We start from the raw sequence: 47,784 nt of genomic DNA on the forward strand, positions 1-47,784 counted from the left end.
GCCCGTACCCTCAAGCGCCGCCGTTGAGGTGCATCTCCACCGCCGCCGACGTGCGCTCGACGTCGCCGGTGGCCAGGAGATCCAGCAACGCTCCGCGCAGCACCGCGAGGGTGAGGGTGGCCTGCTCGGTCCCGGGTCGCCCGGCCGTCAGCACGGCGAGCCAGTCCTGCACGGTGGCGCGGGCGAAGTCGGCCCACGGCCCCGCGGGGTCGACCAGCGAGCGGACGTACGCCTCGGCCCACAGCACGAGCAACGGCCGGTGCTCGGGGACGGCCAGCCACTGCCAGATCTCCGCCACGGGGTCGCCGGTGGCCGGCAGCCGCTCGAGCATGGCCAGCTCGTCGCTGCGGGCCCGGTCGAGCAGTGCGCGGACCAGGCCGTCCTTGCTGCCGAACAGCAGCAGCAGGACGCGAGGGCTCGACCCGACGGCCGTGGCCAGCGGCCGTAGCGACATGTCCGCCAGGCCGTGGGCCAGCACGTGGTGGTAGGCGCGTTCCAGCAGCTCAGCACGTCGGGCCGACACTCCGCTATGGTGACTGAAACAGTCGTTTCAGTCAACTGGGGGAGGACGCCATGAGCGCATCGGAGGCGGTGATCCGGCGTCTGGGTCAGCCGGGCGACCTGGGCTGGGTCATCGCGGCCCACGGCGAGATCTACGCCGGCGAGTTCGGCTGGGACCCCAGCTTCGAGGCCCTGGTCGCGCGGATCGTCGCGGACTTCGCCTCGAGCCACGACGCCGAGCGGGAAGCCGCCTGGCTGGCCGAGGTCGACGGCCGGCGCGTGGGCTGTGTGTTCTGCGTCGCCGGGCCGGAGCCGACGGCACAGCTGCGGCTGCTGCTCGTCCACCCCGACGGACGCGGGCACGGCCTGGGCGGGCGCCTGGTGGACACCTGCCTGGAGTTCGCCCGCGACGCCGGCTACCGGACCATGCGGCTGTGGACCAATGATCCGCTGACCGCGGCGCGCGCCATCTACCTCAGCCGCGGCTTCACTCTGGTCGACGAGGAGGCCCACCACAGCTTCGGCGTCGAGCTCATCGGGCAGACGTACCAGATCGACCTGTCCTGATCAGTGCGTGAGCGCCGCCATCGCCTCGTCGACGGAATCGGTGACCACGATCAGATCCGACTGGTCGCCGTGCGGTGAACGCGCCAGCAGCGGCCGGAGCAGCGCCTCGACCGGCAATGCCGACCAGTGCTCGACACCCAGGAAGACGAACGCGCCGGACGGGCCGTCGGTGCGGTAGAAGGTCTTCGTCGCCGCCTGGAACACCTCCTGGACCGTGCCGGCCCAGCCCGGGGCGAAGACGATGCCCCCGCGGGCCAGGCGCAGGATGGTGTCCTCCCGGACGGCGTTGGAGAAGTACTTGCCGATCTGGCCCGCGAACAGGTTCGCCGGCTCGTGGCCGTACAGCCAGGTGGGCAGGGCCAGGCCGCCGTGGGTGAGCCGGCCGACCACGTCCGTCGCGGCCGGTGCCGGGTACGCCGCCCGCACCGCCAGCGCCGCCGCCGTGTACGGGTCGTGGTCCATGAACTTCGGCGCGGGCGCGAGCAGATCGATCGCCGCGGCCAGCTCGTCCGCCGTCCGGTCGGCGAAGTAGGCACCCAGATTCGCCGCCTCCATCACCCCGGGCCCGCCACCGGTCACGATCAACCGGCCCGCCTCGGCCAGCCGCCACGCCAGCGTCGCGGCCATCCGGTACGCGGCCGACCCGCGCGGCTCCGCGTGCCCGCCCATGATCCCGACCGCGCCCCGGGCGTCGTGCCCGCCGACCCACGCGGCCAGCGCCTTGCCCAGTGCGTTGTCGATACCGGCGTCGTGCAGCCGCTGCCCGATCGCCTCACGCAGATCGGGCGCCGCCCTGCCGTGGGCCAGGAAGTGCTCGTAGACGCGGGTGTCGTACATGCCCGCGAAGCCGTCCCGCTCGAACCCCTGGGCCAGCTCCTCCGGCGTGTACAGGTGCGCCGGATGGGTCGGATAGGGCCGTGCCGCGAACGGTGGCACCAGGTGCGCGCCCCGGGCGATGAGGTCCATCTCGACGTCGGGACCGGCGAGCCGGCAACCGACGAACAGAGTCTCGCTCACGTCGACGCCGGTGAAGTCGGGCGACTGCTCGTCGAGCCGCAGCCCGAGCACGATCAGTCCGGCCAGCGACCGCTTGGCCAGGTGGGTGTCGAGTTCGGCGCGCGACTCGATCTCGGACGCGGTGGCGTCGAACGGCGTCTCGCCACCGAACACGGGCTGCAGGGGATCACCGGGCATCACCGTAGGGTAGCCACCGTGAAAAAGGCGTCGGGATCGCTGTTCGGGTTGGCGTACGGGGACTCGCTCGGCAAGCCGACCGAATTCCAGGACTACGAGACGATCGTCGCGGCGTACGGGCCGGGCGGGCCGCGCGAGCTGACCGGTGATCCGGCGCTGGTCACCGACGACACCCAGATGATGCTGGCGGTCGGCGAAGCCCTGGTGGCGGCGGGCCCGCTGACCCCGGCGAGCTTCGAACCGGTGCTGCGGCAGGCGTTCCTGGACTGGGCGATCAGCCCGGACAACAACCGCGCCCCGGGCATGACGTGCCTGCGCGCATGCGGTGACCTAGCGGACGGCCGGCCCTGGCAGCGGGCTTCACAGATTCACTCGAAGGGCTGCGGCGCCAACATGCGCGTCACCCCGGTCGGCCTGATGCCCGGGCTCACCGACGCCCAGCGCGCCGGCGCCGCCCAGCTGCAGGCGGGCCTCACCCACGGGCACGCGACGGGCCTGGCGGCCAGTGAGCTGACGGCGTTCGCGGTGCGCTGGCTGAGCGACGGCCTGCCCCCGCCGGATCTGCTGCCCCGCCTGCGTGCGCATTGCGCCGACCAGCGGCGGGTCTACCACGAGGACTGGCTCGGCGACCTGTGGCAGCGCCCGGCGGTGGCATCACCCGAGGAGTTCATCTCCGAGGGCTGGGACGAGAACGCCGCGGCGCTCGACCGGGTGGCGGACGCGCTGCGCCGCGGCGACGCCGGCGGCGACCCGTGCCTGGTCACCGGGGCCGGCTGGATCGCCGAGGAAGCGCTGGCCACGGCCTTGTACTGCTATCTGCTCACCCCGGACGAGCCGGTCACCGTGCTGGGCCGGGGCGCGGCCTCCTCCGGCGACTCGGACTCCATCGCCTGCCTGGCCGGCGGCTTCGCGGGCGCGGCGCTCGGCCTGGGGGCCTGGCCGGCGGCCTGGCAGGAGCGCATCGAGTACGCCGACAGGCTGCATGCACTAGGTGACGTCTGGGACCAGCGAAGGTGACATTCACCAACCCACCACCGGAAACCGGCCACCGGCGCGGTTGAATAGGCCCATGCAGAACCTCCTTCCCGAGCCGCCGGCCACCCGCCTCCCCGCCGACACCGAGGCCGACGCGGCCCTGGCCGAAGCGAAGCGGGCCGGCACCGACGACGCCTACAAGACCGTCGCGGCCCGCTTCCCGGCATCCAGCGGTGGCTGGGCTGCGCTGGCCGAGAGCGCCCTGGCCGAGAAGCAGCCGGTCACTGCCTACGCGTACGCCCGCACGGGCTACCACCGCGGGCTCGACGCCCTGCGCCGCAACGGCTGGAAGGGCCACGGGCCGGTGCCGTGGTCGCACGCGCCGAACCAGGGCTTCCTGCGGTGCCTGCACGCCCTGTCACTGGCGGCGGCCCAGATCGGCGAATCGGACGAGGCAGCCCGGTGCGCCCAGTTCCTCCGCGACAGCGACCCGGCGGCGGCCGACGCCCTGACCTGATCGGCCGGGCCAGGCCGGAAACCTCCGGCCTGGCCCGATCCTCCTTAAAGCCCCTCGGCCACCGCGGCGGCGATCTTCAGCCAGGAGTCGCGCGTGCCGTTGGACAGGTGGCCGTACCGCAGCGGCTCACCCGAGTCGATCAACTTCTCGTACGGGGCCAGCAGCACCGCGCGGGTACGGGCCGCGAAGTGCCGCTGGATCGCCGGCAGGTCGATGTCCTTGCGGGTCGGCGGCATCGTCACCACGCTGACCGCCTGGCGGACCAGCCGCTGCCGGCCGCTCTGCTCCAGATGGTCCAGCATCCGCGCCGCCGTCTCGGCCGAGTCGTTACGCGCGGACATCGTGATCACCAGCTGGTCGGTGGCATCCATCGCCGCCTGCCAGTTCTGGGCCCGGACATTGTTGCCGGTGTCCACGAAGATCAGCTTGTAGAACCGGCTGACGATCTCCCGGATCTCGGCGAACGCGCTGGCCGTGAGCATCTCGCCCGCCGTCGCCGACTCGTCGGAGGCGAGCACGTCGAACATGCCCTCGCCCTGCGCCCGCACGTACTGGCTCAGATCACCGACCCGGCCGTGCGAACCCCGGAACAGATGCAGGTCCCGCATCATGTCCCGCACCGTCCGGGCATGGAAGTCCTGCTGCGCCCGCATGCCGAGAGTGCCCTGGGTCTCGTTGTTGTCCCAGGCCAGCACGTAGCCGCCGCGCTTCTGCCCGAAGGTCATCGCCAGCAGCAGCACCGCGACGGTCTTGCCGGCGCCGCCCTTCGGGTTGACCACGGTGACCTGCCGCAGCCCGCCGAAGTTCCGCCGGACCATCTCGACGTCCTGCTTGTACTCCTGCTCGCGCTTGCCCGGCGCCAGCCGGACCAGGCCCATCGTGCCCTTCTGGAGCATGGCCCGGGCGCCCATGGTGGCGGTGGGCTCGGCCGGTTTGGCCAGCCGCCGCCGGGCGAACTCCTCCGCGGTGGGCGTGCCGTCCGACACCCACGGCAGCTGCTGGTAGGGGTCGACGGGTGGGGGCTGCTGGTTCGGGCCGGGGGCCTGCTCACCTTGCCGTGGTGGCTGCTGGGCCTGCGGGTGCGGCGAGGCGGCCCGGGGGTCCATGGTCGGCGGGAACGGGCCGGGGACCGGGGGTGGCTGGCCGTTGGCGGTCCGGGGCTGCTGCTCCACCGGCCATGGAGCCGGCTGGCCTTGGTGGGGCTGGCCCTGGTGGGGTGGGGTCGGGCCGGGTGGCACCGGTCCCGCTTGGTGGATCCCGGCCTGGTTCGGTCCGGCCTGGTTCGGTCCGGCCTGGTTCGGTCCGGCCTGGTTCGGTCCGGCCTGGTTCGGTCCGGCCTGGTGCGGGCCGAGCTGATTCGGTCCGGGCTGGTGCGGCGCGGCCTGGTGCGGGCCGGCCTGATTGGGGCCGGGGTGGTGAGGGCTGGGCACGGCTGGGCCTGTCAGGGGCGGTCCGGGTGGGGTCGGGCCGGGCACGGCTGCACCTGTTCGGCTCGGTCCTGCCTGGTGGGGACCGGGCTGATGCGGTGCCGGCGGGCCTCCCTGCTGGGGTCCGGGCTGATGCGGTGCCGGCGGGCCTCCATGGTGGGGTCCGGTCTGGTTCGGCGCCTGATGCGGCGGCACCGACACCGGCGCCGCGCCGCTCTGGCGTGAACCGGTCTGCGGAACGGCGCCGCTCTGCCCGGCAATACCGGTCTGCCCGGCACCGCCGGCCTGACCGATACCGCCGCTCTGGCCACCGCCGCTCGGGCCGACACCACCGGCCTGTCCAGCGCCGGTTTGTCCGGCACCCAGCTGTGGGCCGACTGGTCCGGGCCGGTAGACCGCACCCGCGTGCTGCTCGTCTGCGTTCTCGGGGCTCTGCCGCGGCGTCACCGTCGGGAAGTGCGCCGGCCCGGAGCTGGACACAGCACCGTTCCGCTGCACCGCCCCGGATGCGTCCGTTCCGCTTCGGGGCCCGGGCACCGAACCTCCGTCGGTCTGGGCCGGCCGCTGCGGCGGCTGCGACCAGGGCGAGTCCGCCGCCGACGGCCCGTCAGGACGCGGTCCACCACTGATCGGCGCGCTCGAGTCCGGCCCATGGGCCATCGAGGGCCGGTCGGGCCCCGGCCCTCCGCTGACCGGCGCGCTGAGGGCCGGTCCGTGGGCGGTGATCGAGGGTCCGTCGGGGCGCGGCCCTCCGCTGACCGGTGCCGCGCCGCCCGCGCTATGGGGCAAACCGTCCGACGTGGTCAGCGGCGGCGGAACGTGCGCGGACGCCGAGAAGTGTCCCGAATCGGGTGCCGCGGAGGCTCCGGTGCGGGGCGGGATGTTGGGCCAGGGCTGAGCCCCACTGCCGTCCGGGCCGGGCGCCGGCCGTGGGATCGGCTGCTGGGGCACCTGCGGCTGAGGGACCTGCGGCTGGGCGACCTGAGGCGGCTGTTGGTGGTACATCGGTGGCGCCGGCGGCGGCGTCACCACGCGGTCCACCGGCCGGTAGACGCTCGGGTCGCCCTGCTGCGGCGCGGTCACCGGCGGGGCCGGCGGGAGCGGGAAAGCCGGCGGTGCGTCCCGGGGCACCGGCTTGCCACCGTGCACCGGAGCGTTCAACTCCTCCGGCGGCCAGAACGGCTCGACGTCCCGGTCGGGTGGCGTGCCGTTCGTACCCGGGACGTAGACGCGGTCGGCGTTCTCGTCCTCCACGGATGCGACCTCCCCGTATATCCAACGATTCGTACCTGAGTGCTAGTTCAGACTCGCACAACGCGTCATCCCGCGTACACCGCCCAGGCGCCGGGCTCGGTCCACCACGAGCGTTTGCGATTCATCGTCCCGGCCACGCCGTCGTCGAGGAACTGCAGCTCACCGTCGCGGGGCAGGACCGACACGGCGCGGCCCCGGGCGCGGCGCACTTCCACCCGTACCCTCGGCTTCTTGAACAGCTGCTTGACCAGCACCGGGACCGCCACCGCGACCTCGACCCGGCCGTCGGCCGGGTCCGGCGTGCCGAGCAGCGGCAGGCCGTCGAACTCGGCGTAGGCGCCGGCGTTGCCGATCGCGCAGGCGATGATCTGGTCGGTGCCGTCGGAGAGTACGGCGTCATCAACCTCGATGCGACCACGCCATGGCACCGCCGCCCCGGCGTCGTCGGCGCCCCCGACCAGCGCGCCGTCCACGGTCACCGAGCCACCGTCGTTGCGCAGCAGGTCGAGCCGCCGAACCGTGCCGCCGAGCACAGCTGCGGCGACTGCGGCCGGGTCGCGGGGCAGGCCGAGCTGGGCGGCCAGGTCGGTGCTGTTGGCCGGGTCCAGCGGCAGGATCGCCACCGGCGGCAGGTCCGGCACGGTGCGGTCGTCGGCGAGGTCGGCGGGGCGCTTGCTCGGCGGGGGCGCGTACCGCCGGACCAGCCGGCGCATCACCGCCCGCAGCTGGCCGTCCGTCGCGGTCGCGACGACCAGCCGCAGCTTGCTCTCCTGGTCGGGCCAGGCGAGGCCGTCCGGGCGCGCCGGCGCGTCGAAGCGGGCGATGACCGCGTCGATCTCCGCATCCGAGGATGCGGTCACGGTCTCGACCCGCGCGCCGGCCGCGGTGAGTGCATCCACGCACTTCAGCACCGGTACGCGCGGAGTGTCGCAAATCTCCTTCTCGGCGGAGCCGCAGCCGCCGCACGCCGCACCGCAGGCACCCGCGGCCGAGCCGCCACCCTCGGCCAGGCTGAGCACGATGACGTCGTACACGGCTCAGGCCTCGCTCAGCACCGAGTGCCGCTCGATGACTTCCTCGCGGCCCGGGCCGACGCCGACCACGGAGATCCGCGCACCGATGCGTTCCTCGACGAACTCGACGAAGCGCTGGGCGTTCTCCGGCAGCTCGTCGAAGCTGCGGGCGCCGCTGATGTCCTTCTTCCAGCCGGGCAGCGTCTCGTAGATCGGGGTGGCGTGGTGGAAGTCGCTCTGGCTGTACGGCATCTCGTCGTGCCGCACCCCGTTCACGTCGTACGCCACGCAGACCGGGATCTCGTCCAGCCCGTCGTAATTGTCCAGTTTGGTCAGGGCGAAGTCGGTCACGCCGTTGATCCGCTGCGCGTACCGGCCCATCACCAGGTCGAGCCAGCCGATGCGGCGGGGACGGCCGGTCGTGGTGCCGTACTCGTGACCGACCTCACGCAGATAATCGCCGACCTCGTCGTGCAGCTCGGTGGGGAACGGGCCCTCGCCGACCCGGCTGGTGAACGCCTTCAGCACCGCGACGACCCGGTCGACCCGGGTCGGCGGGATGCCGGAGCCGGTGCAGGCGCCGCCGGCGGTGGCATTCGAGCTGGTGACGAACGGGTACGTGCCGTGGTCGACGTCCAGCAGGGTGGCCTGGCCGGCCTCGCAGAGCACGACCTTGCCGTTGTCCAGAGCCTGGGAGAGCTCCAGCGCGGTGTCGGCGACCATCGGGCGCAGCCGCTCGGTGTAGGAGAGCAGCTCGGCGATGACCTCTTCGGGCTTGATCGCGCTGCGGTTGTAGATCTTCGACAGCACCTGGTTCTTGAACGAGAGGGCGGCTTCGACCTTCTGGCGCAGGATCGACTCGTCGAAGAGGTCCTGGATGCGGACGCCGAGCCGGTTCATCTTGTCGGCGTACGTCGGGCCGATGCCGCGGCCGGTGGTGCCGATCCGCCGGGCGCCCAGGTAGCGCTCGCTGACCTTGTCCAGCGTCCGGTTGTACGACGCGATGACGTGGGCGTTCGCACTGATCCGCAGGCGCGAGGTGTCGATGCCGCGGGCCTCGAGGCCGTCGATCTCCTCGAAGAGCACCGCGAGGTCGACCACGACGCCGTTGCCGATCACCGGGGTCACGCCGGGGGTGAGGATGCCACTGGGGAGCAGGTGCAGGGCGTACTTCTCGCCCTTGATGACGACTGTGTGGCCGGCGTTGTTACCGCCGTTGAACTTGACCACGTAGTCGATCCGGTCGCCCAGGAGGTCCGTGGCCTTGCCCTTGCCCTCGTCGCCCCACTGGGCGCCGACCAACACGATCACCGGCACTTGACTGACGCCTTCCGTTGACACACGTCGTACGCGGAGAGGCCCGGGTACTGCCGAAGTTTACGCGACGCGGCGATCCGCCGCCCGCCGGTTATCCACAGCGTTGTCCACAGGGTGATATCGGTGCTTTGTGGACTTGTGGACAAGCGCGCGGAAGATCAGGCGCGGCCCGTAGGATCTGCGGCGTGCGTGTACTTCTGATCGGATCCGGCGGCCGCGAGCACGCCCTTGCCGTCGGCCTCGCCGCGGACCCCTCGGTGGAGCGACTCATCGCCGCCCCCGGCAACCCCGGCATCGCCGCGGTGGCCGAGCTGCGTGACGTCACCGCCACCGACCCGGCGGCCGTGGCCGCCCTCGCGGTGGAGGTGGCCGCCGACCTGGTGGTGATCGGCCCCGAGGCGCCGCTGGTGGCGGGCGTCGCCGACGCTGTGCGCGCCAAGGGCATCGCCTGCTTCGGCCCGAGCGGGGCAGCGGCCCGGCTCGAGGGCTCGAAGGCGTTCGCCAAGGACGTCATGGCCGCCGCGGGCGTGCCCACCGGCCGGTCCTACGAGTGCACCGGCGAAGCCGAGGTGGCGGCCGCGCTGGACGACTTCGGCCCGCCGTACGTGGTGAAGAACGACGGTCTCGCCGCCGGCAAGGGCGTGGTGGTGACCGACGACCGCACCGCCGCCGAGGAGCACGCGCGGGACTGCGGACGGGTGGTCATCGAGGAGTACCTCGACGGGCCCGAGGTGTCGCTGTTCGTGGTGACCGACGGCACAGCCGCGGTGCCGCTGATGCCGGCCCAGGACTTCAAGCGCGCCCTCGACGGCGACGCGGGGCCGAATACGGGCGGCATGGGTGCGTACGCACCGCTGTCCTGGGCGCCGGCCGACCTGGTCGAGCGGGTGATGGCCGAGACCGTCATGCCGACGCTGGCGGAAATGCGCGACCGGGGCACGCCGTTCGCCGGTCTGCTTTACGTGGGGCTGGCGCTGACCGGCAAGGGCCCGAAGGTCATCGAGTTCAACGCCCGCTTCGGCGACCCGGAGACGCAGGTCGTCCTGGCGCTGCTGGCGACACCACTGGGCGAGCTGCTGCGCGCGGCGGCGACGGGCACGCTGGCGGACTTCCCGCCACTGCGCTGGTACGAAGGCGCGGCGGTGACGGTTGTCGTGGCCAGCCACAACTACCCGGGCACCCCCCGCACGGGCGACGTGATCACGGGCGGCGAGCAGCCCGGGGTGATCCACGCGGGCACGGCCCGCCGGGAGGACGGTGCGCTGGTCTCGGCCGGTGGACGGGTGCTGAGCGCCACGGCCACCGGGCCGGACCTCGCTGCGGCCCGGGCGGCGGCGTATGCGCTGGTGGACGGAATCACGCTGGACGGATCCCACCACCGCACCGACATCGCACTGGCGGCTGTGGAAAACCGCATAAAGCTCTAGCCCCGCCCGACCCCGCCCGACCCCGCCCGACCCCGGCCTGGCCCCGGCTCGGCCCGGCTCGGCTCGGCTCGGCCTGACCTGGCATGACCCGGACAGGCCCGACCGGCCCGACCCGACCTGACCCGGACAGGCCCGACCCGGCCCGACCCGGCCCGACCTGACCCGGACAGGCCCGACCCGGCCCGACCTGACCCGGACAGGCCTGATCCGACCTGACCCGGACAGGCCTGATCCGACCTGACCCGGACAGGCCCGGCCCGGCCCGACCCGGCCAGGCCCGACCTCGGCCTCGCCTCGGGCCCGCGCTGATTTGGGCCAGCTACATCCACGGCTGCGGGCGTGTGAATTCGCTTCAGCTGCCGCTTGCTCGGGCTCGGCTGACGGCTGCGGAGGGGAATGCCTCCAGCGCGGAGTGGACGACGACGCTGCCGTGAGAGTGACCACCCGGATCAGCCCGGCGGCGGCGCAACGGCCCGGACCGGCCCGGACGCCGCCTTGTCGGGGCGGGACTGGGCTGTGGGCGTACCCCTATGTCTTCAAAGAACCTATGTCTTCAAGGAACCTATGTCTTGAAGGAAAGAAGGACGCCCCGCCGAAGCCGGCGGGGCGTCACTCTTCCTGTCGTCGAGCCGGTCAGTTCTTCGGGATGTCGAAGAGCTTGGCCACCTGGGCCGCCAGGCCGAGGTCGCCCTTCGCCTTGATCTTGCCGGTCATGAACATCATCATCGGGTTGCCGTCACCGGAGACCACCTTGAGGAAGGTCACCGGGTCCATCGTCATCGCCAGTTTGGGCTCGCGGACCGGCTGGTTGGTGACCGTGCAGGCACCGTTCTCGATCACGGTCTCGTAGGTGTCCGTGCTGCCGCCGGGGCCGCCCGTGATGTTCCAGTGGATGACGGCCTGGGTCGCGCCGGCCCGGTCCGCGCGGAACAGCGTCGGCATCCGGTTGAAGACCTCGTCCAAGATCTTGGTGCGGCTCTCGGAGCCCATGACCTCGGTGATCTTCGAGTCCGGGGTGGACTTGACGAGCTGCGCGAACTCCTTCGGGCCGATCGTGGCGAGGGCTTCGGGGCTGAATTCAGTCATCGGTGGACCTTTCGGGATGAGCGCCAGACCTACTCGCGAGTAACCCTAGCGATAACCGCGTAGTCCTGCAGTGTCTCAACCCCCCAACGAGTGTTGGACAGTGAGGTCCGTCTCTCCTAGACTCCCCAACATGTCTTTGGGAGATGCGCGCCGGCAGGCCCGGCTGCGAGCCATGGCCCATCCCGTCCGCCTGCGGATGCTCTCGCTGCTCACCGGTTCGTCGCTCACCGCCGCCGATGTTGCTCGCGAGCTCGGTCTCACCCACGCCAACGCCAGCTACCACCTGAGGAATCTGCTCAGTGCCGGCCTGATCGTGCAGGCCGGCGAGGAGCGCATCCGGGGTGGCGTCGCCAAGCGCTACCGGTACGACGCTGACCGCGACCGCGAGCGTGAACGCGAGACCATGGTCGGCCAGCATCACGCCGACACGCAGCGCGCGCTGTTCGCGGCAGTCGCCGACGAGCTGGTCCGCCGCACGGCCGAGGCCGACTGGTCGGTCGGCGGGTCGATGACCGATGCCGAGCTCTGGGTGGACCCGCAGGTCTTCGCCGAGATCCGCGACCGCATCGCCCGGGCCAGCCGCGACCTGCACGACGCGGCCAAGGCACCGCGCGCCCCCGGCACCGTCCGCACCAGCACGACCATCGCGATGTTCCGCATGGAAGAGCCGTGAGCGCGCTCGCGCCGCTGCGCCATGCCCCGTTCCGTTTCCTGCTCGCGGGCCGCACGATCAGCTCCTTCGGCAACGCCGTCGCGCCGGTCGCGCTGGCCTTTGCCGTCCTCGACCTCACCGGCTCGGCCAGCGACCTCGGCCTGGTCGTCGGCGCGCGGATGTCCGTCAACGTGCTGTTCCTGCTCTTCGGCGGTGCGCTGGCCGACCGGATGCCGAAACATCACCTGATGGTGGGCGCCAGCATCGCGGCAGCCGTCACCCAGGCGGCGGTGGCCGTGCTGGTGCTCTCCGGCACGGCGACGATCCCGTGGCTGGTCGTCCTGTCCGCGGTCAACGGCATGGTCAGCGCGCTGGCCTTGCCCGCTTCGTCGTCGATCGTGCCGCAGCTCATCCCGGCGGACGTCCGCCAGCAGGCGAACGCGCTGAACCGGCTGTTCTTCAACGGTGCCTACATCGCCGGTGCGCCGCTGGGCGGCATCCTCGTGGCGAGCGTCGGGCCGGGATGGGGGATCGCGGTGGATGCGGCGGCATTCGCCCTGTCGGCGGTCGCCTTCGCCCTGCTCCGCATCCCAGCTCTCGCGGAGGCCGCGCCCGCGGATGCCGCGCCTGGCAGGGATGGCGGTGCCGGTCCGCAGCCGGCCCTGGCGGGTCCCGCGCCGGCCCGGAGCAGCATCGTCGCGGATCTGCGCGGCGGCTGGACCGAATTCCGCAGCCGCACCTGGTTGTGGGTGGTGGTCGCCGGCTTCAGCGTGATCAACGCCTGCCTCAGCGGCGGCATGTCCGTCCTCGGGCCGGTGGTCGCCGACGACACCGTCGGCCGCCGGGCCTGGGGTTTCGTGCTCGCCGCGCAGACCGTCGGCATGGTGCTCGGCGCCGTCGTCGCCATGCGGATCAACGTGGTCCGGTTGCTGCTGTTCGGGGTCGTCTGCACCGCTTTCGAGGTTCTGCCCATGCTCACCCTCGGCATCGCCCCGCATCTCGGGTTGCTGCTGGCGGCCGCGTTCCTCGCCGGACTCGGCATCGAGCAGTTGGCAGTGGCGTGGGAGACGACGATGCAGGAGTACGTCCCGGCTGACAAACTCGCGCGCGTCTACTCGTACGACATGGTCGGGTCCTTCGTCGCTATCCCGGTCGGTCAGGTCCTGGCCGGGCCGATCGCCCAGGTCGTGGGGGTCCAGCCGACGCTCGTCGGCGCGGCCGCCCTGATCGGGCTCGCCGTGGCCGGCATGCTGGCCAGCCGGGACGTGCGTAATCTGCGGCACCACCGGCCGACGAGCCCGGAGCCCGCCGCGGCCGCCATGGAAGAATCGGTCCGGTGAGCATCCCGAACGTCCTCGCCAGCCGCTACGCGTCCGCCGACCTCGCCGACCTCTGGTCGCCGGAGGAGAAGATCCGGATGGAGCGCCGGCTGTGGCTCGCGGTCCTGCGGGCCCAGCGCGACCTCGGGGTCGCGCTGCCGGACGGGGTCGTCGAGGCGTACGAGGCAGTGGTCGATGATGTGGATCTCGCGAGCATCGCGGCGCGGGAGCGGGTCACCCGGCACGACGTGAAGGCGCGCATCGAGGAGTTCAGCGCGCTGGCCGGGCACGAGCACATCCACAAGGGCATGACCTCCCGCGACCTCACCGAGAACGTCGAGCAGTTGCAGATCCGGGCCTCGCTGGAGCTGGTCCGCAGCCGGATCGTCACCACGCTGGCCCGGCTCACCGAGCGCGCCCTGGAACACAGCGACCTCGTCCTGACCGGCCGGTCGCACAACGTCGCGGCCCAGGCGACCACGCTGGGCAAGCGGTTCGCGAGCGCGGCCGAGGAGCTGCTGATCGCGTACGAGCGCCTGGACGATCTGCTCCGCCGTTACCCGCTGCGCGGCATCAAGGGCCCGGTCGGCACCGCCGCCGACCAGCTCGACCTGCTCGACGGCGACGCGGACAAGCTCGCCGAGCTGGAGCGCAAGGTCGCCGCGCACCTCGGCTTCGAGCGGGTGCTGGCCAGCGTCGGCCAGGTCTACCCGCGCTCGCTCGACTTCGACGTGGTGTCCGCGCTGGCCCAGGTGGTGGCGGCGCCGTCGTCGCTGGCCACCACGATCCGGCTGATGGTGGGCCAGGAGCTGGTCACCGAGGGCTTCAAGGCCGGTCAGGTCGGCTCGTCGGCGATGCCGCACAAGATGAACACGCGCTCCTCGGAGCGGGTCAACGGCCTCGCGGTGATCGTCCGCGGGTACCTGTCGATGGTCGGCGAGCTGGCCGGCGACCAGTGGAACGAGGGTGACGTCTCCTGCTCGGTCGTGCGCCGGGTGGCTCTGCCGGACGCGTTCTTCGCCACCGACGGGCTGTTCCAGACGTTCCTGACCGTGCTCGACGAGTTCGGCGCCTACCCGGCCGTCATCGCCCGCGAGCTGGACCGCTTCCTGCCGTTCCTCACCACCACCAAGCTGCTGGTGGCCGCCGTGCGCAAGGGCGTCGGCCGGGAGGTGGCGCACGAGGTCATCAAGGAGCACGCGGTGGCGGTGGCGCTGGCGATGCGGGAGAAGGGCATCGCGGAGAACGATCTCTTCGACCGGCTGGTGGCCGACGGTCGCCTGCAGTTGTCCCGCGCCGAGATCGATGCTCTGGTGGCGGACCGGGCGGCCTTCGTGGGTGCGGCTCCGGCCCAGGTCCGGGCGGTGGCGGAACGGGTGGCGGCGATCGTGGCGCAGCACCCGGAGGCGGCCGAGTACACGCCGGCGGCGATTCTGTAGGTACGTGATGCCGTCGGGGGGCGGCGGAGCGAGTCTCACCGCCCCCCGACGGAATTCTCAGACGCCCGCGACCGAGGTGATCCACGCCCGGTTGTAGGCGACGCTGCCGTAGTACTGCCGGCTCTGGCCGTCCGCCGTCGAGGCCACGCCGACCTGCGCGCCGTTGTAGACCTGCGGGCCGCCGGAGTCGCCGCGCCACGCGTTGCCGTTGATCGCGGTGGAGCCGATCGCCCGGCCGCCGTACGCGTCGGTCTGGTTGGTCGAGGTGACCCGGACGTTGGCGGTCTTCAGCGTGGTCGAGGCGCCGCAGCCGCTGTAGCAGGTCTGGCCCCAGCCGTAGAGCGAGTTGGTCGAGCCCACCGGCGGGTACGCGCTCGACAGCGGCATGTAGGTGGTGGAGACCGAGCTGCTCAGCCGCATCAGGGCCAGGTCGTAGCGGGTGCTGGTGGAGCTCACCGTACGGGTGACCCCGCCGGACGTCCGGTTCACGCTGCCGATCCGCACCGACATCGTGCCGTTGATGCAGTGCCGGGCGGTCAGGACGTAGTTGGCCGAGATGATCGTGCCGGAGCAGGTGAAGCTGCCGTTGCTGAGCACCGCGGCGGCCCAGGGCGCCGACGCGACGGTGCTGCCGCCGATGATGAGGTCCGGTCCGGGCTCGACGGCATGGGCGGCGGCGGGGGCGGCCAGGATGCCGGTCAGGGCGGTGGCCAGAGAGGCGACGACGATGCGGATGCGCACGCCGGGCTCCTTCCAAGGGGTCTGTCGATGGGGGGATGCATCGAACTTGATCGACTGAACGCTATGACCCGGGGCACCCGCCGGACAAGACTCCAATTGACACCTATCACCGTGTGATGGGGGTAGTCGCGTACCGTGAGCCGGCGACACCATCGAGTGATCTTGCCGTGGCGGAGATCACGGTCGAGATTCGCTGCTCAGCGGCCCTGGCGTCGGCCTGCCGACACCGGCCGATGGGTCGATCGGGAGTCGCACAAGGTAGGCTTTGGCCGCTCGCCCCTTAGAGGGCCACCCAACTGCGCACCTACACAGTCAGGAGTGCCCGTGGCTCGCGTCGTCGTCGACGTCATGCTCAAGCCGGAGATCCTCGATCCGCAGGGCCAGGCAGTCGCCAACGCGCTGCCACGGCTCGGGGTCAGTGCCGTCTCCTCCGTACGCATCGGGCGCCGCATCGAGATCGAGTTCGACGGTGAACCCGACCTCGACACGGCCCGCGAGATCGCCGACAAGCTGCTCGCCAACCCGGTCATCGAGGACTTCTCGATCCGGGTCGACGAGCCTGCCGGTGACACCGCTCTCGAGAGCGCGTGACCATGCGGATCGGAGTCGTCACCTTCCCCGGTTCGCTCGACGACGGTGACGCGGCCCGCGCCGCGCGTATCGCCGGCGCCGATGCCGTCCGTCTCTGGCACGGCGATCCGGACCTGCACGGCGTCGACGCCGTGGTCCTGCCCGGCGGTTTCTCCTACGGCGACGCCCTGCGTTGCGGCGCGATCGCCCGGTTCGCCCCGGTCATGGAGACCATCGCCGACGCGGCCCGCGGCGGCCTGCCGGTGCTCGGCATCTGCAACGGCTTCCAGATCCTCTGCGAGGCCCACCTGCTGCCCGGCGCGCTCACCCGCAACCAGCACCTGCACTTCCGCAACCGCGACCAGCACCTGCGCGTCACCAGCACGTCGACGGCCTGGACCAACGGCTTCACCGAGGGGCAGGAGATCCTGATCCCGGTGAAGAACGGCGAAGGCTGTTTCGTCGCGGACGAGCGCACCCTGGACGAGCTCGAGGCCGAGGGCCGGATCGTCGCCCGCTACACGCGCGGCAACCCGAACGGCTCGCAGCGCGACATCGCCGCGATCACCAACGCGGCCGGCAACGTGGTCGGCATCATGCCGCACCCGGAACACGCGGTGGAGGCGCTGACCGGTCCGTCGCTCGACGGCCTCGGCTTCTTCACCTCAGCCCTGCGGTACCTGGCCGGGTCGGCCGCGGGCGGGCAGCTCACAGGGGGAGCCCAGCGATGACCACCCAGCACGACACGGCGACCAGCGGGGCGACGGCGCCCCCGGAGGTGCCGCAGCAGCCGGCCAACGCCAAGCCGGGTGGCTTCGCCGCCACCGACGTGCTGATCAACCAGTTCGACGGGGGTCCCGACACCGTCGAGCGGGCGCTCAACACCAGCGACGAGCTCCAGCCGCACGCCGAGCTCGGCCTCAAAGACGACGAGTACGACCGGATCCGGCAGATCCTCGGCCGCCGTCCGACCGCCTCCGAGCTGGCGATGTATTCGATCATGTGGAGCGAGCACTGCTCCTACAAGTCGAGCAAGGTGCACCTGCGCCAGTTCGGCGAGAAGGCCCCCAAGAACACCCGGATGCTGGCGGGCATCGGGGAGAACGCGGGCGTCGTGCAGATCTCCGACGAGATCGCCGTCACCTTCAAGGTCGAGTCGCACAACCACCCGAGCTTCGTGGAGCCGTACCAGGGCGCGGCCACCGGCGTCGGCGGCATCGTCCGCGACATCCTCGCCATGGGTGCCCGCCCGATCGCGGTGATGGACCCGCTGCGCTTCGGCGCCGCGGACCACCCGGACACCGCGCGGGTGCTGCCCGGCGTGGTCGCCGGCATCGGCGGCTACGGCAACTGCCTGGGCCTGCCCAACATCGGTGGCGAAATCGTCTTCGACCCCTGCTACCAGGGCAACCCGCTGATCAACGCGCTGAGCATCGGTGTCATGCCGGTCGAGCGCCTGCAGCGCAAGGAAGCGGCCGGCGTCGGCAACGTCGTCGTGCTGCTCGGCGCGCGCACCGGGCGTGACGGCATCGGCGGCGTCTCCGTGCTCGCCTCGGCGACCTTCGACGAGGGCGCCGAGCAGCGCCGCCCGTCGGTGCAGGTCGGCGACCCGTTCATGGAGAAGCTGCTGATCGAGAGCTGCCTCGAGCTGTACGACGCGGGCCTGGTCGTCGGCATCCAGGACCTCGGCGGCGCGGGCCTGACCTGCGCGCTCACCGAGACCGCGGCGGCGGCCGGCACCGGTATGCGGGTCTACCTCGAGCGGGTGCCGCTGCGCGAGGCCTCGATGTCACCGACCGAGATCCTGGCCAGCGAGTCGCAGGAGCGGATGCTGCTGATCGTCGCGCCGGAGAAGCTCGACGAGGTGCTCAAGGTCGCCGAGAAGTGGGGCGTCTGGGCCACCGACATCGGCGAGGTCACCCCCAGCGAGACCGACGGCCAGCCCGGCCGCCTGGTGATCAGCTGGAACGACCACATCGTGGTGGACGTGCCGCCCGGCTCGCTCGCCGACGACGGCCCGGTCTACGCCCGGCCCATCCGCGAGCCCGCCGACCTGATCCTGCTGCAGGCCGACCGGGCCGAGACGCTGCCGCGTCCGTCCACCCCGGACGAGCTGCGCGAGACGCTGCTGCGGATGATCGCGTCGCCGAACCTGTGCGACAAGAGCTGGGTCACCGAGCAGTACGACCGGTACGTGCTCGGCAACACCGTGCTCGCCCAGCCCGAGGACGCCGGCGTGCTGCGCATCGACGAGCGCACCGGGCTCGGCGTGGCGCTGTCCGTGGACGGCAACGGCCGCTACACGCGGCTCGACCCGTACGAGGGTGCGCGGCTCGCGCTGGCTGAGGCGTACCGCAACGTCGCTGTCACCGGCGCCGAGCCGATCGCCGTCACCGACTGCCTGAACTTCGGTTCCCCCGAGGACCCGGCCGTCATGTGGCAGTTCGCCGAGGCCGTCCGTGGCCTGGCGGACGGCTGCCAGCAGCTCGGCATCCCGGTCACCGGCGGCAACGTCAGCTTCTACAACCAGACCGGGGCCGCCGCGATCCACCCGACCCCGGTGGTCGGCGTGCTGGGCATCCTCAACGACGTGGCCCGCCGTACCCCGATGGGCTTCCCGCCGCCGCCGACCGCGGAGGGCGACCTGCTCTTCCTGCTCGGCGACACCGAGTGCGAGCTGTCCGGCTCCGAGTGGGCGTGGGTCACCCACGGCCACCTGGGCGGACGCCCGCCGAAGGTGGACCTGGCGCACGAGCAGGCGCTGGGCCGGCTGATGGCGCAGGCCTCGGAACGCGAGCACATCGTCGCGGCGCACGACCTCTCCGACGGCGGTCTGGCCCAGGTGCTGGTCGAGTCCTGCCTGCGGCGCAACGTCGGCGCGCGGATCATGTTGCCGGAGCACGACGCGGCCGTCACGCCGTTCGTCTGGCTGTTCAGCGAGTCGGCGGGGCGCGCGCTGGTCGCGGTGCCGCGCGGGCACGACAAGGCCTTCGTAGCCCTGGCGGCGGAGCACAACGTCTCCTGCGTGCAGATCGGTGTCACCGCGGAGGAGCCGGTCCTCGACATCCACGACCAGTTCACCATCGGGCTGGACGAGGTGCGCGCGGCTTTCACGGCCACGATGCGCAACCTCTTCGGCGGACCGGCCGAGGGTGTCACCCGGCAGATCGCCGCCGTGGTCGAGGCCGCCGAGCTCGCGGCAGCCGAGCCGGCCGCGGAGGTCGAGGCGGCGGATGACGACCGGGCCACGGGTACGTCGGTCACGCTGGAGATCAGCGAGCCGGCCCACCCCGCGTCCGGTCCGGCCGACGAGGTTGCCGAGGTGCCGAGCGGCCCGGACGCGGATCCCGCGGTGACGCCGATCGACGCCGAGCCGGCAACGGCGAAGCCGGATGACCAGCCGGAGTCCAAGGCCTGACCCACGCGGCCACTCGCCGCACAGATCAACGATCAGCGCGCCACGGCTGGGCACCCGCCCGGACGTGGCGCGCTGTCGTGAGCGGCTCTATATCCTGCTGCGGTGCTGCTACCCCTGCCGGCCGGCGAGTTCCGGGCCTACCTGTTCGACTGCGACGGAACCATCGCGGACTCCATGCCCGTGCACTACCTCGCCTGGCAGCAGGCGCTGAAGGAGTGGGGCGGGGAGCTGCCCGAGGACCTCTTCTACGCCTGGGGCGGGCGGCCCGTCGTCGACATCATCGCCGACCTGAACCGGCAACAGGGCCTGAGCATGCCGGTCGAAACCGTCGCCGCCCGCCGGGAGGTTCTCTTCCAGGAGCTGCTGCCGACCGTCAGCGCCGTTCCGGGCGTGCTGGAGCACATCAACGAGGCCTTCGGGCGGATCCCGATCGCGGTGGTGTCCGGGAGCACCCGGGAATCCGTCACCGCCTCGCTCGGCGCGCTCGGCCTGACGGAGAAGTTCGACGCACTGGTCTGCGCCGGCGACTACCCGCGGGCCAAGCCGGACCCGGGCGCGTTCCTGCTGGCTGCGGAGCTGCTCGGGGTGGCGCCCCGGCACTGCCTTGTCTTCGAGGACACCGACTTGGGGATCCGGGCGGCCACCGCGGCGGGCATGGCCTCCGTCCGGATCCCCCCACCCTGGGAACGCTGAGCCGCCGCCGGCCCGGGCGCGTTGAGCCGCCGCCGGTCCGGGAACGCTCAGCCGTCGCCGAGATCGCGGCCGTCGTCGGGTAGGCGAAAGGCCGGCCCGTCGGGACGGGCCGGCCTGCTCGCTGCGTTGCTGCGGTGCGTCAGTCCTCGGGCCACTCGTTCGGCCGGCGCTGACCCGGGCGTCCACCGTCCCGCGGCTGACCGCCGTGGCGGCCACCCTGCTCCGGACCGCCGTAGTAGCCGGTCTGGTCGGCGGCGCCACCGGCGTAACCGCCCTGATCGTCGTAGCCACCCTGCGGCGGCTGCTGGCCCCGGCCCGCGCCCGGCTGGTCGTAGCCCTCCGGCCGGCCGTACGTGGCCCGCGGGTCGTAGCCCGCCGGATCGCCGCCGTAGCCACCACCGGCCGGAGCGGGAGCCCCGTAGGTGCCGCCGGCGGGTGCGCCACCGTAAGCCGGCGCACCGCCCTGGGCGCCGTAAGTGCCGCCGCCCTGAGCGCCACCGTAGGTGCCGCCACCAGCGGGCGCACCGTAGGCGTTGCCGCTGTCGATGCCGTCGGCCGCGCCACCCCAGCCGCCGTAGCCGGCCTGGTCGGCGGGCTCAGCGGCGGCACCGTACGCGCCGGCCGGGTAGCCGTTGCCACCCTGGTACGGCGCTGCGTGCCCCGGATCGACGTAGTCGTCAGCGCCCTGTGCGTAGCCCGCGTTCTGGCCGTAGGCCGGGTCCGCACCGCCGTAGCCGGCCTGGTCGCCGTAGCCCGCTTCGGCCGGGTAACCGCCGGCCGGCTCGGGCCGATACATGCCGGTCGGCTCGTCGTAGCGCTGGGCCGGCGGCTCGTAGCCACCCTGGGCGCCGTATCCGGCGTCGTTGTAGCCGGCCTGGTCGCCGTAGCCGGCGGGCTGACCCGGGCCGTAGCCGTTGCCGGCGTACCCGTGGTCGTCCTGGTCGGCGTAGCCACCCGGCTGGGCCGGGGCCGGAGCACCGCCGTACTGGGTCGCCGTGCCGTACGCCGGAGCACCCTGCGCGGCACCGTAAGCACCGGCTGCCCCGGCTGCCCCGGCAGCGCCCGCCGCGCCGGCCGTGCCCCAGCCACCGGGCGCGTTGTAGCCGCCGCCCTGAGGCATCGGCGCGCCGTACGGGTCCGGGAACTCGTCCACGGGCGGTGCCGCCTGGTGGATCATCGTGGGGGCATCCGCCATGGACGGTGCGCCCGAGCGCGGGGCGATCATCGTGGCGTCGCTGACCCGGCCACCCGCCGGAGCGGCGAGCCGCGTCTCGTCGGCACCGCCGTAGCGTCCGGCCGGGGCCGGAACCGCACCGCCGGCCGCCGCGCCGTCCGGCTCGTCGGCGTCCTCGTTGGACTTGCGGCGCATCAGCACCAGCACGATCGCGCCGATGCCGGCCGCCACCAGCAGGCCGCCGAGGATGATGAAGAGCAGCGATCCGGAGCCCTCGTCCTCGCCGGATTTGGGCGCGGCGTCCAGCAGCGCCGCGGACTCGTCGGTCACGGGCTCGGAGGCCTCGTCGGTGGCTTCGTCGGCGGGTTCCGTGGTAGCGCTGGGCGACGGGGACGGGCTCGAGGTCTTCGGCGCGGCCTTCGACTTGAGGGTCAGCGGCACGTTGATCGACTTGCCGGCTGCGCCCTGGGCGTTGACCGAGGCGAGCTCGTAGCCGTCCTTCGTGGCGCCGACGGCCATCGCGCCCACGGAGATCGGCTTGCTGTCCGATGACGTGAACGAGTAGCCGCCGTCACCGTTGGTGTTGGTCTGGTACTGGTGGCCCTGGCTGTCGCGCAGCCCCACCAGCGCACCGGACACAGCCTTGCCGTCCTGGTCCTTGACCCGGCCGCTGACCTGCCGCACGGTCTGCGGCTTGTCGGGGCCGCGCACGATGACCTGCCTGCTGTCGCTGTCGCTGTCATTGCCGACGGTGGCGGTGATGGTGACCGTGATCCGCTTGGTCTCACCCGGTGCGACGTTGCCGGCGATGAGCTTCGTCGAGAAGGTCCGCGGCGGCCCGGGGGTGACCTGCTGTTCGAAGGTGCACCCCGGTTCGCACTTCATGCCGGGGGCGTTGACCTGAACCTCGACGTTGGCGTCGCCGGCCTTGTTCTCGACCGCGTAACCGATGGTGGTAGAGCCACCGGACGTGATGTCGGCGGGCTCCAGGCTCACGACGGAGATCGACGGGTCGTCGGCCCGGGCGGCTGAGGGTGCGACGACGAGAACGCCACCGACCAGCGCCAGGAACGCACCGGCCTGGAGAGCCCTGGCTCGTAGGTGCGTTGTCACGTCCACCGCCTTCCGGGTCGCGCGGGCCTCGGGCTGCCTTCGAAATGCCCTATGGATCCCGCGACGAGTACACACCGTCGGCCACTATGCCCTGTCGTAGGTCCTCTGCGCGACCCAGGGCCGCCGGGTTCTTGTCCAACCAGGGGTCGTATTGTCCCGACGTGTCTCCTGCGCACAATAAATCCGAGCCCGTCGGCGCCGCCCTGGACGCGCTCGACCGGGGCGCCGAACCGGAGCGGACGGTGCTGCGTGACGCCGTGCGCGCGCTCCTGAGCGAGCTGGCGCGGACTGCGCCGGGCCGATCGGTGGAGGTCCGTATTCCACCTTTCGGTGCGATTCAGTGTGTCACCGGGCCACGGCACACCCGCGGCACACCGCCCAATGTGGTGGAGACCGATCCGATGACCTGGCTGCTGGTCGCCACCGGCCGCCTGACCTGGGTCGATGCGGTGGCCTCGGGACGGGTACGGGCCAGCGGGATACGCACAGATCTCACTCCGTACCTCCCTGTGCACCCGCGTTGAGTGGTCTCCGTCTCGCGTACACTGGGCCGTCGGAACAGACCAGCAAGTCCGAGCAGATCAGCATGAGGGAGCAAGCGCGTGCCCCGAGGCGACGGCCGGTTGACCGACGATCTCGACCCCCAGGACCGCGGACCCCAGGATGCCTGCGGCGTCTTCGGTGTCTGGGCCCCGGAGGAAGAGGTCGCGAAACTCACCTATTTCGGGCTCTTCGCACTGCAGCACCGGGGTCAGGAGGCGGCGGGCATCGCCGTCAGCGACGGCTCGGGTGTGGTGGTCTACAAGGACCTCGGCCTGGTCTCGCAGGTCTTCGACGAGCCCACCCTGGCGAGCCTGCGCGGGCACCTGGCCATCGGCCACACCCGTTACTCGACCACCGGCGGCTCGAACTGGGAGAACGCCCAGCCGACGATCCGGGCCACCACCGCGGGCACGACCATCGCGCTGGCCCACAACGGCAACCTGGTCAACACCTCCGAGCTGGCCCGTGAGGTCGCCGAGCGCGGTCTCGAGGCCGACATGGGCACCTCCGACACCGCGCTGGTGACCACCCTGCTGGCCAGCCGCCCGGACCTGTCGGTCGAGGCCGCGGCGCTCGAGGTGCTCCCGCGGCTGCGGGGCGCGTTCAGCTTCGTCTTCATGGACGAGAGCACGCTGTACGCCGCCCGCGACGCCCAGGGCGTACGCCCGCTGGTGCTCGGCCGGATGGAACGCGGCTGGGCCGTGGCCAGCGAGACCGCCGCCCTGGACATCGTCGGGGCCAGCTTCGTCCGCGAGGTGGAGCCCGGCGAGATCATCGCGATCGACGAGCACGGCCTGCGCTCGACCCGGTTCGCCGCGCCGGAGCCCAAGGGCTGCCTCTTCGAGTACGTCTATCTGGCCCGTCCGGACACCACCATCGCCGGCCGCAACATCTACTCGGCGCGCGTCGAGGTGGGCCGCAAGCTCGCCAAGGAGCACCCGGTCGAGGCCGACCTGGTCATCGGCGTCCCGGAGTCGGGCATCCCGGCCGCGATCGGCTACGCCGAGGCCTCCGGCATCCCGTACAGCGCCGGCTTCATGAAGAACGCCTACGTCGGCCGTACCTTCATCCAGCCCTCGCAGACCATCCGCCAGCTCGGCATCCGGCTCAAGCTCAACCCGCTGCGCGAGGTCGTCCGGGGCAAGCGGATCGTGGTGATCGACGACTCGATCGTGCGCGGCAACACCCAGCGCGCCCAGATCCGGATGCTGCGCGAGGCCGGCGCCCTCGAGGTGCACGTCCGCATCTCCTCGCCGCCGGTGAAGTGGCCGTGTTTCTACGGCATCGACTTCGCCACCCGCGCCGAGCTGATCGCCAACGGCCTGGAGATCGACGGCATCCGCCGCTCGATCGGCGCCGACTCGCTCGGTTACGTTTCGCTGGACGGCCTGGTGCAGGCGACCGAGCAGCCGAAGACACGCCTGTGCATGGCCTGTTTCGATGGTCAGTACCCGATCGAGCTGCCGGCCGGTCACCTGATCGGCAAGCACGTGCTCGAGGGTGTGGGCAAGCGGGCCGCGCTGCCCACCACGACCGTCCAGGCCACCAATGCTGCGGTGGCCGGTCTGGAGCGGGAGTATGAGGACGAGCAGTACGCCGAGGGCGAGCGGGAATCCGCGGAACCCCTGGTGGGCAGCCCGGGCGGCGTCGACGCCCTGCGTCGCCCGTAACCTCAGGACCGCTGGAACCTCAGCATCACCACAACAGTCGTAGACAGCGGCACCGTCAGCTGCAACCGCGCGGAGAGCCGCGCACTAAGGGGAGAACCGTGACGCACGTGTCCGAGCGCAACAGTGCCGGATCCAACGGCTCTGAAGGCGCCGACCACCAGCCGTGGTCGGCGGGTGCCGGCCGGCCCGGCCGCAAGCGCACGGTGACGTATGCGGATGCCGGGGTCTCCATCCACGCCGGTGAGCGCGCGGTCGAGCTGTTGAAGTCCAAGGTCAAGAAGACCACCCGCCCCGAGGTCATGGGCGACCTGGGCGGCTTCGCGGGCCTGTTCAAGCTCAACACCCAGAAGTACAAGAGCCCGATCCTGGCCTCGTCCACGGACGGCGTCGGCACCAAGCTGGTCATCGCCCAGCAGCTCGACATCCACGACACCATCGGCATCGACCTGGTCGCCATGGTCGTCGACGACCTGGTGGCCTGCGGTGCCGAGCCGCTGTTCCTGCTCGACTACATCGCCTGCGGCGAGGTCGTGCCGGACAAGGTGGCCGAGATCGGCGCGGGCATCGCCGACGGCTGCCGGTACGCCGGCTGTGCCCTGCTGGGCGGCGAGACCGCCGAGCACCCGGGCGTGCTGCGCCCGGACGAGTACGACGTGTCGGCGACCGGTGTCGGCGTGGTCGAGGAGAGCGAGATCCTCGGCGCCCACCGGGTCGAGATCGGTGACGCGGTCATCGCGATGCGCTCGTCGGGTCTGCACTCCAACGGCTACTCGCTGGTGCGGCACGTGCTGCTGGGCGCCGGCCGGATGCGGCTGGACACGGTGGTGGAGGACTTCGGCAAGCAGCGCACCCTCGGCGAGGAGCTGCTCACCCCGACCAAGATCTACGCCAAGGACTGCCTCGGCCTCATCGAGGAGACCGACGTCCGCGCGTTCTCGCACGTCACCGGCGGTGGCATCCCGGGCAACCTGGTCCGGGTCCTGCCGGAGCACGTCGACGCGGTGGTGGACCGTTCCTCGTGGCGCCCGCAGTCGATCTTCGACCTGATCCAGGCCAAGGGCCGGATCGAGGACGTCGAGATGGAGGCCACGTTCAACATGGGCGTGGGCATGTTCGCGGTGGTCTCGGCCGACGACGCCGACCGCGCGATGGCCTACCTGACCGGCCGCGGCGTCGAGGCGTGGCAGGTCGGCGAGATCATCGAGGGCACCGGCCAGGTGCAGATGATGGGCCAGTACACCCGGGGCTGATCTCACCCGGGCCGGTCCGGTCGCGGGTGAGGCAATTCGGCCGCGAGTGGGGTATGGCCCGTCCTTGGTATGAAATGATCCGCGTGTGTCGATACGTCGGCACCGCGGATCTCTTTTTGGCCGGGAAGGTGGACGACGCCGCATAGCCTGACGACGGACGGGGGTGGATGCACCAGTGGCACAGCTGTGGAGCGGGATGCGGGGCATCTCGACGGTCCCCACCTACGTCGTCATGCAGCCCACCACGCTCTGCAACCTCGACTGTTCCTACTGCTACCTTCCCTTCCGCAAGATCGACCGGAAGATGCCGGTCGAGGTCGCGCAGGCGGTCGCCGAGTCGGTCAATCCCTGGTCGCGGACGGGCCGGTTCTCGGTCGTCTGGCACGGCGGCGAGCCCCTCGCAGCCGGCCGGGAGCACTTCGCCGCGCTGCTGGCACCGTTCGCGGCGGACGTCGAGCACCACGTGCAGACCAACGCGACACTGATCGACGACGCCTGGTGTGAGTTCTTCGCCGAGCACGGCATCCGGGTCAGCGTGAGCGTGGACGGGCCCGAGGCCCGTAACGGCGACCGGGTCACCCGTGGCGACAAGCCGGCCTACGACCGGATCATGCGCGGCATCGACACGCTGCGCCGGCACGACCTCCCCTTCTCGGCGCTGTGCGTGGTCGCCCGGCCCGAGCCCGGCCTGGCCACCGAGCTGTACGCCTACTTCCTCGAGCTGGGGTGCGACGTCCTCGGCATCAACATCGAGGAACTGGAAGGCGTCAACCTGCGGGACAACCGGCACCCCGAGGCGGCCGTCACGGCCTTCTGGGCCGAGCTGGTCGGGGCCTGGCGTCGTGACCCCCGCATCCACCTGCGCGAGATCGAGTGGTCCCTGCGGTACGCGGCCGCGGTGCTGGACGGCACGGCCGACACCGTACTGCCGCGCCGGCTGGACCCGATCCCCACCGTGGCCGAGGACGGTTCGGTCGTGCTGCTCTCCCCGGAGCTGGCCGGCTTCTCCGATCCCCGGTACGGCGACTTCTCCAGCGGTAACGTGCTGACGACCCCGTTGGCCGAGATCCTGGAACGGGCCACCGAGACGCCCTGGATCCGCGAGTTCCTCGACGGGGTCGAGAGCTGTCGCGCCCAGTGCCCCTACTTCGGCTTCTGCGGCGGCGCGCACGCGGCGAACCGCTACTTCGAGCACGGCAGGTTCGACGTCACCACGACGGAGCACTGCCGGAACAGCAAGATTCGCCTACTGGAGGGAGTGCTGGACCATGCCCGAGATCACGAGCCCACGGCTGTCTGACCGCGTGGAGACGGATCCCGTGACGGCACGGGTGCAGGAGACCCGGTCCGGGCTGGCCGCCCTCATCGAGGAGGCGGCGGAGGCCCGGGAACGGCGCTCGGAGAGCACGACGAAGGACGGCTCGGCGGTGTGCGCCTGGAACCACTTCGAGAACATCCCGACGTTCTACAACTGGAACAACCGTCCCCGTTGAGTAGCGGCTCTGAAGCCCACGCGGTCTTCAACCCGCGTGGGCATCATTGCCGTCGGAATGGCTACGGAACGACCACGACACACTGAAGCACGCGGTAAGCCGCGTGCTCTGTGCAATCCTCGTTCGGGTCAGCGCCTTGTCGGCGACCAGGGATCCTGGTCGTCGTCCGCGTCGTCCTCGTCATCGTCATCGACGAACTGATCATTGTCGTCGACAAACTGATGGTCGGACTTACCACCGGCACCCGCCAGTTCGCGCTGCAAGGCGGTGAGGTCGGTGTTCGGGGAGTGGTACTTCAACTCCCGGGCCACCTTCGTCTGCTTGGCCTTAGCACGGCCGCGCCCCATGGCTCGACCCCCTCGCACAGAATTCGGGGCAGCCCGAAGGCGGGCCCCGATGACGTCAGGCATCTCTCGTGGGTCTTACGGTACATGGGCGATGCCCGCTTCGGCACCTCGGGTTGCGTGTACCACCATCGCGCGTCGTCGCTCGTCATCGACCCGGCACGCGATGGTGGTACAAAACACTCAACTCAGGTAGATACTGCGCAGACGGCCTACCTCGGCCATCCGGCGTTCGGCGAGCCGGTCCGCGGCGACCGCGGGCGGCACACCCTCGGCGTCGGCCAGGCGCAGGATCTGCCCCGTGGTGTCGAAGATCCGGGTCGCCCGCAGCTTGGCGCGCTCGAAGTTGAAGCCCTCGATCTCGTCGGCCACCTGGATCACGCCGCCGGCGTTGACCACGTAGTCGGGCGTGTAGAGGATGCCGCGCTCCTCGAGCAGCTTCTCGATGCCCGGGTGCGCCAGCTGGTTGTTGGCGCCGCCGGTGACGACCCTGGCCCGCAGGGCGGCCACGGTGTCGTCGTCCAGCGCGCCACCGAGCGCGCAGGGGGCGTACACGTCGATGTCGGCGGTGATCAGAGCCCGGGTGTCGGCCACCAGGTCGATCTGCGGGTACGTGGACCGGGCCCAGCTGAGGGCGGCCTCGCTGACGTCCGTCGCGACGACCGCGGCGCCGTCCTCGATCAGGTGACCCGCCAGATACTTGCCGACCTTGCCCAGCCCGGCGATGCCCACCCGGCGCCCGGCCAGGGTGGGACTGCCCCAGGTGTGCTCGGCCGCGGCCCGCATGCCCTGGAAGACACCCCAGGCGGTCAGGATGGAGGAGTCGCCGGCGCCACCGTGCTCGACGCTGCGACCGGTCACGTAGCGGGTCTCCCGGGCGATGACGTCCATGTCCGGGACGTACGTGCCGACGTCGCAGGCGGTGTAGTAACGCCCGTGCAGCGATTCCACGAACCGCCCGTACGCGCGCAGCAGCCCCTCGCTCTTGATCCTGTTGGGATCGCCCCAGATCACGGCCTTGCCGCCACCCAGGTCGAGCCCGGCGAGCGCGTTCTTGTACGCCATCCCGCGGGAGAGGTTCAGCGCATCGGTGATCGCCGCTTCCTCGTTCTCGTACGGGTAGAACCGGGTGCCGCCCAGCGCCGGCCCGAGGGCCGTCGAGTAGATGCCGATGATCGCCTTGAGGCCGGTCTGCCGGTCCTGGCAGAAGACGACCTGTTCGTGCCCGGTGGCGTCGCTGCCCTCGGTGTCGAACACACTCATTTTGTGGCTCTCCTGGTAGTGACGGGGCCCTCGTGAGGCCGGTGGCCGGCGGGGTGGGCCGGATACGACCGAGCCTAGACGGATCACGGGGCGGCGGCCCGCACAGCGAGGGTGGCCTGCGCGGATCGACGGACGGCTGCCGCGCGCCCTTTCTCCCTGCCCGGAACGGCCGCCTTGCCATCCGTCGCCGAGCTGATCGGGGGGTGACTGCACAACGGCGGCGACGGTAGGGGCGGTTGCCGCCGAACTCGTGAAAGGATCGGCGGCGTGCCGTCACTGTTCGCGTCGTACCTGCGGATTTACGAACCGCTGACCGCCTTCGACCGGGACCGCCAGGTTTTCTGGCGCCGCTATGCGCGGGAGGGCCGGGCGCTCGGTCCGGTCGAGGGCCCCGTCCGGCAGCGCACCGCCGTCCTGGAGGCGCTGGGCGCGGGCTGGACCCGGCTGCCCGACCTGCCCGACGAGGCGTACGTCCTGGAATGGGGCGACACCCTGCTGGTCTGTCCCTGGAACCTGCGCCTGCGGGTCGCCGAAGCGGCACTGAACGCCCGCGACGGTGTGCCGAGCGTGCTGGCGGACGCCTTCGTGCCGCCGGTGCTGGCCGGGCAGGCCAAGGCGATCGTGGAGGACTGGCGCAGCGGGGCCAAGGTGCTCGAGCGCGGGGTGCCCCGGGTGCACGAGCAGATTGCGACGTGGGGCGTACCGCTGCGCTGGTTCGTCTTCGTCGACCTGGACGAGCGGGAGATCAGCCTGGCCGACGGGCGGCGCACGCTGCGCTACCGCACGGAGATCTCCAAGGCCCGCCGCCGCGCCCACCGTGCCGTCTCGGTGCTGCGCAAGTCGCTGGGCGACGCCCCGATCACCGAGGCGGTGGAGGAGGGCACGCGGTGGCTGGAGGAGTTCCATCCCCGGTCGATCGTCGAGCTCGACTACGGCGGCCTGACCGGGCTGCTCAGTGCGGAATCCCTGGCCGAGGACGACTCCCCGGGCCTGGTGGCGGCCGGTGTCTCGGCACTGTCGCGCGGTGACGCGGACGCAGCGACGGAGGCCTACGAGAAGCTCGTCGCCCGGTGGCGCGCGGTGCAGTTGCTCGAACGCTGCAACTGATCGACGTTTGTGACCGTCTGACCAGGGAATATGGGACGAACGGGCACGGATTACCGTGCTGGGAAGCGCTCTCTAGGCGAACACTCTTCGTGATCGCCGTCCCGCGAAGCGTGATAATCGGTCCAAACAAGACACTTTCTGGCGTAGAAAACAGGTAAAAATCGGGCATGCTTCAACCGTCTATCTAGGGACGTTCGGCCGTTCGGCCCATGTCGGACATCGGGGACTAGCCGGACCATGAGAGACGCACCGGCCGGCGGGACCCCGGCCGATGTCTTTAGGTACCTGTGGAGGAGTGACCGATGGCATCGCGTACGCATGATCCTGAGCCGCTACTCACGCCGGCCGAGGTGGCGTCGATGTTCCGTGTCGACCCGAAAACCGTCACCCGGTGGGCCAAGGCGGGCAAGCTCAGCGCAATTCGCACCCTGGGCGGGCACCGTCGCTACCGTGAGTCGGAGGTTCGCGCCCTGCTGCAGGGGCAGATCCCCACGCAGCGTCAGGGCGACTGAAACCGCAGTCGACCGAGAGATCGATAAAGGGGCGAATGCCAGGCCGGCAGTCGCCCCTTCTTCGTCTTCCGACCGAGGTCGCGCTGAGGAGACTCCGCGCTCAGGAGACGAGGATGGCGAGAGTGCCGTCCGCGCCGCGGCGCAGCTTGCTGCCCAGCAGAGACAACCGGCCCATCAGGCCGTACTTGCGCTTGAGCCCCTGGGTGACCCGGTGCAGGTCGGCCGCGTCGCCGATGCGCGCCTCGGCCTCGATCGCGGCGCCCCGGACGTTGCCCCGCACGTCGCAGGCCGCCACGGTCACCCGGCCGCTGTTGCGGATCCGCTTGACCTTGCCGGTGCCGGCCGGCGTCCAGAACGCCAGTCCGGGGCCGTCGGGCACGACCCACAGCGGGGTCGGCACAGCCCGGCCGTCGCGGCGGAACGTCGTCAGAAGGACGTACTTCTCCGCGCCGAGTTGCTCGAACGTCGCCATGGACCAAGAGTAGTGGCAATGGATCAACCTGTTATCGGCGACGTGTTCGGCGAGATGATCCGGGACGCCTACGCGGTGCACACCGGGATCGGGCCACGACCCCTGGCCGGCGGCCGGGTGCCGCGGCCGGTCATCGAGATCATCGAACGCGACGACGGACTGATCAACGGCGCGCCCGCGGAGCACTACCTGGCCGCGCCGGCCGACTGGCAGCCGCACGACCACCGGGCGCTGCGCCTGGTCCGCGGCGCGGCGCTGGACATCGGGGCCGGGGCCGGGCGTACGGCGCTGGAACTGCAGCAGCGCGGCACGGCGGTCACCGGGCTGGACACCTCGGCCGGGGCGATCGAGGTGGCGCGCAAGCGGGGACTGCGGGACACGGTGCTCAACACCGTCGACGCGTACGCCCGCTCGGCTGCCCGCTACGACACGTTCCTGCTGCTCGGCAACAACCTGGGGCTGATCGAGGGGCCGGAGCGGGCCCCGGCCTTCCTCGCCGCGCTGGCCGAGCTGGCCCGGCCGGGCGCCCGGATCATCGCCCAGGGCACCGACCCGTACGGCACCACGGATCCCGTGCACATGGCCTACCACCAGCGCAACCGGGACCGGGGACGGCTCGGTGGCCAGCTGCGCCTGCGGCTGCGTTACCGCCTGCTGGCGACGGAGTGGTTCGACTACCTCAACTGCTCGGTCGAGGAGCTCGACGGGCTGCTGGCCGGCACCCGGTGGCGGCTCAAATCCGTCGACACCGAGGACCGGCCTTACTACCTTGCGGTCATGGAGCTGCGACCATGAGCACGGTGCTGACCCGCGAGCAGGTCCGGCTCAGCAAACGGCTGTCGCTCGTGCTGCGGCACCGGCCCGAGACAGCCGGGCTCACCCTCGACGCGAACGGCTGGGTGCCGGTCGCGGAGCTGCTCGCCGCGCTGCGGATCTCCCGGGACGAGCTCGACGTCGTGGTGGAGCACAACGACAAGTCCCGGTTCGCGATCACCCCGGGTGCCGACGGCGTCGAACGCATCCGGGCCCAGCAGGGGCACTCGCGGCGGGTGCACGTCGATCTCGGTCTGCCACCGGTCGAGCCGCCCGCGGTCCTCTTCCACGGCACGCCTCGCGCCAACCTGGCTCCGATCCTGCGGGAAGGTCTGCGCCCGCGCAGCCGCCAGCACGTGCACCTCTCACCCGACGTGGCGACCGCCCTGGTGGTCGGCCGGCGCCGGGCCACGAACGTGGTCGTCCTCGAGGTGGAGGCGGGGGCCATGGCCGCGGCCGGACACGTGTTCCACCGCAGCCAGAACGGTGTCTGGTTGACCGCCGCGGTCCCTGCGGGGTTCATTCGCGAACGTTCGGAATAAACAGACAAAACGCACTCAACCGAGAGACCCTGGGAGTCGCCGGTTAGCGTATTGAGATGGGGTGGGTTACTCGGCGTCAGCTGATGAACCTCCTCGGTGCGCTCAGCCTCGTCCTGGCCCTCGCCGGACTCGGTGTCGGGCTGCCCGCCCTCGACCGGGCACTGCCCGCCGACCGCCCGGTCCCGACCGACCGCCCGTACGCGATCGGCGGTGGCGTCACGGTCGTCCCGCCGCCCGGATCACGCATCGACGTCACCGGGACCCGGCCCACCGACGACGCCGGCACGGCCCTGTTCCGGCTCGGTCCGGTGCGCTACCTGATCACCGTCCGGCGCTTCGAGGGTGACCTGGCGACCGCGGCGAACGGGCTGCGCCAGCGGATCACCGGCACCCCCGGCTACCAGGTCACCGGCACCGAGCTGACCGTCGCCACCGGCTCCGGCCTGGCCGGTCTGCAGGGCGGCTACACCGCGCCGGGCCGTGGCGGCCGGTACGCCGTCTTCGTCGCCGGCGGTCGCACCATCGAGGTCACCGTCAGCGGCGCCGACCTGGATCTGGGCCGCACCCTGCCGGCGATCGACGCGAGCACCCGGACCCTGCGCTACGACCCGGCCGACACCGGATGACGGCGGAGTCCCGCTTGCGCAGCGACCGCACCGCGCCCGTACAACCCGGCGCCGATCCCGGCGCGGGGCTGATCCGGCTGCCCGCCTTCTGGATCGTGCTCGCGCTGGTGGCGGCCGGGGGCGTCCGGATGGCACTGGTCGCGGGACGTTTCCTGGGCACGTACCCGCTGGCCACGCTGACCGCGATCGGGCTGTTCGCGCTGCTCGCCGTACCGTTCTGGTTCGTCCTCAGGGAGCTGGACTTCCTCGAGCGGGAGCCGCCCGCCCTGCTCGCGCTGGCCTGCGCCTGGGGTGGCCTGGTGGCCACGACCGTGTCGATCCCGGGCAGCGCGGCCCTCGACGATCTGGTCGCCAAGCTGGGCTCGCCGCACCTGGCCGCCGACTGGGGCGCCGCGCTGGCCGGCCCGACGGTCGAGGAGATCGCCAAGACCCTCGGCGTGGTCGCGATCGTGCTGGTGGCCCGGGCCCAGGTCAACAGCGTGCTCGACGGCGTGGTCTACGGCGCGATGGTGGGGCTGGGCTTCCAGATCATCGAGGACATCGTGTACGCGCTGGGCGCCGTCGCGCTGGCCGGCCGCGGCGACCACATCGAGCCGGTGATCACCACGTTCCTGCTGCGCGGCTTCCTCTCCGGGGTGTGGAGCCACACGCTCTTCGGCGCGCTGGCCGGCGCCGGCATCGGCTACCTTGTCGTGCGCGCCGACCGACCGTGGCGGATCCGGCTCGGAGTCGCCATGCTGGCCGTCTTCGGCGCGTGGGCCTCGCACTTCCTGTGGAACTCGCCGCTGTTGCGCGACGGCCTCGGCAACGGCGCGCTGGCCCTGCTCGCCGTGCTGGTCTGCAAGGGGCTGCCGCCGTTGCTGCTGGTCCTGCTGCTCGTCCGGGCCGCCCACGACCGGGAGGCCGACTACTACGCCGTGCAGCTGGCCAAGCTCGACGACCATGAGCTGATCACCCCGGCCGAGCTGGAGGCCCTCAAATCCGGGTCGCGGCGGGCCACTGCCCGCTGGCACGCGCGGACCCGGGCCGGCCTGCGGGCCCGGGCGGCGGTACGGCGGTTGCAACGCGCGCAGGCCCGGCTGGCGGTCGAGCTCAGCCGCGGCACCACCGACCTGGGTCCGTGGCAACGCGAGGCCCGCCGGCAGCGTCGCATCCTCGCCGCCCTCGGTCACCCGGAGGCTGTCGCACCCGACGGCAAGGGCCCGTGGCGGCGTACCGCCTCGGCGGTCTTCACCACGGCCCTCGCCATCGCGGTGCTGTGGGCCGCGATCAGCACGCTCGGCGGCGGCTGACGGCGGCCGGGCCGGCCGCCGTCGCTCAGACGGTCGGCGGGTGGCCCCCGTCGCCGTCGACGATCGTGTCCGGCGTGCCGTCCTGGTCGAGGTCGGCCATCGTGATGTCGACCAGGCCGTCGCCGTCGGTGTCGAACTGGAACAGGTCGGCCTTGCCGTCGCCGTCGGTGTCGGCGACCCAGACGTCCGGCTTGCCGTCGCCGTTCGTGTCGGTCGCCAGCAGGTCGACGCGGTCGTCGCCGCGGGTCTCGACGATCTCCTCGGGCTCGCTCATGGTGTCTCCTCAGGTGATGCGTCGCAGCGGATCTGACCAACGTAGGGCCCGGGTGCCCCCCTCGCGACCCGGACCGGCCCGACGATAGAGATCCACCGCCAACGGTGTGACCGATGTCGCTGGCTGGTCCGGAACTCACCGGTAACGTAGCCCGGCGTGACTACAGCGGCGGACGGCATGCAGCAGCTCTTCGGCAGCGGGGGCGGGGGAGCCCTGGGCGAGCGCATGGGCATCCAGATCACCGAGGCGACACCCGAACGGGTGGTCGCGACGATGCCGGTCGAGGGCAACACCCAGCCGTACGGTCTGCTGCACGGCGGAGCGTCCTGCGTGCTCGCCGAGACGCTCGGCTCGGTCGGGGCGGTGCTGCACGGCGCGACCGTGGATCGGCCGTTCGCGGTCGGCGTCGACATCAATGCCACGCATCACAAGGGGCTTCGCTCCGGGACGGTCACCGGGGTCGCGACGCCGGTGCACCGCGGCCGCACGGCGGTCACCTACGAGATCGTCATCACCGACGAGGACGGCGACCGGGTGTGCACCGCCCGCCTCACCTGCCTGCTGCGTGGCGCCTGAGTCCGGCCCGCGGTGGAAAACCCCTGCAGGATCGCTCCCTGAGCGGCATTTCTTGACGCATCCGCGTACCTTTTTCCTCGTGACGGACATACCACAGCACGCCCTGGACGACGCGACGCAGGTGCTCGACTGCGCGCTCAGCGGCGACAGCGACGCTGTGGTGGGCACCTTCGACGCCGTGGTCGACCGCTCGGGCGTCGTGGGGGCGTACGACGTGGCGTGGTGTCTCGCTGCGACGATGGTCGGACAGAACGTGCCCAGAGGCGGCGCCTGGACCCTCGACTTCCCCGGGATCGACGACGCGCGGTACGACAAGCGCTGGGTCGCCCGGTTCGTCAGCGCGTACGTCAACGGCGACATCTCCACCGGCGAGGCCCTCTTCGGCGCGGCCATCGCCGACGGCCAGCTCCCGGACTGCCTGCTCGCGCTGGCCGGTTCGACGGTGGCCACCCTGCGGCACCGGGCGGCATGAGCGACGATCCGCTGCTCGCCCGGGTCCGCAAGCTGCTCGCCAAGGCCGAGGATCCCGCGTGCACCCCGGCTGAGGCCGAGGCGTTCACCGCCAAGGCGGCCGAGCTCATCGCCAAGTACGGCGTCGACCAGGCGCTGCTGGCCGGGACCGATCCGGCCCTGGACCCGGTGGGGGACAGGGTGGTGACTGTGCTGGCGCCGTACGCCCGCGACAAAGCCGGCCTGCTCGGCGCGGTGGCCGTGGCGCTGCGCTGCCGGGTCGTCTACCTGGAACGGCGCAGCACGGCGCGGATCCACCTCTTCGGGCACGCCGCCGACCTGGAACGCGTCGAGCTGCTCTTCACCTCCCTGCTGGTGCAGGCGGCGCACGGCCTGGCCGCTACCGAGGTGCCGAGCTTCGACCACCCGGCCGCGTTCCGGCGGTCGTGGCTGGTGGGCTTCACCGAGGCGGTCCGGGCCCGGCTGACCGAGGCGGAACGCGCGGCGGCCGCGGACGCGCCCGGGGCCGAGCTGGTGCTGGTGGACCGGACCGAGTTGGTCGACCGGCGGCGCGACGAGACGTACCCGAATCTCATCCGGCTCGGGCCCCGGCGGCTGGCCGGTTCCGGCCGCCGGCAGGGTTACGCCGCGGGCCGGACAGCCGACCTCGGCGGCACCGGCCTGCCGGCCTGAGCCGGCGGCGCCTCAGCCATCGTCGCTCTGCTTCAGATACAGCGCCTTGGCGTACTGGGCGGCAGCGGCCTCGTTGTACATCGTGGCCTGGGACATGTACCAGGCGTTGTCGCCCAGGGCCTTCTTGGCCGCCGTCATGCCGGACCAGCGGATGTCCGCGTCGACCTCGGACAGGCCGCGTGCCTTGAAATTGCGGCGCATCTGCATCTTGCCCGACCGGAAATTCTCCGCGGCCTCCTCCGCCTGGCGCATGCAGGAGAAGCCCTTCTCGCTCAGCGCCTCCGCCATCGTCCAGGCCGCCTGTTCCTCCGCGCTCTTGAACTTCGGCACGTCGTTCCTCCCGTGAACTTTGTTCCCGGTTAGCTGTACGGAACGCACGCCCGCGGCGCCAGGCCCCGACGCACACTGCAAGAAAGGTCAAACTGGGCCGATCCCGCACGCCCGGGCCCGTCCGCGCGTGGGTGAAATCGCACATGATCGGGGCCCTCGCTGGGCACCATTCACTCATGCCCTTCCTGAGCGCACAGTCCCCGCCCGCCATGACGGAGCTGCACAAGTGGGTCCTGGACAGCCCGGTGCAGCTGCGCAGCCTGCGGGCCTCGCTGCACGAGGCGATCACCGGTCAGCCGCTGCCGGCGGGTGCCGAGCTGGACGAGGTCCCGGAGAAGGTCGTGCTCGTCGCCACCGAGCTGGCCACCAACGCCCTGCGGCACGGCCTGCCGCCGACCATCGTGCGGCTGGGCCGGCACGACCAGGTCTTCGTGCTGGACGTCGCGGACCACAGCCCCGAGACGGTGCCACAGTACGCCGACGACCGGCCGCCCGGAGCGGGTGGACTCGGCCTGTACCTGGCCAAGAAGTTCGCCCTCGATCTGGGCTGGTACATCGAGGATCACACCAAGCATGTGTGGGCGGAGTTCCCGGTCCCCAGCTGACTTATGATCACGGGATTCGTAAACCGTCAGAGGTGTCCGTGACCCAGCCGAGTTACCAGATCGTCCGCGAGGCCGCTGTCGTCCGGCTGGCCGGCGACTTCGACATCAATGCCCGCGACGAGATGCGCGCCGCGCTCCTGGAAGCCGTGCGCTCAGCGCCCGCCGAGGTTGTCGTCGACTTCGACGACGCGGTGTTCCTGGACAGCGAGGCGATGGGCGCGCTGATCGAGGGCCTCAACGCCGGTCGCGAGGCGGGCGTGCCGCTGCGGATCGTCAACGCCCACGGCCTGGTGCACCGGGTCCTGGACGTCTCCGGCGTGCTGACCCTCTTCAACGGTTAGAGCGTCGCCAGGTTGCCCGGCCCGGTCCACTTGCTGACCAGCCGCGTACGCGTGCGCATCTTGCCGCCGACCCGCACCCGGTAGGCCTGCTTCACCGTGCGCAGCGTCTGCCACGTGCGCAGCCGGCGGGTCTCGCCGTCGATCTTCCGGGTGACGGTCCGCAACTTCCAGATACGGCACTCGGTGCGGTGCCGCACCTCCCCGTCCTGCACGACCTTGGCGGCGAGGCAGCGGCGGGTCGACTGCATCGCGTACGGGTTCGGGCCGGTGTCGCCGGAGGTGTGGAACACCCGGGACATCGCGCGGTAGAAGTTCCAGGCCATCTTCGAGTAGCCGAAGTCGTTCGGGTGGTGCAGGTCGTGCAGGTCGATGCCGCCGACCGTGGACTGGTCCACCACGGTGATCAGCGGGTCCTGCTTGGCGGCGACCATGCCGGGGATGAGCCGGTTGTAGATCCGGTCGTCGGCGAGCTCCCACGGCACCCGCGAGCCGATGATCTGCGCGACGAAGATGAAGGCCGCCGGGCGCGCGGCCCGGATCTGGTCGATGAGCGCCGAGAGCTTGCGGTTCGTCTCGTACGGCCCGTCGCCCTTGGTGATGTTGTTGGTGCCGGCGTGCAGCAGGACGATGTCCGGCCGGGCGTCGGCCAGCCAGCCGTCGACCTCGGTGGCCATCTCGTCGATGTCCCAGCCGCCGTGGCCCTCGTGCCGGGTGTCGCCGCCGGAGCCGTTGGCCTGCGAACCGACGTAGTTGATCTGCATGCCGCCGCGGAGCAGGCGCTGGGCCAGGGCCATCCGGTAGGAGCTGCGGGTCGGTGATCCGGTGCCGAGCGTGATCGAGTCACCCAGCGGCAGGACGCGCATTCCGCCGGTGCCGGCGATACGGGCGCCGGCCGGTCCTTCCCCGGCGACCGGGACGACCTGGGCCCGCGCGGCCTCCGTGGCACCGAGACCCGCGACCAGCCCGGCCGTCAGCACACCGGTCATGACCTTGATGCCCAGACGCCGTGCGCCCGTCGACTTACGCCCCGCAGATTCCACGACCAACTCCCCCGTTCCGCCAGCAAAGACTCCCGACAGATCGGGTGCCGGCCGGGCCATTCGAGACCCGGCCGGTAGCCGTGGGTTGTGATCGAGGTGCAGGGGCAGGCGGGCTCAGCCGGCGAAGACGCCGGGGTCGTACGGCTGGGTGCCCTCCTCGACGGTCCAGACCGCGCCCAGCGGCATCAGATCGCGGATCCGTACGCTGCGGACCCCTTCGCCGGTCGGCAGGATCACCCGGATCCGCGGGTGGTAGTCGAACAGGATCTGCCGGTCGCGGCCGCAGGGACCCACCGGTCCGCGGCCGTAGTTGCCCACCGCCACGATCGTGGCCAGCTCCCGCGCCCCGGACGCACGGGCGTGCCCGAGCGCGACGAGCTCCGCGCACGGCCCGCCGGTGAAGTGGTACAGGTTGATGCCGCCGTACATCCGGCCGTCCGTGCCGCGGACCGCCGCGCCCATGGTGTGCACGCCGGCCTCGCCGTCGGTGTTCGCGTCGACGATGCCCCGGGCGAACTCCACCAGTTCGAGGTCCTCGGCGGTCAACTCACGAAGATCAATGGTCACCGGCCGACCCTAACGCCGCCGCCCGCGCCAGGAGGTACCGCTGCTCGGGCGCGCTCAGCGTCAACCGGGCCGCCTCCAGGTAGGCGGCGTGCGCAGCGCCCGGATCACCGCACTTCTCCAGCAGGTGGGCCCGGACCGCCGCCAGCCGGTGATGCCCGCGCAGCGCCGTGTCGTCCTCGGCCAGGTCGAGCTGCGCCAGCGCCAGCACCGGCCCGTGCACCTCGGCCAGGGCGACGATCCGGTTGAGCTGCACCATCGGGCCGGGACTGAGGGCGTGCAGCATCCCGTACAGCTGAAGGATCTGCGGCCAGTCGGTGTCCTCGGCGCGCGTCGCCTCGTCGTGCACCGCCGCGATCGCGGCCTGCAGTTGATAGGGGCCGATGGGCGCACTCGCGAGCGTCGCGGTGATCAGGGCGACGCCCTCGGCGATCGCCGCCGCGTCCCAGCGGGAGCGGTCCTGCTCCGCCAGGGGCACGAGGGAACCGTCGGGCAGCGTGCGCGCCGGCCGCCGCGCGTCGGTCAGCAGCATCAACGCGAGCAGCCCGGCCACCTCGCCGTCATCGGGCAGCTGCGAGCGCAGCAGCCGGGTGAGCCGGATCGCCTCGGCGCTGAGCTCGGTGCGGTGCAACCGCGCCCCGGAGCTCGCGGTGTAACCCTCATTGAAGATCAGATACAGCACCTGACGTACGGCGGTCAGCCGCGCTTCGCGCTCGTCCGGCGGGGGCAGCTTGAACGTGGCCCCCGAGTCACGGATCTTCTGCTTCGCCCGGCTGATCCGCTGCCCGACGGTCGCCTCCGGCACGAGCAGGGCCCGGGCGATCTCGGCGGTGGTGAGCCCACCGACCGCGCGCAGGGTCAGCGCCACCTGGGAGCCGGTGCTGAGGGCCGGGTGGGCGCAGAGCAGCAGCAGGGTGAGGGAGTCGTCGACTGCCGAGGCGGGCACGGGCTCCGGCTCGTACCGCACCGCATCCTCGCGCCGCCGCCGGGCCGTCTCGTTGCGCAGCAGCTCGATCCGGCGCCGCGAGGCGACGGTGATCAGCCAAGCCCGCGGGTTGGCCGGCACGCCCTCGGCGGGCCACTGCTGAGCCGCGGCGAGCAGCGCCTCCTGCACCGCGTCCTCGCAGGTGTCGAAGTCGCCGAAGCGCCGCACGACCGCGCCGAGAACCTGCGGCGCACACTCGCGCAGCAGGTCCTCACACCCGGTCGGCGCGCTCAGAATTCCCAGCCGCTCATGTCCAGCACCGGTCGCACCTCGACCTGGGTGAAAGCGGCGTCGGGCACCTTGGCCGCCCAGCTGACCGCCTCGTCGAGATCCTCGACGTCGATCAGATAGAACCCGGCCAGGTGCTCCTTGACCTCAGCGAACGGTCCGTCTGAGGCAACGGTACGGCCGTCGCGCACCGATACCCAGCGGGCCAGCGACGGGTCGGCGAGCCCTTCGGAGGCGACGCAGACACCGGCCTTGGTCATCTCCTCGGTGAGCTGCAGGTGTCCCCGGCCGAACTCCATGCGCTGCTCGTCGCTGAGCGTCTCCCAGACGGCCAGCGAACGCTCGTTGGACTGGATCAGGATGAGGTACTTCATCGGAGCCTCCACACGTCCCGGAAATTCTTTCACCGGGGACGTCGAAACCGGCGGCGCCGCTTCTACCTCTGGTCGTAGGGCAGATCTGTTTCCTCGAACTTTTCCTCGAAAGGCGGAACCATGGACACGGCCGAGATTCGCCGGGTGGTGCTGGAGCGGGCGGCAGCGGTGGCAGCCAAGGACGCGAAGGCGATGGTGGCGCACAACGCGCCGGCAATGATCGAGTACAACCTGGCGCCGCCGCTGCGCCAGCCGTCGGCGGGCGACGACCCGGCGCCGGTGGAGAAGTGGCTGGCGACCTTCCAGGGGCCGATGAGCATGGAGATCCACGACCTGGAGGTGACGGCGGAAGGCTCGGTGGCCTTCTGCACCAGCCTGAACCGCCTGACGGCGACGCCGGTGGGGCAGCCGGAGAGCTTCAGTCTGTGGTTCCGGGTCACCCTGGGCCTGCGGAAGACCGACGGCAGGTGGCTGGTCGTGCACGAACACGAGTCGGTCCCGTTCGAGATGGACGGGTCCATGCGGGCCTCGGTCGCCCTGCAGCCCTGACGTGTGGCCGGCCGGCCTTGTCGTGGCCGGCCGGTCGCCGTTCGCGGATCACCCCGGAACGGTCAGGTTCACCTCGGCCCGGGCGTCGTGCTGATCCGCTTCGATCTTCAGCTTCTTCCGCCGGCGATCGGCGATCCAACCGCCGAGACCGGCACCCACGGCCGCGAACCCGACAGTCAGCGCGACACTCCCTTGCCAGTGGAAGCGGAAGGCATCTGTCGCCCACGAGACCAGGGAGGTGCAGAACCAGCCGGCACCCGCGCCGATGACCGCGGCGAACCCGACGTCGATCCTGGCCCACGTCGCGTCGTAGGCGGCGCCGCGGGGCCACCGCAACACCGCCGAGGGCAGCACGAGCGCGAGGCCGGTGAGCAGGAAGATGGTAGGCGGCTGGAGGCGACCCGGCAGGGGCACCTCGTACTCGAGGCTCTGAATGGTGGCGAGCGTCATGAGCACCGCGCCGATGATCGTCGTCTGCAGCAGGGTCAGATTCGCTTTGCGGTCCGCGAGCCTGGTCGTCACCACCGCAGTTGCCAGCCGGCCCTGTTCCGCGGCCTTGACCTGGGCCGCCGAGAGGTAAGCATCCTCGGTCCGCAGTTGTTCGAGCGCCCAGCGGCCGATCCGGCTGTCGGCGGCGCCCACGCGACCGGTCGCTCCGACCGTCTCCAGGTTGTGCTGGATCGCCTCCACGGAACGGATCATCGAGCGCAGCGTCGTGAGTTGCTCGACGAGACCACCCTGGTCGATGTTCAGCCGCACCAGGCCGCGTTCTGCCGCGAGGATCTGCTCGAGCGGCACACCGCGGTCCCCGATCACGGTTTCCACTGCTCGGCACTGCTCCTCGACCCGGCGTACGGTCTCGCGGAAGCCCGGCCTGAGGGTCCGCAGCACCACACTCAGGTTGCGGAGCCGGGCCGCCTGCAGGAGATAGCGGGTGAACGACGGCAGACCCGATCCCGGGCTCGTCCAGAGCCATTCGTCCAGGGTCGGCTCCTCCTTCGCCACCGCGAGCAGCCGGCGTGGTGCCGCCAATCCCGAGCGGGCCAGCTCGTACACGAGCATCTTGTCGGTGGGACGCCAGGCCAGACCAGGACGGACCGCGGGGCGGCGGTTCGTCAACCCGTCGGCGAGCCCTCCGGCCCGCTCGAGCCGGCCGCCGACCACACTGCAGTAGACGCGAGCCGCACCGATCAGATGCTCTTCCCCGAGACCTTCGAGGTGCGTCAACCACTGATCGTCGAACTGGGGCCAGTTCCGGAGCCGGCTGTGGAACGCGTGCACCGAACTGACGACCAGAACGTCGTGCACCTGGTACACCAGGAGTTCGCGAGACCCGCCGGGGGTCGGCCGAGCCCTCGCCGCGAGCACCTTCAGCGAATGATGCTCGCTCAGCTCCTCCGGAAAGGTGAGGTCGGTGTCCCAGCCACCGACCTTCTCCGTGTAGCCGTTCTCGGACGCCCACCCCCAGACCGCATCCACTGCGTCGCGGGCGTGCGAACTGCGACTCCCGATCACCTGTCGGGCCGGGAAGAACGCATGCAGCACGAGGGCGGGCCGGGTCAGCGGTGGTCTCACGGGGCCGCCGATTCCTGGTATTCCTCGCCACCGCCGGCGCGTTTCGTACGGAAGATCAGGCGGAGCAGAACCTCCTGGAACGCGTCGTCGGCCTCCCGCGCGTTCTCGTCGTCCATGCGCGGATTGGCCTTGCCCCCGAGCCGGCGCAGTGCGAGCAGGTGTTCCAGCCGCATCACGATCAGCTCGAAGTCACCGGCGCCCTCCAGCTCGGCAGCGACCTCGGCCGCGATCTCCCGCGCCTCCGACCAGTCCGCATCCGGCAGGCGAGCACCAGCCAGCTCGGTGAGCAGCCGGGAGACGTCGTCCGGTCCCTCGATCACGATGTTTCCCTTCAGAGGTAGAGGCTCAGCGGCAACTGCTCGAGCAGCACCTCGGGGTGACGGAGCCGGCTCGACAGGTCCCGGTACCGCTCGTGCAGGACCTGCACCGGATCGAAGACGCCCGCCCCGGAAGCCACGGCATGGCGGCTCGCGGACAGCAGCGCCCGAACCGTTCGGACCATTGCCCCGTCCTCGACACTCCACAGTGGCATACCGACGACACCGGCGCCGGTGGCGATCAACGAGCGCAGGAAACCGGACACCTCGCCGCTGTCGGTCTTCGCACCCAGCCCCGCCAGGCACGCGCCGAGGATGGTCAGCTTGTTGCGGGGCAGTCGCAGCCGCAGAGCCAGGTCGTACTGCGTCAGGTACGTTCCGCGCAGATCGAGGTAGGGCCCGAGCTGGCGGAAGTGCGGGTTGTAGCCGCCATGACCGGCATAGATCAAGAATTCCGGCTTGGCCAGCGTGATCTGCCGGATGCCCTCCATATCAGCGGGGAAGTGCCGCTCGACCCCGCGCAGGGCCGCCGGCCGGTCGCCCAGGATGACCATGCGGTCCTCCTGCCAACCGGTATGGAGCAGCTCCCCGCCGGCGACACCGAGGCGCCCGGCCATCGCGTTCTCATCGGCGACCACGATGGCGGCCAGGTCGTCGTCGACGCTCACGGGCTGCCGTCGCAGGAAGCTGCGGCCCCGGCTGACGAACGCGGTGGCGCTCACCGACTGCGACGTGGGCACCCGGGCGGCCAGCGGGGCCGTGGTACCCGGCTCCCACGCGAGGTGGAGCGGGATGGCGAAGAGATCGTCGGTGGGAATCAGCACAAGGTGACCCGGCTCGGTGGGCCTTCGGATGAAGTTCCACATCGGCCCGACGAGGACGTTCCAGATCGCCTCGCACTGCTCCTTTGACGGCGCCCGGTCCGTCTTCAGCTCCTTGGCCAGACGCTCGACATCCCGATAGGGGATGTCAGCCACGTGCTGCATGTCGCCGTTGCGGAAGATGAAGGCGCCCAGCGACTCCGGCTGAGCCGGCCCGTAGGTGAAGTACCGCACCACGCAGGTGTCGGGGTTGTTCACCGTGAACATCCGGACTCGGTGGGCGATCTCAGGGTCCTGCGGAGCTGCCTCGAGCGGGTGATGGAGAAAGGCCTCCTCGAACTCGGTCTCCCGGCGCGCGAGCTCCGACCGGATCGCCTCCTCGGTCGCGCCCTGCGCACGCCGGACCGTGCCGCGCCGAACAGCATCCCGCCGGCTCCGCGTCGGAGTGGCCGGCAGATCCGGGGCGATATCTCCGGCCTCCCCTTCCGCCTCGAACGCGGTCTCGGCCGCAGCGGGTACATCGCGCTTCGATGAGTCCTCGGCTGACGACGGCAGGGAAGGGAGCTGAGGGAGCGCCGCGGTGGAGAGCATGTCGAGCAGCTCACGCGCCGACGACGCCTCGACCAACCCGAACGCCTCCTCGGCCGGCCCGACGACGGCGGAGGAGACCGCGGACGGCCCGGTGGTCGACGACGACGCGATGCGGTTCGCGATCCGCTCCAGGTAGCTCGGCCGGATCGTCCGCGAGTACGCCTGCTTGTACGCCGGCATCGCCACCGCGCGGCGGATCGACTCGGCCATCATGAACCGCTTCTCGGCCACGTCCTCGATCAGCTCCGTCCGCACGGCCGGATCGAGATCCGCTGGAAGCGTCGCCACGAGTTTGGCGTACTCGTCGACGGTGTAGGCGGCCACGTGGATGTCGAGCCCGGTGCCTCCGTTCGCCCGCGCCTGGACGATGAATTCCTCCAGGAGCTTGCGCAGCTCGTGCGCGCCCTCGACGCCCCCTCTGCGGATTGCGAGGTGCTGCCGGGCGATCAGCTGGCCGCGCGGATAGCGGCCGTGGGAGAGATCGAGGAACAGCCCGTGGGCCCGCTCCTCGTCCACCAGCGCCTGGTGGTTCAGCGACTGGTAGATGCGGAAGTGGTCGTCCAGCACATAGGAGACGCGGATCGACTCCTCGGAGATCGCCAACGACTCCTCGGCGGCCTCCCGGGACTGCTCCCGCTTCGCCAGGTCCTTGAGGGCGAGCGCAAGATTGTGCAGGACACTGGAGTAGCCGCGGAGATACTCGCGATGCCGGGGCCGGGCCTCAGGGTCGATGTCGCCGATCGTCACGCCGTAGTAGAGGGCATCCGCCAGGATGCGTTCACGCTCGGCCCGCAGATCGCTGATCAGCTTGGTGACCGCCGGCTCGCCGCTCTGCCTCGACTCCTCGTAACGACCCCGGTTGACGTTGCTGCGCAGATCGGGCAGGCACCACCAGAGCCGATGCTGTTCCGCCACGGCCACGGCGGTCTCGAACGCCATGCGGGCCCGGGTGTAGCTGCCGAGCCGATATCTGATCTTGCCGGTCACGTCGTGCCAGCGCACGGTGGCGTAGGCGGCGAACTCGTCGACCCGCCGGGCGTTCTGCACAGCCGCCCGGAGAGCCTCGGCGTCGTCCTGGGAGGCTTCGATCATGCGCAGCGCAGCCCAATGGTCGTAGGTCAGATCCGACCGGACGATGTCGCACCAGTGCGCGCCGACCCGGCGGGCCAGCTCGGGCAGACCGCGATCCGCGACGGGCCGGAACGCGTCCACCATGCGCAGGATGCCCAGGGCGTACTCGTGCCGGAGCGGAACATCGAAGTCCACGTCGTACCGGAGGATCAAGTCCTCGATGTCGAACTCGTTGGCGAAGTCCCTGATGCGATCGCTGTACATGCCCACCTCGCGACGCCGTGATCCGGAGCGGTCAAGGTAGCGGCCCCGGCTCGTCACCAGAAGGAGCGAACGTCCACTTTCATCCATCCGGGAGGGTGACGCGGCGTATTCCCATGATCACCTGGTGACGGTCCGAACGCGACAGCGGAGACCGCTTCACGACGGAGTGATGCCGGCCCAAGTGACCTGTGGGTTAGCGTGTCAACCAACCCGCACCTGCTGGAGGACGCTTCGTGGACGAGGCACTACGTCGGTCGATGTACGCAAACCTTCGGGAGTCCCACCCCGCACTGTTCGCCAATCCGCCCGGTGCCGCGTTCGAGATCCTCACCGAGCCCGTCGAGGTACGGGCCGCCGAGGAAGCCCGGGCCACGGACCTCGCCGAAGCCGGCATGCCCGCTTTCATGGCCGAGACCGGTGTCGTCTACGCGGACCCGTTCTTCATGGTCGTCCGCGACGCCGTACGAACTCCCGCGGGGAGCCTCGGCACGTATTCGCGAGTGATCAGCGCAGGTAACGCGATCGGCGTGGTGATCCTCCCGCAGGTCGGCGAGGGGATCGTGCTGGTGCATCACTTCCGGCACAGCACGCGGACCTGGCACCTGGAAATTCCGCGCGGCTTCGGTATGCCCGGCTCCGACCCGGTCGACGACGCGCGACGCGAGCTGTTGGAGGAGATCGGCGTGAGCGCCACGGCGCTGCACGACCTCGGCGAGGTTTATCCGGACAGCGGTGCGATGGGCAGCCCGGTGCGACTCTTCTACGCCGAGGTGAGCGACCCGCCGTCCGCGGCCGACCAGGAGGAGGGCATCGACGCGATCCGGATCGTCTCTCCCGGCGAGCTCGGGCGGATGATCCGGGACGAGGAGATCACCGACGGGTTCACGATCACCGCGTACACCCGGGCCCTGCTGCGTGGCTTGCTGCCCGCTTCCGCTCCGGAGACGCTGTGACGCCGGCCGGCAGCCGGCGCGGCCAGCGGCTCGACCGCTACGACGAACTGCGCGGCGAGCGCCCCGAATCGTTCGTCAACCCACCCGGCGCCGCCTTCGAGATCGTCTTCGACCGCACCGTGCAGCTCGCGGTCGCGGACGAAATGGCGAGGCGCCTGCGCGAAGCAGGGCGTCCCGAGGAGTTCGGCGACATCGGGGTCGTCTACGAGGACGCCTTCGTCATCGCCGTGCGCGACGCGGTCCGCTTCCGTGACGGGTCGGTGCGGCCGTACATCCGGCTCCTCGGTGCCACGGTGGGCACCGGCGCAGCAGTCATGCCCATGCTGACCGACGGCCGGATCCTGCTCGCCTGGCACTTCCGGCACGCCTCGCGGGGCTGGCAGTGGGAGATCCCGCGCGGCTTCGCCGAACCTGGTGACGACGGTGCGACGACCGCTACCCGGGAGCTGCGGGAGGAGGTCGGCGTCGCGGTGGACAAAGTCGAACTGCTCGGCCGTATCACCGCGGACGGAAACAACGACGAGATCTACCTGGCGAGGCTGAACGCGGCCGATCTGCCCGAGGTCATGACCGACGACGCCACGGGAGAGGGCCTCGACGAGATCAAACTGGTCAGGCCGGCCGAACTGGCCCGCATGATCGCCGACGGTGAGATCACGGACGAGTACCTGCTCGCGGCCTACGCCTTCGCCGTGGCGAAGCAGGTGTGGTGAACAGCCGTTGATCTCATCCCCGGGGTGAGCCATGTCCGGACAGCAAAACGCCCACCGTGCGTTTCCGCAGGTGGGCGGTGCTCAAAGCCCGGCGAGAGGCTTGGTGGCCAGGGGCGGGGTCGAACCGCCGACCTTCCGATTTTCAG

The 47,784-nt window shown here is 71.2% G+C and carries 51 protein-coding genes (1 of these 51 running past the window's edge); 31 read left to right on the forward strand and 20 right to left on the reverse strand.

Going from position 1 to position 47,784, the window contains the following annotated elements; all coding sequences use genetic code 11:
- Positions 1–27: the 3' end of an RNA ligase family protein gene (locus Aau02nite_RS34750; RefSeq protein ID WP_212992857.1), read on the forward strand. 744 nt of this gene lie to the left of the window's left edge; 27 of the gene's 771 nt are visible here — the last part of the coding sequence; the start codon falls outside the window, past its left edge; its stop codon occupies positions 25–27.
- Here the strand turns inward: Aau02nite_RS34750 and Aau02nite_RS34755 are convergent.
- Complete coding sequence (locus Aau02nite_RS34755) at positions 11–523, reverse strand: TetR/AcrR family transcriptional regulator (protein WP_246595658.1); 513 nt, start codon at positions 521–523, stop codon at positions 11–13. The genes Aau02nite_RS34750 and Aau02nite_RS34755 overlap by 17 nt on opposite strands.
- A gap of 50 nt (positions 524–573) precedes the next feature.
- On the opposite strand from Aau02nite_RS34755, the gene Aau02nite_RS34760 reads away from it, so the two are divergent.
- Positions 574–1,068: a GNAT family N-acetyltransferase gene (locus Aau02nite_RS34760; protein WP_212992858.1), complete on the forward strand. Its 495-nt coding sequence runs from the start codon at positions 574–576 to the stop codon at positions 1,066–1,068.
- Here the strand turns inward: Aau02nite_RS34760 and Aau02nite_RS34765 are convergent, their stop codons facing one another.
- Positions 1,069–2,262: an LOG family protein gene (locus Aau02nite_RS34765; RefSeq protein ID WP_212992859.1), complete on the reverse strand. Its 1,194-nt coding sequence runs from the start codon at positions 2,260–2,262 to the stop codon at positions 1,069–1,071.
- 18 nt (positions 2,263–2,280) lie between these two features.
- Here Aau02nite_RS34765 and Aau02nite_RS34770 point away from each other — a divergent pair, with 18 nt between their 5' ends.
- Together Aau02nite_RS34770 and Aau02nite_RS34775 are read left to right on the forward strand one after the other, a co-directional pair.
- The gene (locus Aau02nite_RS34770; RefSeq protein ID WP_212992860.1) at positions 2,281–3,279 is read left to right on the forward strand and encodes an ADP-ribosylglycohydrolase family protein; all 999 of its coding nucleotides are present in this window, start codon (positions 2,281–2,283) and stop codon (positions 3,277–3,279) included.
- Between the two features lie 52 nt (positions 3,280–3,331).
- Positions 3,332–3,754, forward strand: a complete 423-nt coding sequence (locus tag Aau02nite_RS34775) for a DUF3151 domain-containing protein (protein ID WP_212992861.1) — start codon at positions 3,332–3,334, stop codon at positions 3,752–3,754.
- 44 nt (positions 3,755–3,798) lie between these two features.
- Here the strand turns inward: Aau02nite_RS34775 and Aau02nite_RS34780 are convergent, their stop codons facing one another.
- The 3 genes from Aau02nite_RS34780 to Aau02nite_RS34790 form a co-directional block, all read right to left on the reverse strand.
- Positions 3,799–4,926 (reverse strand): MinD/ParA family ATP-binding protein, encoded by a 1,128-nt coding sequence (locus Aau02nite_RS34780; protein ID WP_212992862.1) that lies wholly within the window; start codon positions 4,924–4,926, stop codon positions 3,799–3,801.
- Positions 4,927–6,500: 1,574 nt separating this feature from the next.
- Entirely contained in the window at positions 6,501–7,469 is a 969-nt protein-coding gene (locus Aau02nite_RS34785; protein WP_212992863.1) for a diacylglycerol kinase family protein, read from the reverse strand.
- A 3-nt stretch (positions 7,470–7,472) separates the two neighbouring features.
- Positions 7,473–8,765, reverse strand: a complete 1,293-nt coding sequence (locus Aau02nite_RS34790; protein WP_212992864.1) for an adenylosuccinate synthase — start codon at positions 8,763–8,765, stop codon at positions 7,473–7,475.
- A 185-nt stretch (positions 8,766–8,950) separates the two neighbouring features.
- On the opposite strand from Aau02nite_RS34790, the gene purD reads away from it, so the two are divergent.
- The gene (gene purD, locus Aau02nite_RS34795) at positions 8,951–10,192 is read left to right on the forward strand and encodes a phosphoribosylamine--glycine ligase (protein WP_212992865.1); all 1,242 of its coding nucleotides are present in this window, start codon (positions 8,951–8,953) and stop codon (positions 10,190–10,192) included.
- A 633-nt stretch (positions 10,193–10,825) separates the two neighbouring features.
- On the opposite strand, the gene Aau02nite_RS34800 is transcribed toward purD, so the two are convergent.
- The gene (locus tag Aau02nite_RS34800) at positions 10,826–11,278 is read right to left on the reverse strand and encodes an SCP2 sterol-binding domain-containing protein (protein ID WP_212992866.1); all 453 of its coding nucleotides are present in this window, start codon (positions 11,276–11,278) and stop codon (positions 10,826–10,828) included.
- 130 nt (positions 11,279–11,408) lie between these two features.
- Here Aau02nite_RS34800 and Aau02nite_RS34805 point away from each other — a divergent pair, with 130 nt between their 5' ends.
- The 3 genes from Aau02nite_RS34805 to purB are packed head-to-tail and all read left to right on the forward strand — an operon-like array spanning position 11,409 to position 14,688.
- Positions 11,409–11,951 carry an ArsR/SmtB family transcription factor gene (locus Aau02nite_RS34805; protein WP_246595659.1) on the forward strand — a complete coding sequence of 181 codons (543 nt, stop codon included), beginning with the start codon at positions 11,409–11,411 and terminating at the stop codon, positions 11,949–11,951.
- Positions 11,948–13,270 (forward strand): MFS transporter, encoded by a 1,323-nt coding sequence (locus Aau02nite_RS34810; protein ID WP_212992867.1) that lies wholly within the window; start codon positions 11,948–11,950, stop codon positions 13,268–13,270. The genes Aau02nite_RS34805 and Aau02nite_RS34810 overlap by 4 nt, the downstream gene beginning before the upstream one ends.
- Positions 13,267–14,688, forward strand: coding sequence for an adenylosuccinate lyase (purB, locus tag Aau02nite_RS34815; protein WP_212992868.1), 1,422 nt, complete (start codon positions 13,267–13,269; stop codon positions 14,686–14,688). The genes Aau02nite_RS34810 and purB overlap by 4 nt, the downstream gene beginning before the upstream one ends.
- 57 nt (positions 14,689–14,745) lie before the next feature.
- Here the strand turns inward: purB and Aau02nite_RS34820 are convergent, their stop codons facing one another.
- Positions 14,746–15,429: a S1 family peptidase gene (locus Aau02nite_RS34820; protein WP_212992869.1), complete on the reverse strand. Its 684-nt coding sequence runs from the start codon at positions 15,427–15,429 to the stop codon at positions 14,746–14,748.
- Positions 15,430–15,753: 324 nt separating this feature from the next.
- On the opposite strand from Aau02nite_RS34820, the gene purS reads away from it, so the two are divergent.
- From purS to Aau02nite_RS34840, 4 genes are all read left to right on the forward strand, one after another.
- Positions 15,754–16,020, forward strand: coding sequence for a phosphoribosylformylglycinamidine synthase subunit PurS (purS, locus tag Aau02nite_RS34825; protein ID WP_212992870.1), 267 nt, complete (start codon positions 15,754–15,756; stop codon positions 16,018–16,020).
- A complete protein-coding gene (gene purQ / locus Aau02nite_RS34830; protein ID WP_212992871.1) occupies positions 16,017–16,730 on the forward strand; it encodes a phosphoribosylformylglycinamidine synthase subunit PurQ in 714 nt (237 codons plus the stop codon). Before purS ends, purQ begins: the two co-directional genes overlap by 4 nt.
- Positions 16,727–19,417 (forward strand): phosphoribosylformylglycinamidine synthase subunit PurL, encoded by a 2,691-nt coding sequence (gene purL / locus Aau02nite_RS34835; RefSeq protein WP_246595660.1) that lies wholly within the window; start codon positions 16,727–16,729, stop codon positions 19,415–19,417. Before purQ ends, purL begins: the two co-directional genes overlap by 4 nt.
- Positions 19,418–19,519: 102 nt before the next feature.
- Positions 19,520–20,110: an HAD family hydrolase gene (locus Aau02nite_RS34840; protein ID WP_212992872.1), complete on the forward strand. Its 591-nt coding sequence runs from the start codon at positions 19,520–19,522 to the stop codon at positions 20,108–20,110.
- Between the two features lie 139 nt (positions 20,111–20,249).
- Here the strand turns inward: Aau02nite_RS34840 and Aau02nite_RS34845 are convergent, their stop codons facing one another.
- On the reverse strand, positions 20,250–22,397 hold the full coding sequence (locus Aau02nite_RS34845) for a carboxypeptidase-like regulatory domain-containing protein (RefSeq protein ID WP_212992873.1): 2,148 nt from the start codon (positions 22,395–22,397) through the stop codon (positions 20,250–20,252).
- A gap of 161 nt (positions 22,398–22,558) precedes the next feature.
- Here Aau02nite_RS34845 and Aau02nite_RS34850 point away from each other — a divergent pair, with 161 nt between their 5' ends.
- The 5 genes from Aau02nite_RS34850 (at position 22,559) to amcA (ending at position 27,353) form a co-directional block, all read left to right on the forward strand.
- Positions 22,559–22,921, forward strand: coding sequence for a sterol carrier family protein (locus Aau02nite_RS34850; protein WP_246595661.1), 363 nt, complete (start codon positions 22,559–22,561; stop codon positions 22,919–22,921).
- 78 nt (positions 22,922–22,999) lie between these two features.
- On the forward strand, positions 23,000–24,610 hold the full coding sequence (gene purF, locus Aau02nite_RS34855) for an amidophosphoribosyltransferase (protein ID WP_212992874.1): 1,611 nt from the start codon (positions 23,000–23,002) through the stop codon (positions 24,608–24,610).
- A gap of 98 nt (positions 24,611–24,708) precedes the next feature.
- Positions 24,709–25,860 (forward strand): phosphoribosylformylglycinamidine cyclo-ligase, encoded by a 1,152-nt coding sequence (purM, locus tag Aau02nite_RS34860; RefSeq protein ID WP_212992875.1) that lies wholly within the window; start codon positions 24,709–24,711, stop codon positions 25,858–25,860.
- A gap of 196 nt (positions 25,861–26,056) precedes the next feature.
- On the forward strand, positions 26,057–27,160 hold the full coding sequence (gene amcB, locus Aau02nite_RS34865) for a cyclophane-forming radical SAM peptide maturase AmcB (RefSeq protein WP_212992908.1): 1,104 nt from the start codon (positions 26,057–26,059) through the stop codon (positions 27,158–27,160).
- The gene (gene amcA / locus Aau02nite_RS34870; RefSeq protein WP_212992876.1) at positions 27,129–27,353 is read left to right on the forward strand and encodes a multiple cyclophane-containing RiPP AmcA; all 225 of its coding nucleotides are present in this window, start codon (positions 27,129–27,131) and stop codon (positions 27,351–27,353) included. Before amcB ends, amcA begins: the two co-directional genes overlap by 32 nt.
- Positions 27,354–27,481: 128 nt before the next feature.
- Here amcA and Aau02nite_RS34875 read toward each other — a convergent pair whose 3' ends face one another.
- Positions 27,482–27,700 (reverse strand): DUF3073 domain-containing protein, encoded by a 219-nt coding sequence (locus Aau02nite_RS34875; RefSeq protein ID WP_212992877.1) that lies wholly within the window; start codon positions 27,698–27,700, stop codon positions 27,482–27,484.
- Between the two features lie 180 nt (positions 27,701–27,880).
- The gene (locus Aau02nite_RS34880) at positions 27,881–28,960 is read right to left on the reverse strand and encodes a Glu/Leu/Phe/Val family dehydrogenase (RefSeq protein ID WP_212992878.1); all 1,080 of its coding nucleotides are present in this window, start codon (positions 28,958–28,960) and stop codon (positions 27,881–27,883) included.
- Positions 28,961–29,227: 267 nt separating this feature from the next.
- Here Aau02nite_RS34880 and Aau02nite_RS34885 point away from each other — a divergent pair, with 267 nt between their 5' ends.
- Positions 29,228–30,067, forward strand: a complete 840-nt coding sequence (locus Aau02nite_RS34885; RefSeq protein ID WP_212992879.1) for a DUF8083 family protein — start codon at positions 29,228–29,230, stop codon at positions 30,065–30,067.
- A 302-nt stretch (positions 30,068–30,369) separates the two neighbouring features.
- Complete coding sequence (locus Aau02nite_RS34890; protein WP_014687221.1) at positions 30,370–30,579, forward strand: BldC family transcriptional regulator; 210 nt, start codon at positions 30,370–30,372, stop codon at positions 30,577–30,579.
- 100 nt (positions 30,580–30,679) lie between these two features.
- Here Aau02nite_RS34890 and Aau02nite_RS34895 read toward each other — a convergent pair whose 3' ends face one another.
- Positions 30,680–31,051, reverse strand: coding sequence for a PPOX class F420-dependent oxidoreductase (locus tag Aau02nite_RS34895; protein WP_212992880.1), 372 nt, complete (start codon positions 31,049–31,051; stop codon positions 30,680–30,682).
- 18 nt (positions 31,052–31,069) lie between these two features.
- On the opposite strand from Aau02nite_RS34895, the gene Aau02nite_RS34900 reads away from it, so the two are divergent.
- The 4 genes from Aau02nite_RS34900 to Aau02nite_RS34915 are packed head-to-tail and all read left to right on the forward strand — an operon-like array spanning position 31,070 to position 34,324.
- Positions 31,070–31,846, forward strand: coding sequence for a class I SAM-dependent methyltransferase (locus Aau02nite_RS34900; RefSeq protein ID WP_212992881.1), 777 nt, complete (start codon positions 31,070–31,072; stop codon positions 31,844–31,846).
- A complete protein-coding gene (locus tag Aau02nite_RS34905; protein WP_212992882.1) occupies positions 31,843–32,406 on the forward strand; it encodes an RNA 2'-phosphotransferase in 564 nt (187 codons plus the stop codon). The genes Aau02nite_RS34900 and Aau02nite_RS34905 overlap by 4 nt, the downstream gene beginning before the upstream one ends.
- Positions 32,407–32,462: 56 nt before the next feature.
- Complete coding sequence (locus Aau02nite_RS34910; protein WP_212992883.1) at positions 32,463–33,032, forward strand: hypothetical protein; 570 nt, start codon at positions 32,463–32,465, stop codon at positions 33,030–33,032.
- A gap of 14 nt (positions 33,033–33,046) precedes the next feature.
- Positions 33,047–34,324, forward strand: coding sequence for a PrsW family intramembrane metalloprotease (locus tag Aau02nite_RS34915; RefSeq protein WP_246595662.1), 1,278 nt, complete (start codon positions 33,047–33,049; stop codon positions 34,322–34,324).
- A 25-nt stretch (positions 34,325–34,349) separates the two neighbouring features.
- On the opposite strand, the gene Aau02nite_RS34920 is transcribed toward Aau02nite_RS34915, so the two are convergent.
- Positions 34,350–34,598 (reverse strand): hypothetical protein, encoded by a 249-nt coding sequence (locus Aau02nite_RS34920; protein ID WP_212992885.1) that lies wholly within the window; start codon positions 34,596–34,598, stop codon positions 34,350–34,352.
- A gap of 177 nt (positions 34,599–34,775) precedes the next feature.
- On the opposite strand from Aau02nite_RS34920, the gene Aau02nite_RS34925 reads away from it, so the two are divergent.
- The 3 genes from Aau02nite_RS34925 (at position 34,776) to Aau02nite_RS34935 (ending at position 36,317) form a co-directional block, all read left to right on the forward strand.
- The gene (locus Aau02nite_RS34925) at positions 34,776–35,174 is read left to right on the forward strand and encodes a hotdog fold thioesterase (RefSeq protein ID WP_212992909.1); all 399 of its coding nucleotides are present in this window, start codon (positions 34,776–34,778) and stop codon (positions 35,172–35,174) included.
- Positions 35,175–35,253: 79 nt separating this feature from the next.
- Positions 35,254–35,646, forward strand: coding sequence for a hypothetical protein (locus Aau02nite_RS34930; protein WP_212992886.1), 393 nt, complete (start codon positions 35,254–35,256; stop codon positions 35,644–35,646).
- Positions 35,643–36,317, forward strand: a complete 675-nt coding sequence (locus Aau02nite_RS34935; protein ID WP_212992887.1) for a DUF2786 domain-containing protein — start codon at positions 35,643–35,645, stop codon at positions 36,315–36,317. The genes Aau02nite_RS34930 and Aau02nite_RS34935 overlap by 4 nt, the downstream gene beginning before the upstream one ends.
- 12 nt (positions 36,318–36,329) lie before the next feature.
- Here the strand turns inward: Aau02nite_RS34935 and Aau02nite_RS34940 are convergent, their stop codons facing one another.
- Positions 36,330–36,647: a hypothetical protein gene (locus Aau02nite_RS34940; RefSeq protein WP_212992888.1), complete on the reverse strand. Its 318-nt coding sequence runs from the start codon at positions 36,645–36,647 to the stop codon at positions 36,330–36,332.
- A 176-nt stretch (positions 36,648–36,823) separates the two neighbouring features.
- On the opposite strand from Aau02nite_RS34940, the gene Aau02nite_RS34945 reads away from it, so the two are divergent.
- Entirely contained in the window at positions 36,824–37,252 is a 429-nt protein-coding gene (locus tag Aau02nite_RS34945; RefSeq protein ID WP_212992889.1) for an ATP-binding protein, read from the forward strand.
- Between the two features lie 38 nt (positions 37,253–37,290).
- Positions 37,291–37,593, forward strand: coding sequence for an STAS domain-containing protein (locus Aau02nite_RS34950; protein WP_212992890.1), 303 nt, complete (start codon positions 37,291–37,293; stop codon positions 37,591–37,593).
- On the opposite strand, the gene Aau02nite_RS34955 is transcribed toward Aau02nite_RS34950, so the two are convergent.
- From Aau02nite_RS34955 to Aau02nite_RS34970, 4 genes are all read right to left on the reverse strand, one after another.
- The gene (locus Aau02nite_RS34955) at positions 37,590–38,633 is read right to left on the reverse strand and encodes an SGNH/GDSL hydrolase family protein (RefSeq protein ID WP_212992891.1); all 1,044 of its coding nucleotides are present in this window, start codon (positions 38,631–38,633) and stop codon (positions 37,590–37,592) included. The genes Aau02nite_RS34950 and Aau02nite_RS34955 overlap by 4 nt on opposite strands.
- 114 nt (positions 38,634–38,747) lie before the next feature.
- The gene (locus Aau02nite_RS34960) at positions 38,748–39,200 is read right to left on the reverse strand and encodes a cytidine deaminase family protein (protein WP_212992892.1); all 453 of its coding nucleotides are present in this window, start codon (positions 39,198–39,200) and stop codon (positions 38,748–38,750) included.
- On the reverse strand, positions 39,190–40,416 hold the full coding sequence (locus Aau02nite_RS34965; RefSeq protein ID WP_212992910.1) for an RNA polymerase sigma factor: 1,227 nt from the start codon (positions 40,414–40,416) through the stop codon (positions 39,190–39,192). Before Aau02nite_RS34965 ends, Aau02nite_RS34960 begins: the two co-directional genes overlap by 11 nt.
- Positions 40,413–40,784 (reverse strand): YciI family protein, encoded by a 372-nt coding sequence (locus tag Aau02nite_RS34970; protein ID WP_212992893.1) that lies wholly within the window; start codon positions 40,782–40,784, stop codon positions 40,413–40,415. Before Aau02nite_RS34970 ends, Aau02nite_RS34965 begins: the two co-directional genes overlap by 4 nt.
- 120 nt (positions 40,785–40,904) lie before the next feature.
- Between Aau02nite_RS34970 and Aau02nite_RS34975 the strand changes: the two genes are divergently transcribed.
- The gene (locus Aau02nite_RS34975) at positions 40,905–41,333 is read left to right on the forward strand and encodes a nuclear transport factor 2 family protein (RefSeq protein WP_212992894.1); all 429 of its coding nucleotides are present in this window, start codon (positions 40,905–40,907) and stop codon (positions 41,331–41,333) included.
- Positions 41,334–41,381: 48 nt separating this feature from the next.
- On the opposite strand, the gene Aau02nite_RS34980 is transcribed toward Aau02nite_RS34975, so the two are convergent.
- Genes Aau02nite_RS34980 through Aau02nite_RS34990 form a run of 3 tightly spaced genes read right to left on the reverse strand, consistent with a single transcriptional unit; the run spans position 41,382 to position 45,972 of the window.
- Positions 41,382–42,908 (reverse strand): CATRA conflict system CASPASE/TPR repeat-associated protein, encoded by a 1,527-nt coding sequence (locus Aau02nite_RS34980; protein ID WP_212992895.1) that lies wholly within the window; start codon positions 42,906–42,908, stop codon positions 41,382–41,384.
- A complete protein-coding gene (locus tag Aau02nite_RS34985; RefSeq protein WP_212992896.1) occupies positions 42,905–43,228 on the reverse strand; it encodes a hypothetical protein in 324 nt (107 codons plus the stop codon). Before Aau02nite_RS34985 ends, Aau02nite_RS34980 begins: the two co-directional genes overlap by 4 nt.
- Positions 43,229–43,239: 11 nt before the next feature.
- Positions 43,240–45,972: a CHAT domain-containing protein gene (locus Aau02nite_RS34990; RefSeq protein ID WP_212992897.1), complete on the reverse strand. Its 2,733-nt coding sequence runs from the start codon at positions 45,970–45,972 to the stop codon at positions 43,240–43,242.
- 257 nt (positions 45,973–46,229) lie between these two features.
- Between Aau02nite_RS34990 and Aau02nite_RS34995 the strand changes: the two genes are divergently transcribed.
- Entirely contained in the window at positions 46,230–46,925 is a 696-nt protein-coding gene (locus Aau02nite_RS34995; protein ID WP_212992898.1) for an NUDIX hydrolase, read from the forward strand.
- Positions 46,922–47,638, forward strand: a complete 717-nt coding sequence (locus Aau02nite_RS35000; protein WP_212992899.1) for an NUDIX hydrolase — start codon at positions 46,922–46,924, stop codon at positions 47,636–47,638. Before Aau02nite_RS34995 ends, Aau02nite_RS35000 begins: the two co-directional genes overlap by 4 nt.
- Positions 47,639–47,784 lie beyond the last annotated feature (146 nt).

The sequence above is a fragment of the Actinoplanes auranticolor genome (genome assembly GCF_018332655.1).
GTDB classification, from domain to species: Bacteria; Actinomycetota; Actinomycetes; order Mycobacteriales; family Micromonosporaceae; genus Actinoplanes; species Actinoplanes auranticolor.

Coding starts and splice junctions, on each gene's coding strand:
- Aau02nite_RS34760 (WP_212992858.1), top strand. CDS start 574: ATGAGCGCATCGGAGGCGGTGATCCGGCGTCTGGGTCAGCCGGGCGAC.
- Aau02nite_RS34765 (WP_212992859.1), bottom strand. CDS start 2,262: ATGCCCGGTGATCCCCTGCAGCCCGTGTTCGGTGGCGAGACGCCGTTC.
- Aau02nite_RS34775 (WP_212992861.1), top strand. CDS start 3,332: ATGCAGAACCTCCTTCCCGAGCCGCCGGCCACCCGCCTCCCCGCCGAC.
- Aau02nite_RS34800 (WP_212992866.1), bottom strand. CDS start 11,278: ATGACTGAATTCAGCCCCGAAGCCCTCGCCACGATCGGCCCGAAGGAG.
- Aau02nite_RS34805 (WP_246595659.1), top strand. CDS start 11,409: ATGTCTTTGGGAGATGCGCGCCGGCAGGCCCGGCTGCGAGCCATGGCC.
- purL (WP_246595660.1), top strand. CDS start 16,727: ATGACCACCCAGCACGACACGGCGACCAGCGGGGCGACGGCGCCCCCG.
- amcB (WP_212992908.1), top strand. CDS start 26,057: ATGCGGGGCATCTCGACGGTCCCCACCTACGTCGTCATGCAGCCCACC.
- amcA (WP_212992876.1), top strand. CDS start 27,129: ATGCCCGAGATCACGAGCCCACGGCTGTCTGACCGCGTGGAGACGGAT.
- Aau02nite_RS34875 (WP_212992877.1), bottom strand. CDS start 27,700: ATGGGGCGCGGCCGTGCTAAGGCCAAGCAGACGAAGGTGGCCCGGGAG.
- Aau02nite_RS34880 (WP_212992878.1), bottom strand. CDS start 28,960: ATGAGTGTGTTCGACACCGAGGGCAGCGACGCCACCGGGCACGAACAG.
- Aau02nite_RS34890 (WP_014687221.1), top strand. CDS start 30,370: ATGGCATCGCGTACGCATGATCCTGAGCCGCTACTCACGCCGGCCGAG.
- Aau02nite_RS34895 (WP_212992880.1), bottom strand. CDS start 31,051: ATGGCGACGTTCGAGCAACTCGGCGCGGAGAAGTACGTCCTTCTGACG.
- Aau02nite_RS34900 (WP_212992881.1), top strand. CDS start 31,070: ATGGATCAACCTGTTATCGGCGACGTGTTCGGCGAGATGATCCGGGAC.
- Aau02nite_RS34905 (WP_212992882.1), top strand. CDS start 31,843: ATGAGCACGGTGCTGACCCGCGAGCAGGTCCGGCTCAGCAAACGGCTG.
- Aau02nite_RS34910 (WP_212992883.1), top strand. CDS start 32,463: ATGGGGTGGGTTACTCGGCGTCAGCTGATGAACCTCCTCGGTGCGCTC.
- Aau02nite_RS34920 (WP_212992885.1), bottom strand. CDS start 34,598: ATGAGCGAGCCCGAGGAGATCGTCGAGACCCGCGGCGACGACCGCGTC.
- Aau02nite_RS34925 (WP_212992909.1), top strand. CDS start 34,776: ATGCAGCAGCTCTTCGGCAGCGGGGGCGGGGGAGCCCTGGGCGAGCGC.
- Aau02nite_RS34935 (WP_212992887.1), top strand. CDS start 35,643: ATGAGCGACGATCCGCTGCTCGCCCGGGTCCGCAAGCTGCTCGCCAAG.
- Aau02nite_RS34945 (WP_212992889.1), top strand. CDS start 36,824: ATGCCCTTCCTGAGCGCACAGTCCCCGCCCGCCATGACGGAGCTGCAC.
- Aau02nite_RS34970 (WP_212992893.1), bottom strand. CDS start 40,784: ATGAAGTACCTCATCCTGATCCAGTCCAACGAGCGTTCGCTGGCCGTC.
- Aau02nite_RS34975 (WP_212992894.1), top strand. CDS start 40,905: ATGGACACGGCCGAGATTCGCCGGGTGGTGCTGGAGCGGGCGGCAGCG.
- Aau02nite_RS34990 (WP_212992897.1), bottom strand. CDS start 45,972: ATGTACAGCGATCGCATCAGGGACTTCGCCAACGAGTTCGACATCGAG.
- Aau02nite_RS34995 (WP_212992898.1), top strand. CDS start 46,230: ATGTACGCAAACCTTCGGGAGTCCCACCCCGCACTGTTCGCCAATCCG.